Below are 57,671 nucleotides of genomic sequence, written 5' to 3'. Positions count from 1 at the left end.
ACGAATTTTCTTTTCCTCATCGGTGAGGTCTTTTTTAGCATATAAGCCAGCCTGAACAAGCATCTGGCGTCTGGATTCGGTATCACTCACCAGGCTGATCGAATCATCTTTAGCTTCTTTTAATAATCCGGCAACATTTTTTTCGATGCTTTTTTTGCTTAGTTTATGTAAATCAGCATATGAAATTCCGAATCCGGCCCTATTGTAAAGATGCTTTACTTTGATGAAATTGTCTTTTGCACTCATAATAAACAGTTTAGTTGTAGGACATGATTTAAACGCCCGGGTTTAATCGTTATTTTTCTTTCTTATTTTTGAGGATGTTTTTTCAATTACCAGATCATGAAATGATCTTTCCTGATCCAGCCCTTGCTGAAGATGATGGTTTACTTGCGATTGGTGGCGATTTGAGTCTGGAAAGATTGTTACTGGCCTATTCTAGCGGAATTTTTCCATGGTTTAGTGAGGGAGAACCTATTTTATGGTATGCGCCTCATGAACGTTGTGTGATCTATCCTGAACGCCTGTTAGTGAGTAAGAGCATGCGCAAAATATTTCGGGATGACGTATTTAAAATTACATGCAATACCGCATTTGAAGAAGTGATTTCGAACTGTGCTAAAACACCGAGGAAAGGGCAGGATGGAACCTGGATCACCAACGAAATGCAGGCAGCCTACATTAACCTTCATCGGCATGGTTATGCACACAGTGTAGAAGTTTGGCATCATGATCAGCTGGCCGGTGGATTATACGGACTGAAAATAAACCGCGTTTTTTGCGGGGAAAGCATGTTTAGTACTGTCAGTAATGCATCAAAGGCGGCATTAATTTATTTAAGCCGACTGGATATTGATTTGATTGATTGTCAGTTACCTAATGATCATTTAATGAGTTTAGGTGCTGAAATGATCTCAAGAGAAGTGTATATGGACTTTCTTCAAGCTGGTCATAGCTTCAGATAGCAAAAAAAACCTGCAAAATAAATTGCAGGTTTTAATTGTTAAAGTTCTCTAACCCAGATATTTCTAAAGCTAATAGCTGGGCTGGGGTCGCCGTGATCCTGAAGTTTAATTGATGCGGCGCCATGTTTTTTATATTCGGGTGCACCAATCCATCTGGTTTCGCCTTTTACCACGAAATTATTTTGTAATAAAACACCGTTAAGCATTACCGTAACTGTTGCAGGCTTTAGCACAGATCCGTCTTCCTTAAATCGTGGGGCATTCCATATGATATCATAATACTGCCATTCACCGGGTTTTTTATTGGCATTCGCCAGTGGAATCCCCTGCTTATACACACTTCCGGTTTGCCCGTTAACATATGTTTTATTCTGATAGGAATCCATAATCTGGATTTCATATCCGCTATCGCCTGGCCCTGTAGATGCCAAAAATACACCACTATTTCCTCGGGCCTGGCTTGTTCCGGTAATGTTAGCCGGAATTCTCCACTCCATGTGAAGCTGATAGTCGGTAAACTTTTTATTGGTTTCAATATTACCGGTGCCTTTTTTTACCGTAAAGAAGCCATCATCTATCGTCCAGGCTGCAGGTTTTGACGGATCGTTAACAGAATGCCAGGCATCCAGATTTCTGCCGTTAAACAAAATAATAGCATCAGAAGGTGCATCCTGAGGCAGGTTACCTGGGGTTACCGTTTTTGGAACAGGTTCCCAGACTTCTGTTTTGGCCGCTTCTTTTGCCGGATCTGTTTTTTTATCCTGCGCTAATGCCGACATACCAAATAGTGTTGGAATGAAAAGTAATGCGTATTTGCTCATAATTATAGGTTATCTTTTTTAAAGTTAACCAGTTTATTAAGAAATAGAAATTTCGTATTCAATTTATTACGCCAGATCATCAGCTAAATACGTTTCTTTGATTACGATTTCATCAGGGATGAGTTCTTCACGTTGTTCCTGTAAATCTTTTAGCGGGCAATATCCGGTTAAACCCCTGTAAAGTAATCCTGCACCTGCAGCAGCTCCCGTTAAAGCAATAACCGGGTGAGAAAACACATTGGTTAATCCTTTAAAAAGCAAATAAGTTCCGGCTGCACCAGATAGCCAACGTTCTGATCTGGAGATATTTTGAAACAATTCAGGATATTTCCAGGCCTCTTTTACATTGTCAATAGCTCTATTTAAATTTTCGTTTTCCATGATGGTAGATTTAATGTGATCTAATAACAACTGGAAAATGATACAGTTTTAAAATGATGTGGATAAAATCCGGATGCTAATTTAAAATATCTCTGATATCATCTTTACTTAGCGATTTAAAGAAGCTCTCCTCCGTAGTGATTAATGAATTGGCTAATGATTTTTTTCGGTTTTGCAGGGCCAGAATTTTCTCCTCCACGGTATCTTTAGCTATAAATTTATAGATAAAAACCTTTTTGTCCTGACCGATGCGGTGTGTTCTGTCGATAGCCTGTTGCTCTACTGCAGGATTCCACCAGGGGTCTAAAATAAAAACGTAATCTGCCTGCGTTAAGTTTAACCCCACGCCACCGGCCTTAATGGAGATCAGGAAAACCTTCAAATCGCTGTTTTGCTGAAACTCAGCTACAATTTCGCCACGATTACGGGTAGATCCATCCAGATAGGCAAATGGAATATTTTCGGCCTCAAAATGTTTTTTAAAGATATCAAGGTGTTTCACAAACTGAGAAAAAACCAATACTTTATGTCCACCTTTAAGCACATTATCAAGGGTATGGATTACATTTTCGAATTTACCTGAATCAGAAAGGTAGGTGCCATCTATCATCACCGGGTGGTTGGCCAATTGACGTAAAGCAGTTAATCCCTGCAGGAGCTGAACCTGTTTTTGCGCAAAAGTGCCATCATCCATGCTCTGCAGCAGATCATTCCGGTAGGCTGATTTGGTTTTTTCATAGTAAGCCGCCTGATCTTCGCTCATGTCGCAATAAATTACCTGTTCCGTTTTTGGGGGTAATTCTGCTGCTACCTGTTCTTTCGTTCTGCGCAGTACAAAGGGTTTAATAATGGTTTGAAGCTTGCGTGCTTTTTCCTCATCTTTTTTCTTTTCAATCGCCTGCACATACTCCTCATAAAAGAAAGCCTGCGTACCCAACAATCCAGGATTCAGGAAGGTTAGCTGCGACCAGAGATCGCCCACTGAATTTTCTACCGGTGTACCACTCAGGATCAGCCGATGTCTCGACTTCAGGCTTCTGACCGATTTGAAAGATTTGGAAGCCGGATTTTTAATGTTCTGACTTTCATCCAGAATTACATAGTTAAAGTAGAAACTTTTTAATTCTTCCACATCAACCCTTGTTACGCCATAGGTGGTAATAATAATATCATAGTTGGCAAAAACTGCCACATCTTTATTCCGGTTGCTACCGGTATGGGCGTAGATTTTAAGATTTGGTGTAAACTTTTTAGCCTCTGTTAACCAGTTATAAATTAAAGAGGTTGGCATAATAATTAAAGAAGTGGTTGGCGCAGCCAGCAATTGGTCATCTTCTTTCACCTTCTGCAACATGGCGAGTGTCTGGATCGTTTTTCCCAAACCCATGTCGTCTGCCAGGCAGCCGCCAAAATTATATTCCCGTAAAAAACTGAACCAATTGTAACCCGCTTTCTGATAATCGCGGAGACTGCCCTTGAAATGTACAGGCATTTGTGTATCGGCAATATCTTCAAAATCCGACAGGCGTTGCAGCTTACGTTCTAAAGTTACATTTGCCAGACTATCTTCAGCTAAATCATTCAGCAAGCCGATATGATGTTTTTTAAGTTGCAGGGTTTTTCCTGTTTCGGCCAGGCTGAACAAACTGCCGTATTGAGTAAACCATTTTTCAGGAATAATGGCGACTTCACCATCCGGCAACATAAATTCTCTTCTTTTGTGAAGAATGTGCTGTTTAAGCGAAAGAAAGGGAATCTGGTATTTCCCAAACCATACGACGGCATTGATATCAAACCAGTCATTGCTTTCTTTAACTTCCAGATCGATTTTGCTGGTCCCAAATACAAAGCGTTTCTGGCCGGTAGCCTGTTCAATTTCAAAGCCCAGTGACTCTAGCAGTTCAATATGCTCATTCACCCAATTGATAGCCGCATAACTTGGGTTTTCTTCGCTACTGTCTACTTCCAGGTTACTAAAAAGTGCACTGGTCTTTTTCAAGCCGAGTGAGAGTAGTAAATTAAACTGCTTCTTTTCCCACTCCGCCGAACGTTTAATGCGGTGGAAAATGTAGTTATCCTCCGTTTTCTCCAAACGTACAGTCACCTTATGGGCATTTTCAAGAGGAAAATGATATTCGCCATACTTGAAATAAAGTTGAATCTGAGAGATTCCGCCGTCTACATACAAAACTTTAATAACCGGGATAGCTTCAAACTGCTCTGTTCTGATTTCGAAACCTTCTGCATAAACATGATGTTTTTCTATCAGCGGCGCTACGAATTTTTCAAAATATGTAGCCTCTGTTGATTTGGGAATGGCAATATAACGTTTAGCCAAAAATGGCTGAAGCTTTTTTCCTTCAATATCCTGATCAAAAAAGTACAAAACATCATTTAAAAGTAACCAGGCTGGCTTATTGCTGATAATTTGCGCTTCTTTGAACATGAATTCAATACGAAGATTCTGGTATTTTATGGTTGGGAAATAACGTGTTTCCGTTTCGTTTCTACGGAAGTGAAATAAAATTGAAGCGGGTTCTGCAGCAAGTTCTATTTTGCGTTCCACCGGCCATCCATCTTTATCCATGATGTAAAGTTCATCCTGAATCTTGAGCATCTCCAATGCCTCCGCTAATTTTTTTTCAATTTTAGGGCGAACACTTTCATAAAACTTCTCATCAAAAACTTTGGTGAAAAACTCAGTAGGTCTGATTACTTTTTTATAATGCTTTTTAATGATCGAATCCTGCTCAATATCGTCTAAAATTTTGATCAGTTTATAATCAATTTCAGTTAGGCAAGCCTGAAATTCTGCTGCAGTATGGGTGAAAATTCGTTGATATGTAAAAGAAAAATCTCCGTTCGGATTGAGCTGGACAATATGAGGTTCAATTAAATAGCCCAGAAACTCATGTTTACACAAAGAGTATACAATTTTACAAGGTTTTGAGCTATCTACGCGTAACATTGATTGGTTTAAAAAAAGAATTAAGAGTTAGCATCTTAAAAAATTTAAACTTACAATATTTTTGGTACTACATCAAAAGATTGTAACAATTTTAGTGAAAAATATATGAAGATGTCCTGTTCAGGAGTTGAACTGATTGCAATGTTTGGCTAATTGCTATTTTCTATTTTTTTATGCTGTCTTGCTCTACCCTAAACTTTGTTATTCTGGCAATTAAACCCAGTGGCATGGGTTGGCCAATTGGAAACTGAACAGCACCTTTGCTCCATTTAAAATTTTCAAATTCCTGTTTAAAAGCTTCAATTCCGGAACCCGTAGGATAAAAACCGATGTGTTTTGTATAAGCCGCGAAATAAACCAGAATGCTTTTTTGTTTAAAGGCAGGCATTTTATAACTGATTACTTCTTTCGCCTGTGGCGCAGCCTGTTTAATGGTCTCTCTTACCTGTTGCAAAATTTTTTGTGTTTCTGGCGGAAACTGAACAATATAATCATCAATGCTTTGTGGCACCCTTTCCATAACATAATTGATCTAATGGATTATGAAAATAAAAGAATTACTGGCTGATCAGGATATCATATTTGGCTAATAAACCTGCTAAACCCGGCTGTGAAAATTTGGCTTTCCTGATGCTGTTTTTATCAGGATCGATTCTATAATGGGTTGCGGTCCTGAAATCTGCTTTTTCCAGATTTGTTCTGTCGAAGGTTGCATTTAGAAAATCACAATAATCAAAAGTCGAACTGCTTAAGTCGCATTCAGTAAAATCTACTTCATGAAGCTGATTATTTTTAAAAATGGTTTTCTTCAGTTTGAGTTTATAAAAGGAAGAATGGTCTAATTTGCAGCTGTCAAAGCTCAAGGTTAAACCAAATTCGTTACAATTTTCGAAACGTAAGCCCAGCATTTTACAATCTTTAAAATTTACATCACTGAATGATGTTTTTGTTAACGTAACCAGGCTTAGGTTGCAGGAAATAAACTCGCAATCTAAAAATCTGATACCACTCAAATCAGAATTGGAGAAGTCACAATAAATGAATTTGCAGTTTTCATATTCTCCTTTGTTCAATGTGTTTAAAGTAAAATCTGCTTTTTCAAAGGTTTGGTCGGCTAAATATTCAGACATGGCTTGTATAATTTGAACAAACGAAGATAAAAATAATTTTTATGCCTTTAACTGGTAGAAATCACAGTCGCGCTTAGATGATTACCATATAAGAAGGATAAGGCTCATATCGGCTTAAATGTTATTTGAATGGCCTATGTGTTTAAGTGGTGTGTACTTACGTAAAAAAAATGAAGCAAAAAAAAATCCCCCGAATTGCTTTGGAGGATTTATATTTTGAACCAGACTAAACGTCGGGGGTTTATTTTGTGGCGTACATGACTTCTTTAACCGCTTTAATTACTTTTTCAGCGTTAGGTAAGCTGGCTGCAATTAAAGTTGGAGAATATGGAAGTGGAACATCAGCACAAGTGATACGTAAAACCGGGGCATCTAAGTAATCGAATGCTTTCTTTTGTACCATGAAAGCAATCTCACCAGAAAGTGATGCCAATGGCCATGCTTCTTCAACAACAACCAAACGGTTTGTTTTCTTCACAGATTCGATGATTGTATCATAATCAATCGGACGAACAGTACGCAAATCGATTACTTCAACATTAATTCCTTCTTTTGTCAACTCTTCAACAGCAGGATTAACCACACGGGTTAACATTTTACCGAAAGTTACGATGGTTACATCAGTACCTTCTTTGGTTATGTTGGCTTTACCAAATTCAATGTAATACTCTTCAGCCGGAACATCACCTTTATCACCATACATCACCTCCGATTCCATGAAAATAACCGGATCCGGATCGATAATGGCTTGTTTTAATAAACCTTTGGCTTCATAAGGCGTAGAAGGAACAACAACTTTCAAACCTGGAGTATTGGCAAACCAGTTTTCGAAGTTTTGTGAGTGTTGTGCACCTAACTGACCTGCGTTACCGGTTGGTCCGCGGAAAACCATAGGACAAGAGAACTGACCACCGCTCATTGATAAAATTTTTGCTGCGCCATTGATAATCTGATCAATAGCAACCAATGAGAAGTTAAATGTCATAAACTCTACAATTGGAATAAGGCCAGCAGTTGCGGCACCAGTTGCAATTCCGGCGAAACCTAATTCGGCAATAGGGGTATCGATAATACGTTTTGCACCAAATTCATCAAGCATACCCTGACTTACTTTGTATGCACCGTTATATTCTGCTACTTCTTCACCTAATAAAAAAACGCGGTCATCTTTACGCATTTCTTCGCTCATGGCTTCGCGTAGTGCTTCTCTAAATTGGATTTCTCTCATTGTAAATTTTAATAACGGTGGCAAATATAATTATTAATCGCTACCAAACCAAAGGCAATTCAGCGTGTATTTTGTAATAATGCTAATGGGATGAAGCTGCAATTTTTTTTGGCAAAATTTATTTTTTAGATGATGATCAGAAAATTAAAATATAATTTCGAAATGGTATCTTTTCTGCTTTTATAGTATTTAAAATCAGGAGTATTCCGAAATAATCATATTACAGACCCGAATTGGTATCAGAATGCAGACGATTCAAGATATTAGAATTTAATGATTTGGATTAATTAGTCCATAAATTTCGCTGTCTAAAAACTTTCCATTAAAGTAATAATCCTGTCTGAATAGTGCTTCTTTTAAAAAACCATGTTTAAGCAACATTTGCCGGGATGCATCATTTCCAGTATTAATATTAGCATTAATGGTGTGCAGGTTCATATTTTCGAAACCAAAGCTGATGGTTTTTTTCAAGGCTTCAGAAATCATTCCCTTTCTCCAGAAATCAGGATGGAGCATATAGCCGATTTCAGCCCGATGATTGGCATAATCTGTTTGCCAGTAGCCAATCGTTCCAATCATTTGCGCCGGATTTTCTTTTAGTGCAATCACCCAGGCCAGGTTATAACCCTCTTCAAAGCCTTCGTTAAATCTGGTGATAACCGCCCTCACAGCTTCTACATTTTGAGGTCTTTCCCTGTCGATGTATTTCATGATCTTTTCGTTGGTGCGCATGGCGAATAAGGCTTCTGCGTCAGAAAGGTGATGTTCTCTTAAAACCAACCTTTCAGTTTCGAGTGCGGGAAATGTGGTGAATTGGAGGGTGAGCATTTTTAAAATTAGGCATTAAGGTCTTAACCTCAAAGAAATACGAACATTTTATGGTGCAGAAGTGCAAGAGGGTAGTATTTTGGGTAAGATGTTTATAATCGCTAGCCTTGGGGGCTGAAAGCCACTTTGCAGGATTTCTTCAGCTGTCTTTAAACTTCATCTTTACCCTTCTTCACATAAAACTAAAACAATTTCTTCCTGAAAGTCATTATCTAAATATAAAAACCTAAAATGATGATAGACCCAAAAGATAATTACTCAGAAGATCCGAACGATGCCTTACGCAGGGAAGATGATGTGGATCACATAAATGAAGTAGGTGGTGATGATCCCAGTATTGAATATGATAAAGATAAACTGGAACAAGCCGACGAAGCATCCAGACCGTCATATGAATTAAATGTTGATGACCTAGAAGATGAAGGATCAAAAGATTAAAATCATGCCGCAGATTTGAATGTTAAGACACCCAAATCTGCGGCGCTATTGTATTTAGTATTTTAACCTTTTGCCTGATACGTATCCGGATCTACAGCGGCAACGGTCCAGCCCTTTAAAAATGAAGTGATTTTTTTTACGTCGTGTCCAACTTTCTTTTTGCCATCGGCACCGGTCTCATCTGTTTCCAGATAGGCAGAGTTTTCGATGTGAAGTACCTTTCCTTTTCCGTCCAGTACTACAAAAACCGGATAGCCAAAACGGTTGGGGAAACCTAAATACCGCATTGCTTCATCATTATGGTGTTCCTTATCCCAATTCACCAAAACGTATTCATAGTTATCATCTATAGTTTGTTTTAAAGCGGGCGTTTTTTCAACCAGCTGATGAAAAGCGATACACCATGAACACCAGTTTCCACCTACCTGCACCAATACATGCTTCTTCGCTTTTGCTGCTTTAACAGTTGCAGCCTTTAGATCGGCCATTGCATTTGCTTCAGGATTGTAAATTTGAACAGCTTCGTTTTTCGTCTGGCTAGATACGGATGTAGAAATCAATATAGCCGTAATTAAAATGAGTAATCTTTTCATATCATAATAAATAATGATGCAAAATACTAAAGCTAATCTTTTTAATCATGTAATTACAAATTCTTTACGGTATAAATACTATCTCCAAAGCCTATCTTTGAAAAACGAATGGATTTCTTAGACATACATACGCATCATGCGGCGCAGGAAAAGGGTGTGATCAGCATCCAGAGTTTGTCGTTAACGAGTGATATTTTTCTGGCAATGCCCAAAACCAAACCCATATCTGTGGGGCTTCATCCCTGGTATGCCACGCTTAATCAGCTGGAAGTACAGATGAAATATTTAAACGTCCTGGCGGGACAGCCGAATGTGAAGCTGATCGGAGAATGTGGCTTAGATCAACTTAAAGGAGAAAGTCTCGACAATCAAATCATTATTTTACAAGCACAGATCAGCCTGGCAGAAAAGCTAAATAAACCATTGATTTTACATTGTGTGAAGGCTTTTTCAGAATTGATTAAAATGAAAGATCAGTTAAAAGTCTCAGTGCCTATGATTATTCATGGTTTTAATAAAAATGAGAAATTAGGTCAGCAATTACTGGATAAGGGTTTTTGGCTTTCATTTGGTGAGGCACTTTTGCGGGAAAATTCGGGTCCAGCAAAGCTGATTCAGCAAACAGATCGCTTTTTTCTGGAAACAGATGATTCAGATATCACCATCGCTAAAATTTATACTGCTGCTGCAAATTTGAAAAACCGTAAGGTTGATGACCTTAAAGCACGTATTTTTGCTGATTGGAAAAAATTAGATTTACTGTAAACTCATACACAATCATATGTCAGATGTTTCTTGGCTTTCACGTTCTGCCCTGCTGGTCGGTAATGATGGAATTGAAAAATTACAAAATAAACACGTCCTGGTAATTGGTCTGGGAGGTGTAGGCTCTTTTGCGGCAGAATTTATATGCCGCTCCGGCATTGGTGAAATGACCATTGTAGATGGGGATGTGGTAGATCCTACTAACCGGAACAGGCAATTGCCCGCTTTAGCAACGAATCATGGCGTAAGTAAAGCTAAAATAATGCAGGAACGATTGCTATCCATCAACCCCGAATTGAAGCTTCATGTGGTCAACACTTTCCTTACCCCGGAGAAGTGCAGGGAAATATTGGAGGCGAAATTCGATTACATTATGGATTGTATAGACAGTGTGATGCCAAAAATTACGTTGCTTTCAACAGCTTTGGAAAAGAATATCCCGATTGTCAGTTCGATGGGTGCAGGAGGTAAAATGGATCCTACCAGGTTAAGGATTGCGATGCTACCGGATACTTATCAATGCGTTTTTGCCAGTTATGTGCGTAAAAGGCTAAATAAACTGGTAAACGCTGATAAAATCAAAGCTGTTTTTTCGACAGAGCAAATGGATAAAAATTCGATGATCATGACTGATGGCAGTAATTTTAAACGATCAGCCTATGGTACTGTTTCTTATTTGCCGGCTGCCTTTGGCGGTGCCTGTGCATCCGTTGTCATTCGTGATTTGCTGGGGCTTAAAATAGAAATGACCGAAAGACCGGCCAGGATTAGCCATAAAACACTGGCAAAGAAGAAAAAGAAAGGTGCTTAGGCGTAATTATAATTTGCCAAGCCCTAAATGATCTTGCTGAATAAATGCCATGCCTTAACAGGCAATCAGCAAAAAGAGAAAGGTAAAATATATGGATGAAATGAGAAATAACTTCACTATATACCCATTAGCGATCAGGTTGTGCCCTGAGGACAAGAAATTAAAATAAGCAGAATTTAAAAGAACACGATGCCCAAACCACTAAAAATTCTTCAAGCCTCTGCCGGTTCCGGTAAAACGTTCAGTTTAACGGCACACTACCTGACTTTACTTTTTTCCGGTGAAAATAAATACCGTGAAATTCTGGCGGTAACCTTTACCAATAAAGCCACGGAAGAAATGAAAACCCGAATCCTGGAGGTACTGCTTGGGCTGGCAAAGGGTAATCCTTCAAAAAAAATTGACGACTACCGAAAATTAGTTCTGGTTGCTTACCCGCAGTTAAGTGCGCAGGAACTTCAGTTTAAAGCAGACAAAATCTACCGTAAAATCCTGCATGATTACAGCCGTTTTTCAGTGAGTACCATTGATGGATTTGTACAAAAAGTAATTCGTGGTTTTGCCTTTGAACTGGGCCTGAATGCTGATTATAATTTAGAAATGAATTATGATAAGGTGAAAGATGACCTGGTAAATAAACTGGATGAAGCCTTAGATACCAATCAGCAACTATTACAGTGGATCATTGATCTGGCTATTGAGCGCATCAGTGATAATAAAAGCTGGAATTATAAATTTGAACTTTACAACTTAATCGGAGAGATTTTCTCTGAACGCTTCCAGGTTTTTGAAGATGCGGTAACCGCTTTGGGCCTCGAAAACATTGATGAACTTTTTAAAAAATACATCAGTCTGACCAGGGCCGAAGTTAAAAATTTTGAAGAAGAAATCATTCGCCTGGCCACAGAAGCCCATGAGGCTCTTAATGTTTTAGGGGTGGAAAATGAACACCTTAAAGGGAAATCAAGAAGTGCCCTGGCTAAAATAATCCTGGTGGCTCGTGGCGACTTTTCTAAAATTGAACCGCTTTTTAATTTAATAGACGAACCTGAGGAGTGGTTTCAGAAAAACGCTTATTTTCCGGAAGCCTTTGAAGTGGTGAATCCGATTCTTCATCAAATAAAAAACCATTATTTAACGCACTTACCCAATTACAGCCTCGCCATTGCCTTTAATAAAAATCTTTATTATTTGAGGCTGATGCAGGAGATTGCCATGCTATTAAAGGAGTATCGTGCAGAAAATGATAACCTGTTGATCAGCGATGCCCAAAAGTTAATCTCCGGCATTACGGAAGATGCTGGCGACAATCCTTCTTTCATCTGGGAAAAAGTAGGAAACCGGTACCGCAATTTTCTTTTTGACGAATTTCAGGATACCTCTACCAGCCAATGGGGAAGTTTTAAATCTTTACTGACCAATGCCATGGCCACACCAAGCGAAGATTTAATTGATCATTTAATTGTTGGCGATACCAAACAATCCATTTACCGCTGGCGAAATGGCGATTGGAACATCCTGCACAAACATGCCAAACGCGAAGTAGGCGTTGAAAATGTTTTGGAAGAAAGCCTTGAAGAAAACTATCGCAGCACAGAAAATATCATCACATTTAATAATGTGCTTTATCGTTCCATTCCCTTAACCCTTCAAAACGAACTGAATACAATCCTGTCTGCTAAACCGGAAAGCATTTCAAACTGGTGGGCGACTGAAAATTATACGAGCATTATTACAGATATTTATAGTGCTTCCACACAAAAATTCGCCGGCAATACCTTAAAGGGTGGTACCATCAAAATTAAAAAATTTGGTAAGGAACATGCTCCGGATGAAGCCCGCTTTACGGAAACTGTTTTCAGGGATGTTGCTTTAAATGACGTGATTGAAGAGATCAACATTTTAAAAGACCAGCAACATTATGCCTTAAAAGACATTGCCATATTGGTGCGGTCAAATAGTGAAGCTTTACTTACGGTGCGTAAACTGATGGAACACCATTTACCTGTTTTATCGGGCGATGCTTTATTAATTTCAAATAACTCAGCCATTCAGCTTATTATTAATACCCTGAAAGTATTAATTGGCCTGGAAGCACAAAGTGCACTTTACAAGGCAAACTGCATCGCACTTTATCATGCTTTGCAGGAAAAAACACCTGATGCCAACCATTATATTAACCTTACCAGCAAATCGCTGAATCAACTTTCTGCGGTATTACCGCCTTCTTTATGCGAAAACTGGCAAAGCTGGCTTCAACTTCCATTGCCGGAACTGATAGAGATTTTAGTAGAAAGTTACGGACTAAAAACACTCACCGCTCATTTACCCTATCTTTTGGCCTTCCGTGATTTAACTGCATTAGCAGGGAGATCAGGCGAAAAAGGAATTATTGCCTTCTTAACCTGGTGGGAAGAAGATGGCATTAAAAAATCACTCCCATCGCCGGAAGGGGCAGATGCCATCCAGATCATTACCATTCACAAATCAAAAGGACTGGCTTTCCGGGCTGTTTTTGTTCCTTTCTGTAATTGGGAAATCAAAGGGAAAGCGAATGGAACCTTCTGGGTATCTTCGGAAGAAACGGTTTATCAGGAACTTAAAGGTATTCCGCTCAAGTATAATGAAGCCCTGGCCGATTCGGCAATAGCCAAAGCATATTTTGAGGAATTGTTGTACAATAATATGGATGCTTTAAATATGCTCTATGTAGCCACTACACGTTCCAAAGATTACCTTTACATTGCTACCATGGCCAAAAAAGAATTAAAACTGTCAAATATGGGAGATGTTATCAATTTAACTTTCGAACATGAGTTTGATGAAAATGGTACATATGAAATCGTAGATTATATTTCAACAGCAGACAAAAGCGAAGAAAACAACTTCGTTGATTTAAAACATTACCCCACTACCACACGCTTGTCTGAACTTTATATTCCTTCAGAGGAAAAGCACTTAAGACATTTAGTTAATATTGAAAAATCAGGTAGAAAAGGTTCTTTATTGCATGATATTCTGGCCAATGCCAATAATGAAACAGAAGCAGACAAATACATGACCACGCTGATACTGGATGGCATTATACAGGAAGAAGAAAAGGAACAACTGAAATCGAAAGTGCTGGATGTATTGGAAAATCCTGATTTAAAAGCTGTTTTAAGCAGGGCAACCGGAAGTATTTCTGAAAAAGGTATTATTGACACCAAAGGTAAGCTTCACCGGCCCGACCGTATTTTATTTCATGAGGATGAGGTAATCATTCTGGATTATAAATTTACGCTGACTGAAAGCGATAAACATATTGAACAGGTTGAAAATTATAAAAATCTGCTTATGGAGATGGGACACATCCAGGTAAAAACCTATTTGTTTTACGCCGTTAGCGGTAAATTAAAATTAGTGTAGATGATTAAACCATTTTTACAAGAAGTTGCTGAAGACTTAATAGAAAAATTTGGCTCGGATTTGCAATACTGCGCAATCGTTTTTAATAATAAACGTCCATCTGCCTATATGCAGAAATACCTGGCGGATATCATTAAAAAGCCTTTTTTTAGTCCGTCATTTTATACCATACAGGAATTTTTTGCAACGGCAACATCGTTTAAAATTGCTGATTTTTACCTGCAGTTTTTTACCCTTCATAAAATCTATAACCAGTTACTGGCCGAAGAAAAACTGGAGCCCATTTCCAGCCATAAGTTTTTTCCCTTAGCGAAGATCATTTTAAGCGACTTTACGCAAATAGATAATGATCTGGTTGATGCAGGGAAACTCTACCGCGATCTGGAAGATATTTCTGTCATCAACAAAGATTTTGATTACCTCAGTCCCGAACAATATCAGTTCCTGGCCCAATTCTGGACATCTTATTCTGAAGGCAAGCATAAAAAGCAACAGGAACTTTTTATTAAAATGTGGCGGCGCATGCCTAAACTTTATCATCTGTTTCATGCATCGCTGAAAGAACAGGGCTACCTAACCAATGGTTATGTGTATCGTCACCTGGCTGAAGAAAAAGACAACACTGCAGATTTACCTGTTAACTTTAAAAAGGGAAAAATCATTTTGGTTGGTTTTAATGCTTTAACCAGTGCGGAGGCTAAAATTTTTACACAGCTTCAGGAAGCAGGACAAGCTTTATTTTATTTTGACGCGGATGAATATTATGTAGCTGACCACTTGCAGGAAGCAGGTTTGTTTTTGAGAAAAAACCTGCATCAACTCGGCCTGAAAAATGTATTCGAAAACAAACCCAGCCTGATGAAAACAGCAGCGCATGAGGTAAACGTTTTTAAGGTTCAGGGGCAATCGGCACAGGCTAAAATCCTCAATAACATCCTGAAAGATGATTATGCCGAGAGCAATGAAATAGGTAATACCGTCGTAGTGCTGGCTGATGAAAGCTTGCTGCTGCCAGCGTTACAAACCATCCCTACCTCTTATAACGGAAAGGAAATCGACCTGAATGTGACCATGGGTTTTGCTTTATCTACTTCCAGTATTTTTGGCCTGGCTGATTTATGGTTTTCTTCCCAGCTGGAAATTACACATACCAGAAAGATTTCCTACAAAAATGTCGAAGCCTTTTTAACTCACCCGCTCACCGGCCTGAGCCATAAAATGCGTGATAAAATCCTGACCGCTATTTTGAAAGAAAATGAGGTTGAAATTGCACATGAAAGGCTGATCAGGCAAAGCGGATTATTTGAAGTTTTCTACAAGAAAATTGATCATCCGAAACAGGTTGTTCCTTACCTGCTGGAAGTGCTTGATTTTATTTTAACCAGGTTATCAAACGCCAAAACACTCAAGAAAATTGATGCAGAGCTCTTTGTAAAAACCATCCAGGAATTAAACCGCCTGCATGATACCTTCGGCAAACATATTGGAGATGAAGAAATCCAGTTCGTGATCTATCTGGTTCAAAAATCTTTACAGGCCATTGCAGTTCCACTTTCAGGTGATCCGATCCGTGGGATCCAGTTAATGGGCCTACTTGAAACCAGGAATTTAAATTTTGACAAGGTTGTCATCTTAGGCTTCAATGAAGGTATTATTCCAAAATCTTCCATCGGCAACAGTTTTATTCCTGATTCTATTCGCCGGGTATATGGCTTGCCTGTTTTAGAAAACCTTGATGCCATTTCATCCTATATGGTTTACCGCCTGATGCAAAGGGCAAAAAACATCAACTTTGTTTATAACAGTTTAACCGATGAAAGCACAACAGGTGAGGCCAGCAGAATTTTAAAACAGCTGGAGTATGAAAGCAGCTTTGATTTTACTTATCATGAACTTAATTTAGAGGTAAAAACGGAACCTTTTAAAGAAGTCCGGATCGAAAAAACCAATAATGTATTTATCCGGGAAACTCTTCAAAAATACCTGGATAAAAAGAAAGTGCTTTCACCATCGGCACTCACGCAATACATTTCCAATCCCATCGATTTTTTCTTCAACTACATTGCCGGAATTAAAGAGCCGAAAGAGGTAAGTGCTGTGGTAGAGGCGAACGAAATTGGTTCTATCCTGCACAAAGTGATGGAATACTTTTACCAGGATTTGATGAAGGCAGAAATTACGGCTGAACGAATGAAGGAGAAAAGAAAGCAGGTTCCGGCACTCATTCAGAAAGCTTTTAACGCGGTGATGTTTAACCATCCGGATAAGGTAATGGAATATAAGGGGATGCAGAAGGTAATTTTGTCTATTGTAGCGGCCTATGTAAACATCATTCTTAACCAGGATGAATCGCAAATACCTTTCTATATCATCAGTTTAGAACAAAAGGTTGAGGCAGAAATTACTTTTCCTTTAAATGACAGAGATGCCAGCGTAAAAATTTTCGGTTATATCGATCGGGTTGATGTAAAGGATGGCGTAACTAAAATAGTGGATTATAAAACAGGAAGTGATAAGTTAACCTTTAAAGATGTGGCCGAACTTTTTAATTCCGATGGTAAACACATTAATAAAGCATTGGTTCAAACCTTACTGTACACTTATGCTTATGAGCAGTTTTCAGGTAAAACTTTTGTAGAACCTAACCTGTATGTAGTGAAGACCATGGCCGTGGATGGTGTATGGTTTAAGTCAGGAAGGCAAACGCTCTCTGGAGAATACCTCGAAGAAATCAAACCTGAATTTTTAGCGGAACTTAGAAAAAAGCTGACGGAATTATTTGAGGCTCCTTATTTTGTGGCCAGTGCTGTGGAAGACAATTACAAATATTCGATTTATAAGACACTGTTTGGGAAGTAAGGAGAAACTTAAAGAATAAAATGCAGGCAGCAGTGTGACGGTCTTCCAAACCAACTTAAAAATTTCATCGTGATACAGGTTGTGAAACTTCGTCAGTCTGGTCGATATACTGTCTTTCCGCCCCAAATGAAAAAACATAAGCCGCAAAAGCACAAAATTTAATCTGTGCGTCTGCGGCTTTTCAACTATTATAGCCACCTGATACTGGCAGGCGGTTTTACAATCCGTCGCCATATTTGTAGTTCGGTAAAATGCTTACCGGTAATTTTCCGGCAGGGACTAACCTGTTATTAAATACGGCTGCGGCAGAAATCTGCATGTAATCTTCCTTCTGATAAGCCACCAGCAAACCTTTGCTCTTTTCTAAACCTGGTAAGCCGGCAAGGTTATATGGATTGGCAAATAAGGCAAATACGGCATTTTTTGCGCTTAATTCTTTAATGAAATTTTTAACGCCGGCGTTAAGCGGAATGTTGTTGCCAGGTCTTGCACGGGCATCATGTATGCCTACAATCACCTGATCAAATGCACCGATCTCTCTGGCAATGTTAGAGATCTGGGTGGCAGTTGCGTCTTTATCCAATACGTAATAAACAGAATTATAAAATCCCTTTGAAATTTCTTTTTGAAATCGGGTTACTGTTGGTACACCAATACTGATAATCGCTGTCCTCCTAATCGGAATCAGGTTTTTGATGTGGTCTTTCCCTTTTAACAGCGTAACAGAGGCATTGGCAAGTTCCTGAACCAGGGCATTGCTGGCATTTCGGTTAATACCTGCAATGAGTCCTTTCGTTACAACGGTGTCGCGTTGCGATAAACCTGCCCAATATTTTGCCGTTAAAATTTTACGCACACTTTCATCAATGGTTTTGATATCAATTCTTCCCTGACGCACAGCCTTGCGAACCAGCTTAATGGCCCTGTCGCTGTTTTCAGAAAGTTCCAGAATATCATTTCCGGCAATAATCCCCATTAAATCAGCTTCTCCGTTTTTAAAATATTTAACCACACCTTTCATATCCATTGCATCAGAAATGATCAAGCCCTTAAAGCCGAGTTTCTGCTTTAGAATGCCCGTTACAATTGGTTTTGATAAAGTTGACGGCAAATTTTTAGTGGTATCCAGCGATGGGATATTCATGTGGGCAATCATAATGCCTGATGCGCCCTGCTTAATCAGTTCTTTAAAAGGATACATTTCCAGGGTATCCAGTCGGGTTGCGCCAAAAGTAAGCTGTGGCAGATCATAATGGGAATCAACATCCGTATCGCCATGCCCCGGGAAATGTTTAAGGGTGGTTAAAAGACCCGCATCCTGCATCCCTTTCATGTAAGCACCGGTTTTGGTGGCCACATTGTATTTGTTTTCTCCGAACGAACGGTAATTAATAACCGGGTTTTTAGGATTGTTATTAATGTCAGCATCAGGAGCCAGGTTCATCTGCATGCCCATCCGCTTAAAATCTCTGGCCACTTCCTGACCCATTTTATAAATTAAATCTTTATTCTGAATGGCACCCAATGTCATTTGATAGGGGAAAGCAAGGGTGCTGTCTAAACGCATGCCCAAACCCCATTCTCCATCATTGGCAATAATTAAGGGTACGTGGCTTAGTTTCTGATAGGCATTGGTAGCAAGGGCCTGCCTTACCGGGCCTCCCTGGAAAAAGATTACACCCCCCAGTTGTTCCCTTTTTATAACCTGTCCAACCGAATCAGTATATTTCTGTCCTAGATTGGTATGGGCACGTACAAAAAACATTTGTGCAATCCGTTCCCTGCGATTGAGTTTATTAAAAACAGAGTCAACCCATTTAGGTTGATTGGTTAACATTTGTAAATAGGTTTGCTTTTGTGCAACTGCAGAAAAAGTAATCGCGCAGAGAATGGCAAGGGAGAATAAATTTTTTTTCACGGATGTGTTTTGTTGAACTGCTAAATTAATAATCAAAACCTGAATTAAACAAAAACCAATCCAAGTAATCGTTTTAATACAATTATGTTTGAGTTTGGAAGGTATTTAGGAGGTAAGTTCTTCAGGTGGAAGCTGGTGGCGATGGAAAGTTAGCTGGGGGCGAGCAGGTATCTGTTGAGGAAGGAATTTGAAATTGAGCGATTATTAAACTGAAAATGATAGAGAATAACAATAAAATTTTCATCGATATTGGGGACAATCGAAAAAAATCAAAACCTATCGATTTTATCTTGGTTAATATAATAGCGCTCTGTAAATGATTATTTACTAAATATTACAGTTATGAAAGATACAGGAACACCAAAAAACAATTCGACGGTTCAGGGAAGTCCAATTGCAGACCGGGCCAACCACGATGTTAAAACGGATAAGAAAATTCAGGGCATTACCAACGGTGGTGGGCAGCGCTCTGATCAAACCTCAAACAAAGATAACCAGCGTAAGGTAGACAATAAGAAGTAGTATACCCGGGGTTTAACGAAAATGGATAATGGTTTAAAAGCCCTTATCCATTTTTTATTTAAGCGGGTTCATTCGCCAGCCTGATGATGTCGCTTCCTTCCAATACCTTTCTCCCGCCATGATGGCTGAGGGTATTGATCATGGCATTTCCGAGTTCCTGCATGGTGCAAAATCCATTCTTCGAAATGGCCCTTCCAAGAGGAAACAGCCAGTTGATAAATGTATAGAAGGTGTGTGCATATTTCTGCTCCTTTATGGGCTTGATAAAACCTGGGCGAAAATGATATACCTGTGCAAAAGGAAGCATGGTCAATTCATTTTCCGTTTTACCTTTCACTTTCTGCCAGCTTAGTTTGCCATCGGGATTGGTGCCGCTACCGGAAACATAACAGAAAGTCATCTCCCGGTTTAGCCTGCTTAACGTTCCGGCCACATGCATGGTCAAGGTATAGGTCATTTTATAATAGGGCTCTTTCGCTACGCCAACGGATGAAATACCCAAACAAAAAAAGCAGGCATTGTAACCCAAAAGCTGATTTTCAATAGGAGCAAGGTTGAAGAAATCCTGGTGTATAATTTCTTTCAGTTTTGGATGTGTATATCCGCATGGTTTCCTGTTAATCACTAAAATGGAATCAATTTCCGGACTGTTTAAACAACAAATCAGCACACCTTCGCCAACCATGCCGGTGGTGCCTGTAATGATGACCTTATTTATACTTCTCGTTTTTCCCATATTGAATCGGCTTGATTACTTATCAGATAAACTCATTAGCCGGTAATTGGTTTTATTTTAAGGGCAATAAAAAAGTCCCGAAGGAATCGGGACTTTAAAACTTTATTGAACAACGGTGCCCTGCATTTTGTAATCTTTAGGTGGCGTGGCATCTAATAGGTGCTGAACAAAATAATCCCAGCGGCGTCTCATCATGTATGGTGAATAAGATCCATAACCATGTGCGCTGTTTGGAAAGATAACCAAATCGAAAGATTTATTGGCTTTTTCCAATGCTTCCACAACCAGTAAAGTATTGTATGGCGGTACGTTATCATCCATCATGCCATGAACAAGCATTAATTTTCCTTTTAAGTTTTTGGCATAGTTCTGATTGGCCTGTGCTTCATAATCCGCGTTTTCTGCCAGGCCATTATAGCGTTCGCCCCAATCATCCTCATAATTTCTGTTGTCGTGATTGCCTGATTCTGAGATGCCCACCTTAAAGAAATCAGGATAGCGAAATAGGGCTGTTGCTGTGGCAAAACCACCACCAGAATGGCCCCATATACCTACTCTGGCAGTGTCAATCGGATATTTTACAGCCAATTGTCTGATGGCTGTAATTTGATCAGGCAGCGTGTTGATGGCCATATTCCCATAACTCATATCGTGAAAACTTTTTGAACGGTTGGGATTACTGGTTCCTTCCATTAAAACCACAATAAAGCCTAGTTCGGCAAGTGCCTGATGATCTCCTCTGGAGGCAACAAAGCCCCAGTTGCCTACGCTACCCCCTTGCGGGCCAGGATAAATGTAATCAATTACCGGGTATTTTTTACCAGCATCCATTTTAGATGGTGTAAAAACCAAACCGTAAATATCGGTCTTCTTATCGGCTGCTTTAACAGAAACGGGGGTTGGTGCTTTCCAACCTGTTGCGGTTAACCTGGATACATCAGTTTTTTCTAATTCGGTAATTAATTTACCATCCATGCTGCGGAAAATGCTTTTTGCAGGAACATCAGGCTGAGAATAAGTATCAATAAAATATTTTTGAGATGGCGATAAATTTACCACGTGATTGCCCGGTTCAGGCGTTAAATCGGTTAAGTTTTTTCCATCAAAGCCAATTTTATAGAAATGTGCAAAATAAGGATTGATTTTATCTCGGCCATTGGCCATAAAATAAAGGGTGCGACTTTTAGGATCAACTTTAATTAATTGGGTCAGCACCCAATTGCCTGTAGTAATCTGGTTTTTTAATTTACCCGTTGTGGCATCATAAAGGTATAGATGACCCCAATCATCACGTTCAGAATACCAGATAATTTCTTTTGAATCAGGTAAGTAACGCCAGTTAATTTCACCCTGGCCGGATTCGTATTGTGTTTTAACCGTTTCTTCAAAAACTTCTCTAACGGCTCCGGTAGATGCATTTGCAATGCGGAATTTTTCATTTTTATGATCACGGGAAGTGGAAACAAAAGCCAGTTCTGTACCATCAGCTTTCCAGTCGATATCGTCAAATGTTCCGCTGCTGGAAATGTCGTCGCTTAATGTCGCACGATGTGGATCAGCAGGTATATTTAAAGCAATTACCTTTGGGTTTTCGACATCAATGACTACTCTTCTGATGGTGGGGATTTGTTTGTCGCCTGGTAAAGGATATTTCCATGCTTCTAATTTGGGCGCACCCACATTCGTGGTCACCAGGTACATGTCTTTCGAGTTCCGCTGATCCTGTTGAAAGGTGGCGATTTTTTTAGCATCCGGCGACCAGCGCAAAATAGGCGCATCACTGTGCTTCCAGCCGGCATTATCAGTGGCATAACCATAATCTTTTACGCCATCAGTGGTGAGTTGTGTTAGCTTTCCGCTGGCTACATCCTTAACATAAAGGTTATAATCTTTAATGAGAATGGCTTTTTTGCCATCGGGTGAGATCACTTCATTTCCACCATCTCTTCTTCGTCTCGCTGCCGGCGCAGAAGTATTACTATATGCTGTAGTTAAGGTCTTGGTTTTTTTAGCAGGATCTACCAAATAGGTTTCTAATCCTTTGGCTGTTTTTTTGGTATACCAGAATTGATCGCCAGCCAGCCAGTTGGGAGGAGAAATTGTATTATCAATAAATTTTGCGGTATTGTAGCCCATAAAACTTTCTGCTTTCTGATAGTCTTGAGGGGTAAGTGCTTTTTGCTGCGCGTTGACTGTAAATGCCACTGCACAAGCGGTTACGGTAAGCCAATATTTGTTCATCATCTTAGTTAGTCTCTGCTGATAAAATTAGCACTGTTTTATGAACTGTTCAGTATTAATGCTGATACAAAAAAAACGACTTTTCTCCAGGAGGTGAACAAAGGATAAACCCGTCTGCGATAAAGTAACATGCATCTGATGAGGCCACGGCGAATCTTAGATCCAGTTAGCTAATGGTTTCAATTGGATGAAACCTTCATATTTGTTGATTTCTCCCTTTTAATTATAAAAATAGTTGTATTATGATGAGGTTAAACTAAAAGCCTGATCACCAAAAATATGAAGCCCGTTTTATCTTTGATTGCTATTCTTTTTCTTTCCAGTATTTCCCTCGCCCAGTCGACCGCAAATAACCTGCAGCATGATGTTGAACGGTGTAATGACGCATTTGAAAGTGGAACCATTGAAGATATTAAACTTAATTTTCCCTTAGTCGAACAGCAAGGAATAATCTTAGCCATGCAAAAGGGTAAGTATCAAAGGAAAAAAGGCCAAAGCCAGATTGTAAAGGTTTACAGAGATAGTGCACTCGTATTGTTAACCGGCACCTTTGTTATTGGTAATTCCGGTGATGAAACCGATTATTCCAATATTTATTCTGGTATATACGTATTCAAACCTGTAAAAGGCACCTGGGTAATGACATCGAAACTTCCGGTCGACAGATTAAACCATTTGAAAGCACATCGGATCGGCCTGAAGATAGCTCCTGTTGATGGAACAATAGCTGTTAGGGATACCATGGAGATCCTGACCAGGGAAAAATATGGTTTTTTATTGGCGCTTAACCACAGGGCGAAGATAGAAAATGTACAACTTAACCGGAAAAAGGCTCATTTTGTGTTTGATGGAGGCATTCTCTGGGTAAAGTCTTCAGCAGGCATGAAAGAACAACTGATATTAGCCTATACATTAAAAGTGGACAATGACCCGAAGAATGAGAATTCCGGATATTTTGATTCGAACTTCGGACATGTTCGGGAGCAGTTCTATTGGCATCCGTTCTTTAATTTTTCAAGTAGCAATGACCTGGCAGATTTCCAGTTACGCGCCTCAATTCCATCTGCATATCATATCACCACTGGTCTCCGGCAGACCGATCGTATTGTAGATGATCAAAGAATAATAACCGCTAAATCACCATATGCTACTTTTGCGCTATCCATATACTATGATAAGGAATGGGAGGTAAAGACATTAGATAAGGGGAATTATAAGTTTCAAATCTTTGGGAATAAGACCTTTAAACCTACTCCTGACACGCTTTATCAGAGCTTTTCAAAGACAAACGACTTGCTGATTGAAAAATTCGGAAAACCGCAAGGCAGCTATCTTTGCATTGTACAGAACCGTTCCAAAGATTTTCCCATCTGGTTAAACAGAAGTAATGATATGATTGTTGCCGGAAACCATGGTGGCTTCATTATAACAAACAGGGCTATGTCTCCTTTAGCTCCCTTTGGGCACGAAGTTGCACATGCCTGGACCCGACCTGTAGGGCCAGCTACAAATTTTTTGAGGGAGGGCTGGGCTTCGTTTGCTGAAGCCTATTTATTGGAGAAAAGTTTCGGGGATACTACAGTGAGTCGCTTTATGGCCAGTTACAAGTCGCTGTACTTCAAAGGCGGCTTCGATGGTAAGTCATCATTATGGGACGATGCGTCTAACAATGGCGTATCTTATTATAAAGGCGTCTGGGTTCTTTATATGCTTAGAGATCAGCTGGGCAAGGCTGTTTTTGATAAAGGTTTAAAAGCTTTCATTCAGTCGAAAAAACAAATGGACATCAGTCTCTTTATAGGAAGTCTTTCAGAAGCCGCTGATACAGATGTTAAGCATATCATTGAGCCCTGGATAAAAAGTAAACAGGTCCCGCATGTTGGCGCCCTTATAACGGAAAAGGAATTATCGATTACTCAGGAAGGTGACGTTTTCGTTTTTCCTATTGATATCGCTTTTATGTTACAGGATAACCGGATAGTGAGAAAAACGTTTAATATCAGTAAAAACCTTCAAATTTTTCAGTTGGATGGGTTCTCAAAGAATGATATTAAGTCAATTAAGATAGATCCTGACAACAAACTGCTAATAAAAATCATGAGTGAGACGTCGCTGTAATTATTATCCAAAAAAACATCGCCATACCCAAGCTCAATTTACTTGCCGCAAAATATTAGCCCGGTTTAACATATTCGCCAAAATTGAACCTTGTAAGCCTATAATTAAAATCATTCCACTATTCTCATCAAAATAAGTTCTTGACAATTTGCTTAACAGCACGCAGACTGTTAAATGGCGTCTCCAAATAACCATACTTAAAGAGCAATCCTTTGTGAAGAAGGCAACATAAGGTAGCCAATCACCTTCCTGTGCTACCTTGTTGGCATTTGTGGACCTTAAAAATTTTGTTTATACAACTTTGTGAGTTGGGGCTCCCAGGAGACAGACCAGTTTAACAGGGCCATTAATGGATCTGCGGTGCTGATGCCAAATTCTGTTAATTCGTATTCTACTCTTGGTGGAACCTCTGGAAATGCTGTCCGAACGACCATGCCGTAATTTATTAAAATTTTTAGCGTTTGATTGAGCATTTTTGGCGATATGCCCTGAATTTGCCGTAGTAATTCGCTGCTACGCTTACTGCCTTGCATTAATGCCATCAAAATCAGTAATGTCCACTTATTGGCAATGAGCGTTAAGGACTGATTCAGGATACAACTTTCATCCAAACTGGATTTCAACAATAAAGATTGCTGTAACTTAAAATAATTTTCATTTTTTTCTCGCTGTTCTTTGATTATTCCGTCCATATATTACTTTAAAGTGCTTATGCCACTTACAGGTACCTTATTGCAAATATATAGTTTGGACGTTACTTTTGTACATAAACGTAAGAATTATGACATCGGAAAATACAACTGGTCACCAGATTTTGCTGAGTTTATTGAGTGCTTTTAACCAGGATACAGCAACTGTTTTATCGCTTTTTGATCCAAAGGCAACAGTAGAATATCCTTATGCGAAATCATTAGGTTCGGCTTACCAACTGACAATGGATGACTATAGAAAACATCTGGATCATATCCTTGGAGATATGCCGGATATTATATTCACCGCATTAAATGTTTATCCATTAAAAGAACCAGATTCCTATTGGGCAGAATTTCACGGCGAAACGACAGTTCCTGCAACGGGGGCATTGTATCAACAAGATTATGTGGTCAACTTCAGATTAGAAAACGGGAAGTTCATTTACTATAAGGAATATTGGAATGTGCTCCCTGTTTTAAGCACTTTGATGAGAAAAGAGCAGGCTCAACAGATCATCGACAAACATATATACTAAATAAGATGAAGAAAATAGCAATTGCGGCTGCTACAGGTAATATTGGCAGCAGTGTGGCCAGACAAACAGCCTCGCATGGGGCAACACCTTTGTTGTTAGGTCAAAACCTGAAAAGATTAGATGATTTGAACATTAGTGGTGGATTTTCGATGGTGGCAGATATCAGCAATACGGAACAGGTAATTGCGGCAACAGAGGGAGCGGAAGCTTTGTTCTGGCTTGTTCCTCCCGTACTTAATAAACCTGGTTTAAATGAATGGTATCAAAAGGTGACTGATGCAGGGGTTGCTGCGGTTAATCAAAACAAAATTAAAAGGGTTGTTCTTGTTTCATCGCTTGGTGCAAGTACTTCGCCAAACCTGGGAACTGTAAGCTATTGTGGTGAGATGGAAGTTGCTTTTGACAAGCTGGACGCTAATGTATTGGCTTTAAGGCCAGGTTATTTCATGGAAAATTTTATACTACAGGCAAAAGATATCCTTGAGAAAGGAACTTTTACTTTTCCTTACGATAGCGAGCATGATATTCCTTTCGTGAGTACAGATGACATTGCTGAGGTGGCCACGCGCTACCTGATTGACGAAACCTGGGCAGGACATTGGAAATTAAACCTCATGGGGCCTGAAAATATCACTTTAACGCAGGCAGCGTCTCGCTTATCCGCCCGGATAGCTAAGCCAGTTAAGTATGTAAAGCAATCTGGTGAAGAAGTTAAAGCGCAGCTAAACAGCTGGGGATTGTCTGCGCGTGTACAGCAGGAATTAATGGATTTATTTTTTGCCTTGGGTGATCCAAATGGGGCATATGCCACACCTCGCACCATAGAGGCATCTACAGCTACCACTTTCGAGCAGTTTTTAGAGCGGAAACTCCTACCTTTGCTTTAAGCATGTATGCCTGAAATCATTATCTGCCTTCCAATTCAAAATATCTGTTTTGTGGTAGCGCTTCCATAAGTTGCCGCTTGACCGATATCGAATTAAAATTAATCGTCAAACCATGAAATACTTGAAGATAATTGTGTTCTGTTTTTTCATAGCTTCAGTGCTTAGCCTGATTGGTGTGTTTGTGCTGCAATCTACCGGTTTGATTGGTAAAGCAGATACAGATTTTAAAAACCTACCCTATGGTATCGCTATCGGTATTAATTTCTGTTTTTTTCTTTCAAGCTTTACCATTTTATTGAATCTTCAGGAACATATTAGAACTAACACCCTATATAAGGCGCTAAGTTTTTTTCTGCTACCATGCATGTTTGTCTTATTTTTATTGTTTGCAAGTTGGGATGAGCCTTGGCCAGGTGTACTATTTTGCGTTCCTTACCTGATTGTCTTATTGATCTTTTTTGTTCGTTCAAAAAAACAAGATAACAGGAATTATAAAAATTGAAATTGATTTTAAGTATTTGCGAGTACTGATCCATTTTCCGCCAAATACTGTTACAATTTTTCGGGTACTGCAATGTCAATTTCTCGCAGCAATTCAAGACTATAATCCAATAGCTGACGGGCATACGTATCATTTTGTGCGGTTTTTGACGGCTCTGCCACATTTGTATCCTGGAAATATTGCCCGGTTACAGCCAAATCAGGAATTGATGATGCTAAATGAATAAGTGGCTTTGCACCTTCCAATGGGGTTTTCCCGAATAACCATTTCTGAAATCGCAGCAATGGCTCCATCCAGCCGCCCTGACCGCTTCCAAAGTTAGAATTGACCGATCCCGGATCGAAACAGTTCACCACAATTTGATTGGCTTTCCACCTTTGACCCAGCGCTCTGGTCATAAGAATGACGTAAAGTTTGGACAAGGCGTAAGCTTTACTCATGGAGTACCCATGCTGCAATTGAATATCATTAATATGGAAAGTCTGCTGATGATAAAACGAAGCGGTATTAATGATTTGTGGGTGTTGGCTTTTTAGCAATAAGTCTTTTACCTGTAAAGCCAGCTGTAAATAAGAAAGATAATTGACAACAAACGTTCTTTCCTGCCCTTCTGCGGTAAGCTGCCTTTCGCTAAACCAGGTTCCGGCATTATTTATTAAAACATCGAGCCGGCTAACCGATAATTTTATCTGCTCTGTCACACGCTTAATGTCACCTATGGACATCATGTCGCATAAAAAAAATAAATGGCCCTGGCCGGGAAGTTCTGCTAAAAGTTTTTCTGCTTTCGCTGGATTACGGGCCAGTATAATGATCCGAGCCCCTTGTGAAGCTATGGCTATGCTGGCTGCCCGGCCAATGCCTGAAGTAGCACCAGTAATTAATACTGTTTTATTTTCTAAAAAACTCATGGGTATTCATTTCTTTAAAGTAGTAACCACTTAATAATATCTAATCGTGTTGCCGCTAATTTATCTATTTTTTCAATAATGCATTAGCATCTCAGGTTCGTTTAGATGACAGTTAACGAAACATGTGAAAAGAATTACATCTACGGTTTCTTTTCTATGACAAAAGCTTTCAATTCTGCAATTTTTCCATTTTCGAATCGCCAGATGTCGCAGTAATCATAGTGGTTATAGGTTCCATTTATAGCCTTCAGGGTGATTACACCTGTCACGGTTACATAGCTGCCATCCTCAATGGTTTTTTCGACGGTAAATACGGGTGGTTCCAAATAGAATTCTTTCATATATGCGCGTACTTTATCTCTACCCTCAAGGATACGTTCGCCGACAAAAACCCATTTGGTATCCTCTGTGCAATAGGCCAGAAAGCTTTCATAGTTTCCCTTTTTAACAAATTCGTTGGCTTGGTGTAATATCGTTGCGTTTTTCATTTTTATTTGTTTTTGAATGTGAATCGATTCAGTAATGCTTGAATCTGGTGTGCTTGTATATGGAGGATTTATAATAGGCTGAAATGTGTTTTGATTAGGAAGGTAACTTACCGGTTGTGCTATGATTTCGATACCAACTGACAGTAAGACGGATGTTGTCAATATTAGTTTTTTCACGTTATTATTTTAATGATTAAGTTCTACAAACTTTCCAGGGTTTCCTCCATGATTTCGATGCCGAAGTCTTTTAAGCGGTTGCTGATATGATGACTTGGGATAATCGTTTCTGGAAGGTATAAACCTCCAGTCTGATGTTCAGGCTGTCCATTCAGGCCTAATATTTTTTCTGCAATCAGGTATACGCCAACAGCGGTGAGATGGGAATTTCCTTTTGGGCCGGATACGATCGTGCTGAGTTTTCTTTTTTCGCCGGATAGGAGGGTGCCTTCAATAGTAATATATAATTCATGGGAAGCTTCCAGGCCTCTGCTAGTCCCTATAGATTCCCCTGTAATAAAGTCGAAACGAATATTTTTCGCACTCGTAAAAGCAGCTATACTTGGGACATCCAGCGTGCTGAGTGGGTAACCTATTGCCGATGAATGGTTGTGCAAATCAATTGTCCTCGGGTTTTCTTTTGCTGGTAACGATAACCAATTTCCTCCCTTGCGAATTAGTGCCTCACCAACAAAACCACTAACTTCGTTTGCAACCAGTGGCCCTACGCTATCTTTTGGGTCATATAATCCTGCAAGTTCGATGGTTTCTATCTGGCTGAATTGATTCGCCAGTTGCTTAACAACAAGTGTTAATATTCCTGCTTGCCAATGACCAGCGTATACAACAGGCGCATCAATCGTTTTGTGAAGGGCCAAAAATGCTGTGGGAGAAATTTGATCTGCTAATTCGCTTACAGCAATACAAGCAATGCCATTTGAGATAGCAGTTTCTCTTAGTATATTACTGTGATCATCCACCGCTGATATAATCAGGTCCATTCTCTTAAATTCACTTAGGTCGAAGCCTTCTTCGAGATTGATATAGGCTGTTTCTGAATGATTTAATTCCTCCGCTAAGGATATTCCGTTTTGCGGATTCCTACCTGCAAGAACAAGTTCGATATGCTTATCAGCTTGTCTGATTAGTCGGGCGATGTTACTTCCAACCATTCCATAACCACCTACAATTAAGACTCGTTTTATCTGTAATTTCATATTAAAAATTTTTAACTATATAACTGTACATTTATTTTAAGTGTGAAGTCGGTCACAACTCAACCAGATTAAAGTTTTCATATTTCAATGATTACGATATCTAAGACAAAGTTAAGGTTGTATCTAAACTTTTGTATATTGCACGCTAATTGTTAGGTACTATAAATAATGTAAGTAATGACTGAGATCAAGCAATCATCAACCAACTTTTCAAATAAGCTTGCGCTGAGCGATGAATGTTCGGAAGCATATGCCTCAAATATCATCGGCGGACAATGGACATTGGTAATATGTTCGTGGTTATTAAGTGGTAAACTTAGATTTGGCGAACTAAAAAAGAAATTACCTGGTATTACGGAAAGGATGTTGACCTTGCAGCTGCGTAAACTCGAAGAGCATAAAATAATCAGCCGGACTGTTTATGCAGAAGTACCGCCACGTGTAGAATATGAGCTGACAGAAATTGGATACGGATTGAAGTCAGTTATCATGGAATTAGAAGCTTGGGGCACAAGCCACAAAAAATTGATTGGTGAGCAACCTGTTTAGGTTTACTGCAAGCAGACATGTTCCTGGTGTGAATATATTTATTTAATCAAAACTGTAATTCTTAACCAGTAGGAGATAAGAACGCTGATTTTCGGTATTATAATAGAAGTATTTAACATTAAGGGATTATGAAGGTTAAGGGTGATATCTGATTATCTATAAATTGATTTCTTAATTATCTCAACTTTTCAATATTATAACTTCATGATCTAACGTAGCCACTTTGACATTCCTGCGTTGCCTTGTTTGCGTTTTGAATGCCAAACCGGAAAACCAATGCCTATTTCCTATCCTGAAAGTCCCGTATCGATAGGTGATCATATAAGAAAGAAAAGAATGGAATTAGATCTACTTCAGAAGGACGTGGCAAAGATTTGTGGAGTTAGTGAAGATTGTATTACAAATTGGGAAAAAAACAGGAATACGCCTCAGATTCAATATTATCCCCGTATTAGTAATTTTTTGGGATACTTGCCATTCAATGTTGATTTGACAACTCTTTCAGGGAAGTTAAAAGCACATAGATATATTAATGGGCTTAGCCAAAAACAACTAGGAAAAATCCTCAGCGTTGATGGAGCTACAGTTTGTAGCTGGGAACTGGAGGAAAACAAACCACATAAGGCGATCCTGGTAAAGCTAGACTTGATGTTGTAATCATTATCGTTATTCCACCGTTTTAAGTAAAAAGGGAATATGGAAGAATTTTCTAATTTTGCTCGTAGCACATATAAAATTTGTCCTTTACTAAACAACATCTCTTAATTTTTCTAGAAATAGATAATGAATAGCCAATTAGAAATGAGAATACTATCAGTCAGACATAACCCAGAATATAAAGAGATCACAATAAAATATTTACAAGAAAGTTGGCCGGATATTTCGCCTATTATTTATGAAAATTGTATATCAAATTGTTTAAGCGCAAACCAGTTTTTACCTCAATGGTACTTATTAGAAAAAGGTGGAGAAATAATTGGCTGCGCGGGATTAATAACAAACGACTTTATTAGCAGAATGGATTTATATCCTTGGATTTGCGCGATATTTATAGAAGAAAAAAATAGAGGGAATGCTTATGGAGCATTATTGATTGATAAAGCGAAAGCAGACACTAAAGCTGCTGGATTTAAGCACCTCAATTTATGCACAGATCACATCGGTTATTACGAGAAATATGGATTTAAGTATATTGGACAAGGATATCACCCATGGGAGGAAGAATCCAGAATTTATCAGTTAGAAGTATAATAATTGCCAATGACATCAATGTTTTTTAGTATCGTACAAAATAATAGAAGCTGTAATGAGTAGTATTTATTTCTTGATGTATCTATTATTATTCGTTTCTCAATAATTAAACTGGATCAAATACCAGTGCGATGTAAAAATCAAACCTATCCACATTAACTCTGGAATATTTTTTTTAGGTGATTATCATAAACTCATTTCATTATTCAAATCGAAATTTTAATTTTTGATGATGAGTTTTTGATAATTTGCATTACAGAACAACCACTGTTAATTGTTGTCTCAGAATAACCACAATTAAAGAACCCTTCGTGAACAAGGCAACGTAAGGTAGCCACTTCGACAGGGTTCCGTTACTATTTCCTTCCTGTAAAAAGATGTATAATATTTTCCTAAATATATTATTGGTACATCTACATATACCTGAATTAGACGATTCGAACCTATTCCCTGCATTAACATCACCACAGGTTATAGTACACTTGGCGCTAATCCCCAAAATCACGACGTTCCTGTATTTTTTCTTTTTTAAAAGATTCTCTTTGCGTTCATTTGCAGAAGGTCCTTTAGCGCACAGATGAAATTCAGAAGAAAAACAACCTTATCCCTGTATTGGAAGTGTCAGCTCATCGGCTGGTCACTCGCCTCTTTATACTGGAGCATTTTAGGGCTTATCGGAGGACAATTTAAAATCAGCATCGGCCTGGTTCAGTTTTTTAGCGATGTGGTGCTTTATATTTTCATCACCCATCTGTACCGGATTTTTGCACTGAAAAACCACTGGCAGGATTTAAATCTGACGGATTTATTTAAGCGGATTATTCCCGCAATCCTGGTTATGGCGATTGTATATACGCTGGTAACAACCCTAAAAGTGTACGGCATCAGGATTGTATTTTCGATAGGCACCTTTCCCGATCTAAAGACTTTGACAGGCCCGACAGGAATAGGGATTTTTATGGCAGGTATTCGCCTGATGGCCATCTGGATACTCGCTTTTCACCTGTATTATTATGCTAAGCGTGAAATCCGCATTGCCCGCGAAAATATCCTTTTGAAACTCGCTACAAAACAGGCCCAGTTTAGCCAGCTTACCGCACAGCTCAATCCACATTTCCTCTTCAATTCCCTCAATACCATTAAATCCCTCATCAGCACTTCTCCAAAGCTTGCCCGCCGTGCAGTAGATTTACTGAGTGAATTGCTGGGCAATAGCCTCTATGAACATTCGGGAGGCTTTTGTCGGCTGGATCGGGAACTGGACCTGGTAAGGGATTATCTGGAACTTGAAACCCTGAGGATGCAGGAAAGGTTAAGTTTTGAAATCGAAGTAAGTCCGGTTGCCCTGACCCGCCTCATTCCGCGCCTTAGTCTTCAGACTTTGGTTGAAAATGCGGTGAAACATGGTATTTCGCAACTGAACCAGGGCGGGAAAATTTCCATTTTAATTCGCGACCTGGGAAACTTCCTGGAAATAAAGGTAGAAAACCCGGTTCCGCTGCAACAAAAAGAGAGTACCTCCGGACTAGGCCTGAAAAACCTGCGGGAGCGGCTGAAAGTGGCTTATCATGAAAAAGCATCATTTGAAATAAACATAAATCCTGGCGCATATGCGCAGGCAAAGCTGAAGTTACCCTTATATGAACAAGATCAGAACTTTAATTGTTGATGATGAAAAACCTGCCAGAGACGAGCTCAGTGCTTTGCTTAGCGCATTTGATCACATTGAGCTTGTCGGACAGGCGGCCAACGCGGATCAAGCGGAGGAGTTGATCCGCAGGTTAGATCCTCAGTTAATTTTTCTCGACGTACAGATGCCGGAACGCACGGGTTTTGATTTACTGGAATCTTTAACGAGCGTTCCCTCCGTAATCTTCGTCACGGCATACGATACCTATGCGCTAAAGGCTTTTGAAGTGAGCGCTGTGGATTATTTGATGAAACCAATACGGGAGGAGCGGCTGAGAAAGGCAATTGACCTGCTCAAAGTACGCGGACCTGGAGTTGAGCAAAGGCTCTTCGTCAAAGATTCCGGGCGATACCACCTGATCAAACTCGTGGACATCCACCTCGTAGAATCAATGGATAATTATGCCAGGATCTTTTTCAATAAACAGGTTGTACTGCATAAAACCTCACTCAACCAACTCGAGCAAAAATTGCCCGGCGATGTATTCTTCAGAACAAGCCGCTCCCAGATTATCAACAGAAACTATATAGATAAAATCGATAACAACGAAAGTGGACTATTTGTAAAGCTCCTTTCAGGTGAGCTGGTATTTGTTTCCACCAGGCAAGCCCCGAAACTCAGGCAACTGCTTTCAAAATAAATTCATATAACAGATAAAAAAATGAAACTAAAAATTATTGGTATAGGCTTGCTGTGCTTTTTTTACAGCTTCCGAGCGAATGCCCAAAATACTGTGGCTCAGGTAGACACCAGTGCTTACCTTATCGATAAAGATGTGCTGATTACCTCAAAACAAGGTATTACGCTTTCCGCTGTAGTGGTCAGAAAGAAAAGCAATCCGGCAAAGCTTCCGGCCGCTTTATTGTTTTTCATTTATACCAATATAAAGCGAAGCCTTTCTGAGGCGATGGATGCGGCCGATCGCGGCTATGTTGGTATTGTTGCCGATACCCGTGGTAAACGGCTTAGTCAGGATAAAATAGAACCTTATGCGCATGAAGTGGAGGATGTAAACACCGTAATTGACTGGATCATCCAACAACCCTGGAGCGATGGAAGGGTCGGGATGTATGGTGGAAGTTATTCGGGTTTTGCGCAGTGGGCAGCAACCAAGCATTTGCACCCGGCACTGAAAACCATTGTCCCCTATGTGGCCGCCATACCCGGACTTGGGTTGCCAATGGAAAATAATATCTTTCAGACGGCAAATTACCAGTGGGCTTTTTATGTTACAGGAAACCGGTTTACCGATGACGCGGTGAATGAAGACCGCCAGCGTTGGCGAAATATGAGAGAGAAATGGTGGCTTAGCGGAGCGGCCTATAACCGAATTGACAGCATAGACGGCCAGCCAAACCCATTTTTGCAAAAATGGCTAAGCCACCCCGATTATGATGGCTATTGGCAGGCGATGGTACCCTATAAAAGTGACTTTTCTAAAATTAATATCCCTGTACTCAGCATCACGGGTTATTACGACGACGGGCAAGTATCCGCAATGGAATACTTCAAGGAACATTACCGCTACAATTCCCACGCGCAGCATTATTTAATCATTGGCCCTTACGACCATTTCGGTGCACAGAAGGGAGGAACGCCTATCCTGCGGGGCTACAAGGTCGATCCGGTGTCACTGATCAATACCAGGGAGATTACCTTTAAGTGGTTCGATTACATCTTAAAAGGCGGACCAAGGCCGGAGCTGATCCGGGACCGGGTAAATTATCAGACCATGGGTACAAACCGGTGGAGGCACGCATCCTCACTTGCACGTATGGAAAGCAGGGAGGTGAAGTTTTACCTGACCAATCCTGTTGGAAAAGATTTCTTACTGTCCGGGATAAAGCCCAAAAAGGTAAATTACAATAAGCAGGTGGTTGATTTAGCTGACAGAAAGAGTTACTACAATGACTATTACCCTGATCCCATTATAAAAAAGGAGCTTGACCGCAGCAACGGATTGTTTTTCTTTAGCAAGCCCTTTGAGCAGGCGGTAACGGTTAGCGGAAACTTTGAGGGGCAACTCCAGGCCATCATCAATAAAAAAGACATGGATGTGGGATTGATTTTATATGAACTCACATCATCGGGAGATTACTTTCAGCTTTCTTACTACCTCGGCCGGGCAAGCTATGCGCAGGATAGGAGTAAACGTAAACTGCTCGTTCCAGGCAAGCTCGAACAGATACCCTTTAGCCGTTCAAGGGTTTTTAGCAAAAAGCTGGCTAAGGGCAGTCGTTTGGTTGTTGCACTTAATATCAATAAAAACCCGTTTGCGGAAATTAACTATGGAAGCGGTAAGGTCGTAAGCCAGGAAAACATTCATGATGCGGGAGAACCCCTTAAGATAAAATGGTCAACGGATAGCTATATAAAACTCGGCATCTCTAAGGAAAAATAAAATCTTTTGTGAATTTACCGAAGATGACATTGCCATTTGTAATAAAGCAAAAGTATTCCGCTAATTCAATATTTCTTACATAGTATTAAGTTTCTGATCGGCATACCGATTAAGGTAAATATCAGATAATTTATAGAATATTTGTGTGTTGTTGTCGTGATTACTATATTTGTGACAACAATTAAATATATGTATCATGAGACTACTGACATTTGCATCACTACAGGTAAAAAATTTAGAGGCATCAAAAGACTTCTATGAAAAAAAACTAGGCTTTGAAATTGGTGAAACGAACCCGCAGGCCTGCGTTTTCAAATATAATCAGGGAGAGGCCAGTTTTGCTATCCGCACCCCGCTTGAGCCTCTTGAAGGAAAAGAGTTAGGCACCGGCGTTGCGCTGTGGTTTGCCGTTGATAAACATGTAGACGCACTGAAAGAGGAATTTACTGTTAATGGCATTACAACAGCCGGACCGATTATAGAAACACCCTTTGGCAGGGCTTTCCATGTTAAGGATCTTGACGGTTATAAACTTACTTTCCTGAACGCAAAATAAAAACAGGTTTTTAGCAATTTTTTGGAGAAAACCAACTGAATAATTTTTAAAGCCAAATAGTAAGTTCGAGATAAAACGGAATGATTTTGACCTGGTTTCTTCACAGATGCAACAAACAGACGATGAGCAAAAAAATTGAATTTCATTTTAAAAAGCCTGAAGACAGTCCGGGTTACCTTCTTGGTCAGCTGACCATGTTGTGGCAAAGGAAGTTAAAGCGTTTGTTAGATCCTCTAGATCTGACGCACACGCAGTTTGCCTTACTCTGTGCATTAGCCTGGCTTTCGGGAGAAAGCAGTACAGTCACGCAAATTGATATTGCCAACCAGAGTAATGCTGACAGGATGATGGTATCTAAAGTATTGAGAACCCTGGAAGATAAAAAATTTATTACCCGACACGGGCACCCTACGGATACCAGGGCTAAAACAATAAGACTTACGGCTACCGGGGAGACGATCCTGCAAAAAGCCATTATCAGTGTAGAAACTGCCGATCTGGAATTTTTTGTCGGCCTCGGAGCAAACCTAAAAACCTTTAATTCAAATGTGGCAAACCTTATTGAGCAGAATAATAAAGAAATGTGAAATGGTCTGTAGGGCAAGTGGTTCAATTCAATCGGGATATTTTTCCAGTTTGTATAAAATATCTTTTAAAACGCATGCAGCGGAAGCATAAATTACGGATCGGGTTATTCTGATGAAATATATGAATGTATTCATCAAATAAACGAGATCGCTTTATGTTAGCTGGTAAAGTTGATATGACTTTCCATCAGTTTATTATCAGTTGATGCATCTGAAAATATCCATATTTTCGATATATTTTTCTGATTTTAACCTATATCTTTGGATGGCCAAAGAAAAATTAACCCATGAACAACCTCGATGAAATCGACCTCGCCCTGCTGAAACTGCTGGCAGCCAACTCAAAACATACGACCAAGGAACTGGCCAAACTGGTCAACCTTTCCGCCTCGCCCGTATTCGAGCGAGTAAGAAGGCTGGAGAACAGTGGGTACATCAAAAAATACATCGCTATCCTTGACGCAGAGAAGTTTGATCACGGGTTTATCGTTTTCTGCAACATCCGGCTCAAGCAGCATGACAAAAAGATCGGCCACAATTTTGTGAGCGACATCCTGAAAATCGATGAGGTGGTGGAATGCTACAACATCTCCGGCGACTACGATTTCATTCTGAAGGTCTATGCCAGGGACATGAAGCATTATCAGGATTTCGTTTTCAACAAGCTCGGCTCAGTAGATAGTATCGGAAGTACGCACAGTACCTTCGTCATGGCCGAGATCAAGAACACGCACAACATCAGTATATAACCGCCACGGGGCGGCCGTCGCTTCCGATGGCCACCAGCGTAAAGGCCCCGCTCACCACCTTTTCACGGTATTCTTCTCCCATCTTTTCCAGGTATACCGAAACGGTCACCTCCAGGCTGGTATGGCCCACACGGGTAACCCTGCCTACCAGCTCTACGAGCGTGCCGGCCGGAATGGGTTTTGCAAAATCGATCTTTCCGCTGCTCACCAGTACAAAATTACGCCTGCTGAAACGTGTTGCTGTGATGAAAGCGGTTTCGGTCATCATCATCAAAACCCTTCCGCCGAACATCGTGTTGTGGTGGTTGGTGGTCTCGGGAAACACCACTTTGAACACATGGGTTTCGGACTGTTCAGTTTTTTCTGCTATGTTCATCATCTGTTTTTTGATGGTCATCTGTTGTGTCGCCACCTGAACCGCTGAATAGCCTCAGCATGACTACCCGCGGCAATCTGTGCGAAGGCCTGGTGGAGCACAGGAATGATGAAAGGTAGTTCCAGGTAGTGGGCAAGAGTCGTTACGATCGGTTCGAGTTCATTTGCCCGGCGCTTTGGTACAGCGTTCCCACCGAACAGCCAATTTGCACCCAGCTTTGAAGGGAGATGGTCGCTGAGGTATGGCCTTGCCGGCTCTATCCCTGCCAGTCCAAGTATGCCCAAAAGCGAGAGGTAATTAAAGGTAATGGCCTTTTTACAGCGCAGCTGCATGTTCATGGCGGCGTACAGCCTATCAAAAATATGTGAAGGTGATCCGCCTTCTGATAGTGCACTTGCAGGGAAAAGTTCCCGGTGGCCTCCCGCATTTATTACCCAAGAGATATAGGTCTGGATATCGCCGGCCGTTTTCATCGCTTTATAGCTTCCAAAGGAAACGTATTTGTGTGCCCTGCCCATGTTCCCATGCCGCGATAGTTCAGGCTGATTTTCCACTAGCCAACCTGCAAAGGCAACAGGATCCGCACTGGCATTTTCCCATGTCCATCCGTCGCCCATTCCAGGACCGAGATAGACCTTTTCCAGAAGGTCCCAGTGATGCTTCGGATGCCTTCCGAAATAGCTTGATAGGAATAGCAGCCAACAAGCTTCTCCAGTATCCCTGCGAAGGTTGTGGGCAAAAGCAAGGGCAAGGGGATCAAAGCCGGCAATGTCCGGGCTTCCCTTCTTCCAGGGGGGGGTACTGCGCCCGATTTCAAAAATGCCGACAAAGGAATTGGCAATATCAGCCACAAGGGATGAAAAATAATCCATCCGCTCCAAATGGAAAATAGGGGGCAGCTTCGGATTGTCCTGACCAAAGCTTGCCAGTTTTTCGCGGACATCCTCCTTTTGGACGGCACAGACGCTAGTCTCTACCATAGTATTTTTCGCCCAGCTTTATCTTTTCCCTTCCGTTCTCCAACCTCCATTTGTTGGTGTCCCTGAGCGAATACGCACATCCGCAGTATTCCTGCATATAGAATTCCTCAGCCTTGCTGATTTCCAGCATGCGTAAGGATCCCCCTGCCTTGCGCCAGTTATAGGTCCAATAAGTGATACCTTCATAGTGGCCTGCCGCCCTGATGCCCGAACCGTTGATCTGCTCCATGTTTTTCCAGCGCGATATGCCCAGCGAACTTGAGATCACATCAAAGCCGTTTTCAAAGGCGTAAAGGGCCGTGCGCTCAAAGCGCATGTCAAAGCACATCGTGCAGCGTATCCCGCGTTCAGGTTCCATGTCCATCCCCTTTGCTCTTTCAAACCAGTTGTCCACGTCATAGTCCGCATCGATGAAGGGGATATTGTGCTTCTTCGCAAAGCGGATATTCTCTTGCTTGCGCAGTTCGTACTCTTTTTTTGGGTGGATGTTGGGATTGTGGAAGAAGATACTGAAATCTATTTCGGATGCAATGATGGCCTCCATCACCTCTCCCGAACAGGGTGCGCAGCAGGAATGCAGCAGCAGTTTTTTTCCGCCATTCGGTAGTTCCAATTTTTCTCTTTTAAAGCTCATTTCAAACGTTTTTTTTGACCAAAGGGTCCAAAAGTTTATTTACAGTTGCCGGCCGACTTATTAACGCAATGCCGCTGGAGAGAAGATCTTGGGAAAATAGGAAAAGGCAGGGCCACACGGCTCACACAGGGAAATGTCCCATAGGAAACAACCACCTTTCAGACCAAAAGCTTCAGACCGCGAAAGCATCGTCCATTCGGAACAGGCAGGTCTCCTGGCTTGTAACAGTTCTCATCACCCTTCCTATTCATATTAGAACAGTGGATATGCCTGATGAAAACCTTGTTTGTTACTTACAGTTGCGCGACAGCTCGTGATTTGCACACGATTCCCTATTAATCTGCAGTTAAGCAAAACCTTTCCGATTGATGTTATGCAAAGAACAGCGACGTAAGGTAAAAAAAATCAAGAATTATAGACCTAATTTTTATCCGTTCCAAAATGGATAATCAATATACCCCTGTTCCCCGCCCCCGAACATGGTTGCCCTGTCTGGCTTGCCTAGCGCGGCATTTTTTTCAAAGCGCTCGGGCAGGTCGGGGTTGGCGATGTACAAGTTCCCAAAGGAAACAAGTGCCGCAATACCTTTTTCAAGTTCAGATTCGGCGGAATCCCTATCATAGCCTCCATTTGCAATAACCCTCTGGCGGATCTTCCTGCCAAAGAACGCAATCTCGTCTTCACAGACATAATGTTCAGGTGAAGGGAAATGTGGGCTGCGCCGCATGAGTTCCACATAGGCAAAATCCAGTTTGTTCAGTTCTTCGATCAGGTGGGTATAGCTAGCTACGGGGTCCTCCAATATGATATCGCCATAGGGATGGAATGGGGATATTTTAATGCCCACTTTTTCACCTCCTGCTACACTGATCAATTCCTGCATCACCTCCACTGTGAAGCGGGTATTATTAGGGATACTGCCGCCATAATTGTCCGTCCTCCGGTTGGCACTTTCAGCCAGGAACTGGCTGGGCAGATAGCCATTGGCCGCGTGGAGCTGGACTCCGTCAAAGCCTGCCACCATAGCATTTCTTGCGGCCTGGCCAAAGTCTTTTATCGTCTGCATGATCTCCATGGTAGACATTTCCCGGGGGATCTCAAAATCTTTCATGCCTTGGGAGGTATAATGCCGCATCCCCCGGATGGGCAGGGGTGATGGCGCAATAGGGAGCTTGCCATTCCTGTCTATAGAATGCCCAATACGGCCGGTGTGCCAAAGCTGGGCTACAATAACGCCACCGCTATCATGTACCGCAGTGGTTACCTTCTTCCATGCTGCTATTTGCTCTTTGGTGAAAATACCTGGCGTGAGCGGACTGCCGGTGGCCGCTTCACTGATCCTGATGGACTCGGTAAAGAGCAGACCTGCACTTGCCCGCTGGGCATAGTATTCTGCTGTTATATCACCCACCAGGCCATTGCTGTCGGTACGACCCCTGGTCATCGCTGCCATGGCCATTCTATTTTTTAAGCTGGCATTACCCAGTTGTGTTTTTTCTAAAAGTTTCATGTAGCTGTTTTTATCCCCTGTATTGGAGATGATGCCTCTTTTCGCCTAGCCATCCCCTGGGCGATGATACTGGCAGCAATCAGCTGAAGGGCATGATAAAGCATGAGCGGCAACAATATGATGCCGGTGATGGTACTGTGCTGAAAAAGCACTTTTGACATGACCGTGCCGTGAACCAGTGATTTTTTGGATCCGCAGAACAAAACCGTGATGCGGTCTTCAGCCGAAAAGCCAAACAAGCGGCTGAGCAGTCCAACGCAAAAGAACACCGCAAAAAACAGGGCCATCATCGCCGCTGCAAGTCCGGCAAGTTCAAGGGCGCTGAAGCCATCAAAAAGATGCTCGGAGAATGACTTACAGAACGAGGTATAAATGATGGTGAGGATAACCGCCTGATCGAAATATTTGAGCTGTTTTTTATACTTCTCGGCAATGGCGCCAAAACGGGCGTTGAGGCTGATGCCGATGATGACCGGTAACAGGACCTGAAATACCAGTTTGATCACGATAGCAGAAACATCGAAACCACCGGTTGCTGAAGCGATGAACAGCCCGATCCAGACCGGCGTGACTACTACCCCGATCAGACTTGAAATGCTCGCATTGAAAATGGCAGCCGGGATGTTGCCCTTGGCAATGGAAACCATGACCACCGAAGAGGAAACCGTAGACGGCAGGGCTGCCAGAAAAAATACACCCAGCCAGAGTAGCTCATAATCAGTGCCAATAAACAGGGGGCGAGATGCCAAAACGAGGAGTGGGAAGAACAAAAAGGTTGTCAACTGGACAACAATATGCATTTTCCAGTTGGAAAGTCCGGCTTTTAATTTCTCTATACTCAAACGCAGGCCATAAAACAGGAAAATCAGCGATACGCCTGCATTAGCAATCTCCTCGAGCGAAACGGGTTCTTTAACAAGGCCTGGCTGTGGCAGAAAATAGGCCAGCAGGATCATGGTGGCTATCATCAGCAGGAAACCGTCGAAACCTACCTTGTTCAATAATGCGAATAACTTTTTCAATATGATTTTAATATATTTCTATTGCTCAGAAAAATTACATCCCAAATTCTTTCCGTATGATTTCAGCCCCTGCGCTTAACGCACGCAGCTTACCGTTTGCCACGTTTCGGGACAAGGGTGCCATACCGCAGTTTGTAGAGGGGTAGAGGTTTTCGATATCGACAAACGCAAGCGTTCTGCGCAGCGTATCCGCTACTTCTTCCGGTGTTTCAATCGTATTGGATGCCACATCGATTGCGCCTACCATTACTTTTTTACCGCGTACAAGTTCAATCAGGTCCAATGGCACATGCGAGTTATGGCATTCCAGGGACACGATATCGATATTTGATTTCTGGATCTTAGGGAAGATTTCTTCATATTGGCGCCACTCTGAACCCAGTGTTTTTTTCCAGTCATTATTGGCTTTTATGCCATAACCGTAGCACACATGTACTGCCGTTTCGCAGGTTAAACCTTCACTGGCCCTTTCCAGCGCTGCCATTCCCCAATCGTTTACCTCATCAAAGAACACGTTAAATGCCGGTTCATCAAACTGGATAATGTCCACTCCTGCATCCTGCAGTTCCCTGGCTTCCTCATTGAGTAGTTTTGCAAATTCCCAGGCCAGTTTTTCCCGGCTTTTGTAATGGGCATCATACAGGGTATCTACCATGGTCATCGGTCCCGGTAATGCCCATTTGATCGGTTTATCCGTCAGTGTACGCAAAAACTTGGCATCCTTAACAAAAACTGCCTTTTGACGGGCAACCTCACCTACCACAACAGGAACACTGGCATCATAACGGTCACGGATTTTTACGACCTTACGGTTTTCAAAATCTACACCACTTAAATGCTCGATAAAAGTCGTTACGAAGTGTTGGCGTGTCTGCTCTCCATCACTGATGATATCCACTCCTGCCAGATGCTGTTCCTGCAGCGCAATGCGCAAGGCATCCTGTTTCCCTTCATGCAGCTCATCGCCCTCTAATTTCCAGGGTGACCAGAGTTTTTCGGGTGGTGCGAGCCAGGCAGGTTTGGGCAAACTTCCCACAATTGAGGTTGGTAATAGTTTTTTCATTGTTGTTCCTTTTTATATAATTGATTAACTAACGAATTCAGCAGTCCATTGCTCAAGAATATCCTGGTAAGGTTTGATGAAATGCTCTTCCGCATATTTACCCTGTTCAACAGCCAGTCGGCTCCGCTCTTCTCGGTCATATACCACGCGGGTCAGTGAATAATCTTCGTGCTTAAGACTAGGTTGATAGATTTTCCCGGCCACAGCATTTGCATTGTAGATTTCAGGGCGATAAATCTTCTGGAAAGTCTCCATCGTGCTGATCGAGCTGATCAGTCCAAGATCAGTATAATCAGCAAGCAGATCTCCGGAATGGTAAAAAGCCATCGGTGCCACACTGTTCGGAGGCATGAAAAAACGAACTTTTAAACCCATTTTAGAGAAATATTCATCAGTGATAGAATACTGATCCTGCAGATACTCAAAGCCCAGAACGGGATGCTGATAATCAGTGCGTGTATAAGTTCTGTTGCCAGATACACTTAGGCAAATGATCGGCGACATCTTAAAATGCTCTTTATAAGTGGCTGAATTCACAAAGCACTTATAAAGTTTTCCGTGCAGATCACCAAAATTTTCAGGAATAGAGAAATTGGGTTTGTCTTTATTGTACTCGGTCAATAAAATACTGAAATCATAATCCCGGACATAAGAAGAAAAATTATTTCCGGCAATACCTTCGATACGCTGGTTAGTTTCCCGGTCGAAAATATTCGTTTTTAAAACTTCGATCAACGGCAGGTTGTTGATGCCATTCTTATCATCAATACGCATCGTTACGGTGATGATTTCAAGTGCTACAAGGTAACGGTCAGCTCTGGGATTATCCAAATGGGCCAATGCATTGAACCGGTTGTTGATCATATTTAAGGCATTACGTAAGTTTTGCTGACGATTGTCTCCCCTGGCCAGGTTTGCAAAATTGGTTGTCAGACGCGTTTGACTAGAGGGGTGATAGTTTTCATCTAAACAAGTGCTCTCCAGCTTGAATGCAAAATCATACTTGAAGGTATCCCGGGTGTTTTCCATACATTTCTTTTCGTTAATTCTTGAGTGTTCTGATTGATCGCTTTTTATAGCATCATAAACAGTTAATTCATCCTGCAAATCTTAAAATAAAAGATGATTCAAACGGATTTATCTTAAAATCAGATAATTGTTCTTTTAATGGGCGTTTTGTAGATAATTATTCTTTTTCCTGTTGCTAATATTCTATAAAACAGATAATTTTTCTTTATCAGTTTCAGGTACCGGATATTTCGAATGTTGATCAGACAGAAAAGTAGACTTTTCCGATTCGGTTCAAACAGCCCGTCAATAATCTTAATGAATCCTGAATGGAGAATAACAGCTAGTCATTTTATTTCAGAAATCCCGGATTCTTTCAAGCCTTTAATAATATAGGGAGAGGTTAGCCACTACAAAAAAATCATAAGATCTGATGAAAGCGATGGGTGCCGAAGCGGCAGATGTGGCTTATGTGAATGCCGGAGACTACCCCGGTTGCCTGATGGAGACGAATAATATGCAAAAAGCCTGGCGGAGCAATTCAGCTCACAGACGAATATAATTTTACAGATAAGCGCCTGCGCGTTGAACGAGCCACATAACGAAGTATTGGTAACCCTAAATGCCATCTTAGACAAAAATTAGATGCCTAGTAAACGTCCGTGCTAAGGTGGATTTCCATACCATCAAAATTACATTAAAACGAAGGTATGGGTGTAAACCATTATCATTATTCCACCGTATAATAATACACTGTCAGCAAATCAAACTAAACAATTTTTTTCAACAAAGTCTTTTAAGATAGATCTATTCTTTTATCGGATACCTCCAATCCTGCCTTTTTCCTCTTCTATTCCTGTTGATCTCCTTCTAGCTTGTTTTACCTCTTTACCGCCAAAGGAACAGCTCAAGCTTAACGCAAGTAATCTGGTCTCAGGTTTATCGTACATTGTGTAATTTACTCCCGGCAGATTACTGTATATAATTTGTGTTTTTTTATTCAAGATATCTTTAACCGATACTTTCGCATTTAAACGATTATTGAAAAATTTATAAGATGTGCCGACATCAACGAATGAAAACGATTTTAAATAGGAGGTGCCATATAGTTGCCTGGACTGATAGAAATAGGATATGTCGAAATGAAAATTCTGACTCACTGTGAATGTAGAATAAGACTTAAAAGTCATCGCATTCTGATTACTCTTATAGGTTGTGCCTAAGATATCATTTGAGTAAAAATTCACATGGTATGCGCTAAGATCGTTATACATATTCCAAAAATGGCCTATACTTAACGGAATGCTTAAACTTAAGCTGACTGTGTTTTGCCTGGCTAAATTATCAGGCGTGGTAAATAAAGCTCCCCGGTCTATATCGGGTTTTATTATATCAGTAATGACATCCTTCGTGTTACTATATACGACCTCCAAGCCATACTTTTGTTTCAAAAGATAGCTGAAGGACAGGCTATTAGTGTACTGCGGTTTTAAATTTTGATTGCCTCGCTTATAAGTATATAAATCCAAATAATAGATAAACGGGTTCAAAGAACCGTAGCTAGGGCGATCTATTCGTCGGTTAGCCGTTAAACTGGCTGTATTATCCTTGTTGATCCTTTTACTGAAGGAAAGAACAGGAAACAGATCCAAATATTTCCTTTTGACCATATCAGACATGGTAATAGAATTACCTTTAGTGGATGTATGTTCAGCCCTTACCCCGAGTTGCACATTGAAACTGGCTAAATCTTTTTTGAAGTTTAAATAAGCAGCATTGATGAGCTCTTCATACAGGAATCTATTGCTTTGCACTAAATCTTTCACCCACGAATCCCCTTCCTTATTTTCAACAAGAAAATTGTTGTCTGTCTTGACAATACTTGATTTAACACCAACACCAAGGGTTGATGTTTTTGAAATCGGAAGTGTGTAGTTTATTGCGACTGCTTTAATTTCTAAGTCAGTTGGAGATATATTTCTAAATATAGGGGCCTTCATACCAAAATTGCCATTATCATCATAAAAGTTGTTCTCATAAAGAACCTGTTCCCCATTATTATAGTCAAGAAATGCCAGATCAATATCTATTTGCTGACCAAGGGTATCTAATACGGATTTGTAGTTTAAATTATAGGATGTATTTGAATATTTGTTTTTTCCCGTATTAAGGGCAATAATCTCGGATGGATGTGCAAGACCATTGCTGACTAAAGACTTATTATTGATTACTTCACCTTGATCATTGGTATACCCGGCCAAAGTTAATCCAATCGTACTGTTTTCATTGATATCGTAATCCAGACCAGCTTTATAAGTATGATTATGATTTGTTGTGGTTGAATTGCTCTGCTGACCGATGTTACTCAAGTTTCCAAGCATATTTACTGCACGATCTAAATTCAATATACCGTATCTTTTGTTGTCAGCATAGTTATAGTTTCCATAAATATTTATCTTTTTAGTCCTTTGATTTATTGAAATTCCCGTATTAGACTTTATATCTTTTCCAAGAGCACCATCTGCAGTAACAGTCCCATTTGTCCCAAGTTCCTTATTCTTTTTCAAGATGATATTAACTAACCCGGCACTTCCAGACGCATCATATTTCACTGGTGGGTGAGTCATAATTTCTATCGATTTAATTTGACTTGAGTTTGTATTCCGCAAGAGAGCTGCAAGTTGTGAAGATGACAAATAAGTAAGTTTTCCATTGACCATTACGGTCACTCCTTGTTTTCCACTTAATTGGATTGTGCCATCATTCAGGAGTGTTATACCTGGTGCTCTGTTCAATATATCGAGTGCAGTATTGCCTACAGCCAGGCTAGTATGCTCAACATTTATAGTAGTCTTGTCAATTGATCTCTGGATTAATGGTTGGGTGCTTATTATGCTAACCTCTTCTAATTGTTCTATATTCCGATTTAAAAAGATAGTATCCAGAACAAGGCTTTCATTCTCAACTGATACCGGTCCATGCGTAATCTTCTGGGTGCCGAGTGAGGTAAACATAATAAGGTATGTGTCAGGCTTAACATCCTGAAACAGGTATTGTCCATCTTCTACTACACCTAATCTTTGTATTAAAACCGAATCCCCGAACCTTATTAGCGAAACTGTGATATCTTTTGGAGTAGTGCCATCTTTGTATTTTAAATGGCCTGACAGACTGCGTTTGGACTGAGCAAAGCCTAAGCTGCTCACAAGCATTAGTATAACAAGTATGGAAGTTTTCATGAGCATTTGGATTTTGATTGTAGTCCAAAACTCGTCTAATTTATTAAAAAGGTCTTCCGTCTAAGCTTAGGCGGATAACCGAAACGGCTTTAGGAAGCATCTAAGGTTCTTTTTGGTAAACCGACGGAGATTTCCCCACAATTTCTTTAAAAGCTTTGTTGAAGGTAGATAGGGAATTAAAACCAGCTTCAGAAGCTATTGCTTGTATACTATAGTTCCGATATCGTATATCCTTTAATAATCTTTGGCTTTCAACAATGCGATGCCGATTTATAAAGGCATAAAAATTTTCCTGGAATTCCTCATTTAAAACCTGAGACAAATGAATCGGTTTCATGTCCAGTTTGTTTGCCATAGAAGTTAGCGTAAGTTCATTATTCAGGTGGGGCTTTTCCATGGACATAAATTCCTCAATTGTTGTTGCATAGGCTTTCTTATTTGCTTCAGTAAGTTTGGAATTTCTATACCGATTTGGCTCTGGTATAACAGATTCGATTTCAAAATCTTTAGAAACGTTGTAATAGAGGTCTTTTTGGTTAATTGTATAATATCCCATCCAATAACTAAACAGTAGTAATGGTATGGCCATTAAATTTCCGTTGATCAATCCTGCATTATCAAGAATCCATACGAAAAATAGTATGAACAGAAATATCAATAACTCTTTGACCCACTTTAAATTTCCATTTTCAATAGTAGAAATAAGTTCCTTTGAAATTTTGTCATTTTCCTTTAATGTTCTAAATATCAATAAAATGTAGAATAGGAGTTGTATATGATTAAGATGTTGATAAAGCAAACTCATGGGAGCGTTTCGGTTCCATAATGTAAAACTCTCAGGTGGAAACACCCATACGCCTACAAACAAAATTGCAGGAATACAGTGTAATAAGTGCTTTTTATTAAATTCTAAGCGATTGTTTGTTACTAATATCACATAAAAATATAAGCATGGAAAAGCTAACAAAAGAGAAAACTCATCTAAAAATTTGAGGTAGAAACCGAAGACATTGTTAAGTGTTAAAATGTCGTATAAAAGGTTTAGTGACAGCAGAATGCAGAAAGATGAGAGAAAAATTGCAGTCAAGCTTTTTCTCCGCTCTTTGTGTAAAAGGCAATAGAGCGAAATAAAAACTAAATTTACGCCAGCGATACCGGTCAAAAGGGTATAAAAATTAAATACTACCATCGTAGCTGCAGTAAAGGCTATAATCCATCATGCAATATAGCATTTCAAAATATTAACTTAGTTCCTTAGTTTGTGCTTAGTGCATATTTCAGCGAAAGTAACCCCTCTGTTCGGGGCCAAAGTGGCCGCGAGATTAACTACCTGGTGCATTAAAAATTAACCTCGAAGCTGATCGAATATAATTATTCTCCGCAACACCATCCAGCCTGGTCATCCGATATGCCAAAAGATTGATCTGCGCTATTTCGGGATCCTTCTTCGATTCAAAACACCCATTGAACGGCCTGTTACTTCCTCTTTTAACAAAGCCAATCAAATAAAGCCCCAGAAACGATTTTAGATGCCCAGCAGAACTCTGCTCAGCGGGATACCCACATCTTGGCTCAGGCGCTTTTATTTTGTCTAATCTGGCCACAGATCAATAAATATTATAAGAGAAAAACCAGCCTTTAATAGTCAAAACGGCCACTTTGGCCCGGAATTGGGGGGCAGTTTGAACCGGAATGAGGCTTCAGTTTAAATGCGGATTAAGCGGCCACTTTCACTGAAATACCCAGATAATGACGTAATGCTATTAAAAAATTCAATAGTTAAAAAAAGTTAAATAATTAGTGCTCCCAAAATAGGATCAGTCATTAAATTGCTGATGTTAAGGTGTCATTTAAATTAAATAATATGAAATACCACGTAGACATTAAATCATCAATAATTGGTTTTGCAAGTGCAGTTTTGATACTTGGATCTCTAATTCATCCAATGGTGGCTTAAAACGTTCCACTATCTTTGAAAAATACTCTAAAATCATCGATCCATCTGGTTCTATCCGTAAGTTGAATAAGTGATTTATCTTGTTTGCTAAGTGAACCTATATCTGGCACCCTCTTCTTGATTAACGCCCAAGTAATTTTTAATACTGGTATCTAAAAGTAACATATCCATATCAGCTCCTTTAACACACGGTTGATTTCATGAACTTCTTAGCATCGTCTGTTTTTTATCTTTAGATACAAGGACGCGAGATTTATATGTAACACAGGGTCCTTGGCCAAAACCTTTAAGGCTTTTAGATACATTGCCTCAGATTTATGAAACTCTTTGATTTTAGCAAGACTGTCTGCAGAGTTTTTTATTTTTTGATACTCCTGACCACTTTTCTCTTTAGCAGAATATTGCATACAAAATAATAGAAAAAATGATGTCATTCTTGGGAACATCATCATTTGAACTTGTTTCCTTAAATATACCTACTGCGATATTCATTTCCAATAACTTTAACATAAACTAACATTATGAGATTGCTAATTTCAATATTACTCTTACAAATGCTCAGTCAATAGGAGACAATGAAAAAAAGGTAGATATAGCGAAAGGATTAGAACGACAATTTTTTCCTGGCGATAAGCTCGACAAAGACTTTGATTTCAGATTCTCCACACCATTTACTGAAATAAACATCTCTACAGTCAATGGCTATCAATTAAATGGCTTATTGTTTAAGGTAAATCAGTCGAAAGGTCTTGTATTTTATCTACATGGAAGTAATGATGCAGTAAACACCTGGGGGAAGATAGCACCTATTTATAATAATTTTAATCATGATATTTTCATTCTTGACTATCGAGGCTATAGGAAAAGTGAAAGCATTTATTCAAATCAAAATTAGAGTTTATGATAATTTGAATTACATACCAACCACATCTAGTTGGTTAATCCGGACAACCATAAAGAGAAACACTTCGCGAACAATGCAACATAAGGTAGCCACTTCGACATACATGCGTTGCCTTGTTTGCGATACGATAAGAGCACATCTAAGCCACGTTACATCTAGTAGATTATACAAAAAAAGCAGAAGACTTTTCAAATCTCCGCTTTGCGGAATGGACGGGACTCGAACCAACCTCATATATCTTTGAAAATAAGCATTTTAAACTATACTCAAGTATACTGCTCACTATATGCTCACGATTTTTTTGCAACTATTTGACTGTAATTGACTATCAAATATAAAAAAACTATCAATCCAACAGCTAATATTTGAGCTGTTTTTTCGAAGCATTGATATAATTACTTAGAGAAGAGATTTTTAATAACTGGATACAAGAAGTTTGTGGTTCTTGCATTCAAGCAATGGATTTCAAAATAAGACAACTTTTAACTTAGTTCAAAAATGTAAAAAACATTAATTAGGCAATGTACGATTCCTATCGAACGGTATATATTTTTAGAACGTAAAATACTGGTTATTCATATCTACTGTAATGATATATATCGCTATAGGAAAGACTTTTTTTCCAATAAAATTGCAGTTCTAACTTCAGCAAAAAATATTATGAAGAGTTTTTTCAGCTTAGTAGCATTGACATTGCTTTCCACAACACAGCTTCTCTCCCAAAAAGTAAGTATGCCAATTAATTCGGCATTTTATGATTCAGACATGAAGAATTTTTGGGTTGCGTTTGATATGCTAAACAAAGATTGTAAAAATCCATTTCATGAATTTTACATAGCAAAAGGAACGAAAGGACTTGAATCTTTTATGGCCGGTCGGATAGTAAATGCCGACTCATTGTTTAATACGGTGCTGAGAAGAAAGGATGACTATGAGAAGGCAAGAACAAAAACAGAAAATATGCTGGAAAAGAAGCTAGAATGTCTACAAGCTTACAAAAAATTAAAGGAACTTTACCGCAACGCTATATTTCCACCTGTCTATTTTTTAATCGGAAGATATAACTCAGGTGGACACTCTAGTAGAGCGGGAATTGTCATTGGAGCAGAAATGGTTGATTCCGCATTTATCCCATTCTTGGTTTCCCATGAGCTTATTCACTATCAGCAAAAAAAAATACCGAAAAAAAACTCGATCTTCTATCGGCATGCATTAACGAAGGAAGTGCAGATTTCATTGCTGAACTTATTTCAGGGAAAAGTCCAGGGAAAAAAACTATGAATATGGATCAAATTACGAAGCCGAACTTTGGGCTGAATTTAGGAGCATAATGTTTGAAAAGAGCGACAATCACGGCTGGCTGTATGATTATCACCCGAAAAATGGCCGTCTTGCCGACTTAGGCTATTGGATCGGCTATAAGATCACAAAATCATACTATCAGAAGTCCAAGGATAAACGAAAGGCAATCTCAGAAATATTGCAGATCAAAGATTTCCGTAAGTTTCTTTCGGATAGTGGCTACCCAAATAATCAAACCAATTACTTATGCCCTAATTGATTAAGGCGCTTTGAAGAACCACATCGTTATAGGGTTTTAGATCGAAAACAGATTTTATCATTACTTTTATATCTGGGCTAATACCAACATTTTCCAGACATCCTACCTTGGGAAAGATCATTTTGCTTGTGAAGCAATTATTTGAAAATGTAATTCCTGATGGAAAATGAATATCAAACCTGCTGGCAAGCACCCCAGCCGTATTTTCGGTTGCTATAACCTTCACGTTATCTCTATTGTATTTAAGCGATTGAATAAACATTTCTGATGCGCATGCCGTATTTCTATCCCCTAGAACGAGAATCGGCATTTCGCCACGGATATGGCGGAAATTGTTGGATTTTATCACAGTTTTATGACGATTACTGCTATCCTCACCTAATGTTTCGTAAAGTTCGCTGTTATGATTAACCATGAGCGAGAGTAACCGAAATACACTAAGAGCTGCCCCCCCGCCATTACCGCGTAAATCAAGAATCAGCTTTTTACTTTTATTAATATTCTCAAGATCATTTATAAACCTAGTATAAACATCTAAAGTCCAGCTCGATAGTCTTACATAGGCTACATTGCTTTTTATAACTTTGAAATCATAGTTGCCCTGACTACCTGATCTTAGCTTGAACTCACCGTCATATTTTACAGTTACCAATCTAGGACCAATCTGAGTATTAACCAATAGTACCGTACTATCACCTGCTGGCTTCGCAATCCCAGAAAAAAACTCTTTTGTACTATTTTGCTTAGCCTCAAAAGGGAAAGCTTTTTTTAACAGTGTGTCAGTACTTTTTCCGTCTATCGACAATACTTTGCTTCCAATGGGCAAGAGCTCTGAATATCTTTGGTCATTAACCATTGCAACAAACAGCTGCCCATTAATTTGATATAGATTGAAAGGCCTTCTAGGTTTTTTGGAATTATCTGGCTTTTCCTTGCACTCCTCAGTATTTCCAAGCAGTTGTAAATGTGGGTCCTTAAACTCTTCTGACAGAAATTTTTTGAGTTCATCTATTAATTTACAGATTTGTTGCGTATCGTTATACTTCTGAATTAACGACTGATATTTTGCCCTAAGTCTGACTTTGTCAAGCTGCCTTTCCTGGTAAAAGGGGTATCGATCCAGGGCTGTGGTGATAATTTTAGTTAGGACATTTATTTCTGTTTCCCTATCTGACAGACCCTGAAGATAGATATTTGATCTTTGTGCCTCATCGGTTTCTTCCTTTGAGCCAGATATAATTGTACTGCTGTAGTATTTATTATATTTTTTATATATTAAAGTCGGGGCTTCTAAAGCCTGGTTAAAAAAAGAATTATTTACTGACTTTTTAACTGATATTTGATCGTGTATAAGGAGATCCGCAGTAACTAGTCGAGATGCTTTCGTTTTATCTGAAAAGCATTGCATACTGACAATCAGATTCCCTCTTTCCGTGAGATGGATTTTTGCAGCGGGGATAGGGTTTAACTCACAACGCTTCCAGTTTGTGATTTTTTCGTTTATCGGAATCTGATAGCCCTGCTCGTTAATCACAAATTCCTTATACCAGTAAACCCCATCCTGATATACACAAATATTGATCGTATTAATGTTTTCAACCATGTATTTCATAAAAAATACAGAGGTATCTTTCTTTAACTTAAGTTTTGTTGTGCTTCTGTCTCGCCAGATCGAATCTTTAAAATTATTTGGGCGGTTTGCCACCAATGTGATTCCCTTCAACTTATAATCTTCAAAAAACTCATATTCAGGAAAATAGAACCCAGGATCGCTTTTCAATGATCTTACCTTTGCTAGATCATAAAAAATATCCAGGTTTAGATCATCGTAATATATGGGTTGGGTTTGACTTATGGCAATCTGGGCTTTTATGATAAAGATTATCAAAACACCTAGTTTTTTGAACATGCGGTTATCGAATGAAATTTTCATAGCCATAGTTTAGATTATATAATTTTGCCAATTCACCAATGAGTTCTGCTTCTATAAACTCCCATTGGTCAGAAGGAGTAAAGCCGCTGAATCTCGATCTACAGATTGTAATGATCTGCGGAGATATTTTCTTCTGGATTAACTGAGCTATAAAAGAAACAATACGTTGTTTTATTACATTTTCATCTTTCCTAAGAGTAGAGGGATAACTATTGGGATAAGAATATTTATATCTGTTAAATACGATATAGTGTTTTCCATTTTCCACTTCAAGATGTAATTTCATATTCTGATACCTTATCCTATGATAAGGGTCATTTAAAATCTCAAAATATTGATTTTCTGAAGTTTCGATCCTTATTTCTTTGAGTTCATTTGGATTTCCCGCACACGAAAAAAAATCAAGATCTATGTCAATGGCCACATTGTTGCTTCTTACAACAGATTTTTCGCCAGCTTCCATATATTGAAAAAATCTAAAATTTGGATCTAGAAATTTTTCCTGCTTAAGATGTGGTACTGATCTTCCACCTATAAGTCTCATCCCGTCACCGTTATGAGAGGTAACAAACATTTCATTCTCAGTCATGACCTTAACTCCTTGTTTAAACCAATATACACGGTTAAAAAAGCCAAGGTAGAGTGCCGGATAGATAAATGTTGCTATCCCCAGCTCACTGGAGGTAAACTCGTGAAGATCTTTGGAACTGCTAATGCACAGTTCATTCAAGGATTTGTTCAGCCTCGGGATGCCCATATCAGAATGTTCGTCAAAGTGCATTAATAAAGAATTATACTTGAGAAGTCCCCGCTCTACACAGGCACACCACACAGGAAAAACCTCACTATGCTCTTCTACAATAAAAATCGGAATATGCTTGCTCATGCCAATTTATATCAAACATTTAACAGTATTGTGATCATTAGCCTAATGTTAACGTGTCTTTAGAAAAAAGATATGTATTTATAAATGCTTCTATACCATTGAATGGCGCATAAAAGGAGTGCAATACAGAGCCCTTACTATAATTGAATGGTTCCTTGTCCAGATAAACACCAGATAAATTCCCGACTCTGATGTTCGCATTGGTAGTTTTGTCCAAATTGTATTTAACTAAATCACCGTAAATATCAGATGGCTGATGTTCGGTAACGAGAATAGCCTTGAATTTGGGAAATTTGCCCAAAATTTTTAGTATCGATCTATTATCCAAATGTTGAAGAACCTGTCTTATGATCAAAAGATCACCACTGTAAATATCTTGCTTGGCACAATCTTTACAGGTGAATTGGACATTCTTATTTTGGAATTCGGCAATATTTTTTTCAATCAAGGATGGTACCGCATCATATCCGGTATAACGATAAGAACATCCTAGTTTATCTAAACTTCTCAGAAGGCTCTGCGTCACGAAAAAATCCCCACATCCGATTTCCACCAGATTGTAGAAGCTCATTTTCTTAATCAAGTTGCCAACAATTTTAACATATTCCTTGATGTTGGGATTATGGGAGCCAGAACCGGAATAATACTCTCCTTGACCAGCCTCCCACAGCTTAAACTTATATATTTCCGTAAAAATATGCTCGTGATTGCGTCTGTTTGCGAGTTTTTTAATGATCTCTTCCATTTAATGTTAATTTAATGCTGGCGTCAGCAGCAGTTTTGTAATATTGATATTAGTTAAGGGCTCAAAGCTTTATCGTTTTTAAAACCGACCGACTTAAAAACAAGATTCTCATTTATAAAAGCCAGAATGGAGGCATGGTTAAAAACAGCAACAGGCAATGAAATCCTATTAAATTCTTCAACATCTCCAACCATCTTCAAAACATCAGTTACCACGTTCTCGCCATTCGCATCCTTGACCATGACGATGCACCTAACGAGGGTATTTGCCCACCATCCCTTAGGATGATATTCATCGGTTATGCCTTTCAGATTTCCAGCATAAACAAGGAAAATCGGCATTTCCGATCGCAGTATTTTTTTAGCATTCAATAAATACCTATAAACGCCATTTGCGAGGTGCATTAGGCCCGTGCAGGGACTGACTATTGATATGATAAATCTCGAAGACAAAAGGCTAAGGTCACCTCTTATACCTAAGCCTGAAGCATAGATCAGTTCTTTTGATACCTCGAGCTCAAGTTGCCCCGCAAATCTATGCTCAAGATCCTCTGATTTGTCATCAAAAATCAGCACCTTCATTTTATATTTTAGTACCAGATCTCTAACGAGATCCACCTGTACTTCCCACCTCAGCATTTTTTGTACTTTAGATGTGTTAATGATCAGAGCGACTACACCGGCATCATCCTGGACGCCCTTGTTCAGCAACCAGCTGTCTGCCCAGTCCCTTTCGGAGTCGGACAGTCTTAGCTCGGAATGCCGCTTCTTATTTTTTAATACCGTAAAAGGATCTTTTTCGATAATCCTATCTCTGTAAAGAGAGTTATAATTCCAGTTTGGTGCCTGCTTTGGTACTTCGGAATGGGTATCAAAAAGGCTTAAGATATAAGCTGAACTGAATTTATCTGAATAATGAGAGGAGACGTAAGACAGAAACTTAACGGTCAAATCATTGTGGTAAAGAATCAGGTCGTATTCTCTGAAATTTATTTCATTCCAGTTCTTATTCTCAAATCCTAATGGTTCCCAAGACCCTGAAAAAATCTGATTCAATGCTTGATATCTGTTGGTATCCTGACAATTTATGGTGAGGTTCGCCTCCTTAAAAAGATTGAAAACATTTGACCTGATATTCATCAGCCATACGTAAGAGTCTCCAATATAGAATTTTCTTCTGTGGTCATCCAGGAAGAGTATATTTTTAACTTTTGGGTCTGGCAAAGAAGCGTTTTTCTCTCCTAGATTCTTTAATAGTCCCGCAAAAAGTCGTTCTTGAAAGTCAAGGCCGAATCCGGTGAAGGACAAACGTATTTTTTTCTTAAAATTTTGAAGGCTGGCAAGCTGAAACTCGTCTAAGTCTTTTGTCGATCTATGGTCAAAAAGTTCTTCAAATTTATCGGCGAAACCTTCTACTGGATAATCATCCAGATAATCTCTCAAAACAAATAAGGGAAAAGGATATGGATTACAATTATCGCTTTTCATATCCTGGATCAACTTGAATACCTCATATTGGTCTTTGGGATGGCAAATTACTGCGTCAAAGGCATTTGCAGATTCCCAGCGTCGGGCATATGATAAATCTATATCAATATCATGAAAGGGCGGGGCTCCAGCCCAAAGGTGATTATGGCTATCAAAATGTTTGTCAATAATAGCTATTCTAATAGCTGGTCTTAATTGCCTGATTATAAATAAACCAGCATAGATTTCTTGAATTAACCTAAAATCGATATGGTTGTTAACTACCATATCAGAAATATCTGTTAATACTACAATGCTTTTAAAATCCTTTAAACCTAGCCTTCTCATAACTCTTTGTGTTGGTTTTTTTCCAGAACTTCGAAACTATCGTTCAAGATCCTACCGTTACTGACCTCGTAAACATAGTCGCACATTTCAACAGATTCTTTTCTATGAGTGACTATTATTATAATTGACTGAGAATAATGTTCGCGAAGGTTTGCTACGATAGTTTTTTCCGTTGCAATATCCAAGCAGGAAGTTGCCTCATCAATAAGTAGAATCCCCGGTTTTTTTAATAGGGCCCTAGCTATGGCTATTCGCTGTTTTTGGCCATCCGAAAGCAGAGTACCTGTTTCATTTAT

The 57,671-nt window shown here is 39.7% G+C and carries 51 protein-coding genes and 1 riboswitch (2 of these 52 cut by a window edge); of the genes, 21 read left to right on the top strand and 30 right to left on the bottom strand.

Annotated features, from left to right (window positions below; all coding sequences use genetic code 11):
• On the bottom strand, window positions 1–246 hold the 5' end (the start) of the coding sequence (locus tag OQX64_RS13140; RefSeq protein WP_265819125.1) for a DUF1800 domain-containing protein. Its footprint begins 1,188 nt before the window's first position; only the first 246 of its 1,434 coding nucleotides appear in the window; the start codon lies at window positions 244–246; its stop codon lies beyond the left edge, outside the window.
• Window positions 247–320: 74 nt separating this feature from the next.
• Here OQX64_RS13140 and aat point away from each other — a divergent pair, with 74 nt between their 5' ends.
• Window positions 321–965: a leucyl/phenylalanyl-tRNA--protein transferase gene (gene aat / locus OQX64_RS13135; protein ID WP_265819124.1), complete on the top strand. Its 645-nt coding sequence runs from the start codon at window positions 321–323 to the stop codon at window positions 963–965.
• 38 nt (window positions 966–1,003) lie between these two features.
• On the opposite strand, the gene OQX64_RS13130 is transcribed toward aat, so the two are convergent.
• The 7 genes from OQX64_RS13130 to OQX64_RS13100 form a co-directional block, all read right to left on the bottom strand.
• Complete coding sequence (locus OQX64_RS13130) at window positions 1,004–1,786, bottom strand: 3-keto-disaccharide hydrolase (RefSeq protein ID WP_265819123.1); 783 nt, start codon at window positions 1,784–1,786, stop codon at window positions 1,004–1,006.
• A gap of 66 nt (window positions 1,787–1,852) precedes the next feature.
• Window positions 1,853–2,167: a YgaP-like transmembrane domain gene (locus OQX64_RS13125; protein ID WP_088299600.1), complete on the bottom strand. Its 315-nt coding sequence runs from the start codon at window positions 2,165–2,167 to the stop codon at window positions 1,853–1,855.
• Between the two features lie 76 nt (window positions 2,168–2,243).
• A complete protein-coding gene (locus tag OQX64_RS13120) occupies window positions 2,244–5,135 on the bottom strand; it encodes a DEAD/DEAH box helicase (protein ID WP_265819121.1) in 2,892 nt (963 codons plus the stop codon).
• Window positions 5,136–5,298: 163 nt separating this feature from the next.
• Window positions 5,299–5,655 carry an iron chaperone gene (locus OQX64_RS13115; RefSeq protein WP_265819120.1) on the bottom strand — a complete coding sequence of 119 codons (357 nt, stop codon included), beginning with the start codon at window positions 5,653–5,655 and terminating at the stop codon, window positions 5,299–5,301.
• A 37-nt stretch (window positions 5,656–5,692) separates the two neighbouring features.
• A complete protein-coding gene (locus tag OQX64_RS13110; protein WP_265819119.1) occupies window positions 5,693–6,265 on the bottom strand; it encodes a pentapeptide repeat-containing protein in 573 nt (190 codons plus the stop codon).
• A 241-nt stretch (window positions 6,266–6,506) separates the two neighbouring features.
• Window positions 6,507–7,493 (bottom strand): pyruvate dehydrogenase complex E1 component subunit beta, encoded by a 987-nt coding sequence (locus tag OQX64_RS13105; RefSeq protein WP_088299596.1) that lies wholly within the window; start codon window positions 7,491–7,493, stop codon window positions 6,507–6,509.
• Window positions 7,494–7,763: 270 nt separating this feature from the next.
• Entirely contained in the window at window positions 7,764–8,321 is a 558-nt protein-coding gene (locus OQX64_RS13100; RefSeq protein WP_265819118.1) for a GNAT family N-acetyltransferase, read from the bottom strand.
• 231 nt (window positions 8,322–8,552) lie between these two features.
• Between OQX64_RS13100 and OQX64_RS13095 the strand changes: the two genes are divergently transcribed.
• Window positions 8,553–8,759: a hypothetical protein gene (locus tag OQX64_RS13095; RefSeq protein WP_265819117.1), complete on the top strand. Its 207-nt coding sequence runs from the start codon at window positions 8,553–8,555 to the stop codon at window positions 8,757–8,759.
• A gap of 62 nt (window positions 8,760–8,821) precedes the next feature.
• Here OQX64_RS13095 and OQX64_RS13090 read toward each other — a convergent pair whose 3' ends face one another.
• Window positions 8,822–9,352: a thioredoxin family protein gene (locus OQX64_RS13090; protein WP_265819116.1), complete on the bottom strand. Its 531-nt coding sequence runs from the start codon at window positions 9,350–9,352 to the stop codon at window positions 8,822–8,824.
• A 108-nt stretch (window positions 9,353–9,460) separates the two neighbouring features.
• Here OQX64_RS13090 and OQX64_RS13085 point away from each other — a divergent pair, with 108 nt between their 5' ends.
• From OQX64_RS13085 to OQX64_RS13070, 4 genes are all read left to right on the top strand, one after another.
• On the top strand, window positions 9,461–10,117 hold the full coding sequence (locus OQX64_RS13085) for a TatD family hydrolase (protein ID WP_265819115.1): 657 nt from the start codon (window positions 9,461–9,463) through the stop codon (window positions 10,115–10,117).
• Between the two features lie 16 nt (window positions 10,118–10,133).
• Window positions 10,134–10,928 (top strand): tRNA threonylcarbamoyladenosine dehydratase, encoded by a 795-nt coding sequence (locus OQX64_RS13080; RefSeq protein ID WP_265819114.1) that lies wholly within the window; start codon window positions 10,134–10,136, stop codon window positions 10,926–10,928.
• Between the two features lie 189 nt (window positions 10,929–11,117).
• Window positions 11,118–14,336: a UvrD-helicase domain-containing protein gene (locus tag OQX64_RS13075; RefSeq protein ID WP_265819113.1), complete on the top strand. Its 3,219-nt coding sequence runs from the start codon at window positions 11,118–11,120 to the stop codon at window positions 14,334–14,336.
• A complete protein-coding gene (locus OQX64_RS13070) occupies window positions 14,337–17,195 on the top strand; it encodes a PD-(D/E)XK nuclease family protein (RefSeq protein ID WP_265819112.1) in 2,859 nt (952 codons plus the stop codon).
• A gap of 217 nt (window positions 17,196–17,412) precedes the next feature.
• Here the strand turns inward: OQX64_RS13070 and OQX64_RS13065 are convergent, their stop codons facing one another.
• A complete protein-coding gene (locus OQX64_RS13065; protein ID WP_265819111.1) occupies window positions 17,413–19,113 on the bottom strand; it encodes a glycoside hydrolase family 3 protein in 1,701 nt (566 codons plus the stop codon).
• Between the two features lie 342 nt (window positions 19,114–19,455).
• On the opposite strand from OQX64_RS13065, the gene OQX64_RS13060 reads away from it, so the two are divergent.
• The gene (locus OQX64_RS13060) at window positions 19,456–19,635 is read left to right on the top strand and encodes a hypothetical protein (protein ID WP_265819110.1); all 180 of its coding nucleotides are present in this window, start codon (window positions 19,456–19,458) and stop codon (window positions 19,633–19,635) included.
• 58 nt (window positions 19,636–19,693) lie between these two features.
• Here the strand turns inward: OQX64_RS13060 and OQX64_RS13055 are convergent, their stop codons facing one another.
• Together OQX64_RS13055 and OQX64_RS13050 are read right to left on the bottom strand one after the other, a co-directional pair.
• Window positions 19,694–20,371: an epimerase gene (locus OQX64_RS13055; RefSeq protein WP_265819109.1), complete on the bottom strand. Its 678-nt coding sequence runs from the start codon at window positions 20,369–20,371 to the stop codon at window positions 19,694–19,696.
• Between the two features lie 102 nt (window positions 20,372–20,473).
• On the bottom strand, window positions 20,474–22,615 hold the full coding sequence (locus tag OQX64_RS13050; protein ID WP_265819108.1) for a S9 family peptidase: 2,142 nt from the start codon (window positions 22,613–22,615) through the stop codon (window positions 20,474–20,476).
• A 276-nt stretch (window positions 22,616–22,891) separates the two neighbouring features.
• Between OQX64_RS13050 and OQX64_RS13045 the strand changes: the two genes are divergently transcribed.
• Window positions 22,892–24,730 (top strand): M1 family aminopeptidase, encoded by a 1,839-nt coding sequence (locus tag OQX64_RS13045; protein ID WP_265819107.1) that lies wholly within the window; start codon window positions 22,892–22,894, stop codon window positions 24,728–24,730.
• A gap of 278 nt (window positions 24,731–25,008) precedes the next feature.
• Here OQX64_RS13045 and OQX64_RS13040 read toward each other — a convergent pair whose 3' ends face one another.
• Window positions 25,009–25,422: a winged helix-turn-helix transcriptional regulator gene (locus tag OQX64_RS13040; RefSeq protein WP_088299584.1), complete on the bottom strand. Its 414-nt coding sequence runs from the start codon at window positions 25,420–25,422 to the stop codon at window positions 25,009–25,011.
• An 89-nt stretch (window positions 25,423–25,511) separates the two neighbouring features.
• Between OQX64_RS13040 and OQX64_RS13035 the strand changes: the two genes are divergently transcribed.
• The 3 genes from OQX64_RS13035 (at window position 25,512) to OQX64_RS13025 (ending at window position 27,347) form a co-directional block, all read left to right on the top strand.
• Window positions 25,512–25,958 (top strand): nuclear transport factor 2 family protein, encoded by a 447-nt coding sequence (locus OQX64_RS13035; RefSeq protein WP_088299583.1) that lies wholly within the window; start codon window positions 25,512–25,514, stop codon window positions 25,956–25,958.
• A gap of 5 nt (window positions 25,959–25,963) precedes the next feature.
• A complete protein-coding gene (locus OQX64_RS13030; RefSeq protein ID WP_265819106.1) occupies window positions 25,964–26,845 on the top strand; it encodes an NAD(P)H-binding protein in 882 nt (293 codons plus the stop codon).
• Between the two features lie 112 nt (window positions 26,846–26,957).
• Complete coding sequence (locus OQX64_RS13025) at window positions 26,958–27,347, top strand: hypothetical protein (protein WP_265819105.1); 390 nt, start codon at window positions 26,958–26,960, stop codon at window positions 27,345–27,347.
• A gap of 50 nt (window positions 27,348–27,397) precedes the next feature.
• Here the strand turns inward: OQX64_RS13025 and OQX64_RS13020 are convergent, their stop codons facing one another.
• From OQX64_RS13020 to OQX64_RS13010, 3 genes are all read right to left on the bottom strand, one after another.
• Window positions 27,398–28,258, bottom strand: coding sequence for an SDR family NAD(P)-dependent oxidoreductase (locus tag OQX64_RS13020; RefSeq protein WP_265819104.1), 861 nt, complete (start codon window positions 28,256–28,258; stop codon window positions 27,398–27,400).
• A gap of 140 nt (window positions 28,259–28,398) precedes the next feature.
• Complete coding sequence (locus OQX64_RS13015; RefSeq protein ID WP_265819103.1) at window positions 28,399–28,746, bottom strand: nuclear transport factor 2 family protein; 348 nt, start codon at window positions 28,744–28,746, stop codon at window positions 28,399–28,401.
• 200 nt (window positions 28,747–28,946) lie between these two features.
• Window positions 28,947–29,960 carry a hypothetical protein gene (locus OQX64_RS13010; RefSeq protein WP_265819101.1) on the bottom strand — a complete coding sequence of 338 codons (1,014 nt, stop codon included), beginning with the start codon at window positions 29,958–29,960 and terminating at the stop codon, window positions 28,947–28,949.
• Between the two features lie 177 nt (window positions 29,961–30,137).
• Here OQX64_RS13010 and OQX64_RS13005 point away from each other — a divergent pair, with 177 nt between their 5' ends.
• The 9 genes from OQX64_RS13005 to OQX64_RS12965 all read left to right on the top strand — a co-directional run bounded on the left by OQX64_RS13005 (window position 30,138) and on the right by OQX64_RS12965 (window position 37,743).
• Window positions 30,138–30,509 (top strand): winged helix-turn-helix transcriptional regulator, encoded by a 372-nt coding sequence (locus tag OQX64_RS13005; protein ID WP_088299578.1) that lies wholly within the window; start codon window positions 30,138–30,140, stop codon window positions 30,507–30,509.
• A gap of 276 nt (window positions 30,510–30,785) precedes the next feature.
• Window positions 30,786–31,166: a helix-turn-helix domain-containing protein gene (locus OQX64_RS13000; protein WP_265819099.1), complete on the top strand. Its 381-nt coding sequence runs from the start codon at window positions 30,786–30,788 to the stop codon at window positions 31,164–31,166.
• Between the two features lie 126 nt (window positions 31,167–31,292).
• Window positions 31,293–31,760 (top strand): GNAT family N-acetyltransferase, encoded by a 468-nt coding sequence (locus tag OQX64_RS12995; protein WP_265819098.1) that lies wholly within the window; start codon window positions 31,293–31,295, stop codon window positions 31,758–31,760.
• A gap of 577 nt (window positions 31,761–32,337) precedes the next feature.
• The gene (locus tag OQX64_RS12990) at window positions 32,338–33,429 is read left to right on the top strand and encodes a sensor histidine kinase (RefSeq protein ID WP_265819097.1); all 1,092 of its coding nucleotides are present in this window, start codon (window positions 32,338–32,340) and stop codon (window positions 33,427–33,429) included.
• The gene (locus OQX64_RS12985) at window positions 33,401–34,090 is read left to right on the top strand and encodes a LytR/AlgR family response regulator transcription factor (RefSeq protein ID WP_265819096.1); all 690 of its coding nucleotides are present in this window, start codon (window positions 33,401–33,403) and stop codon (window positions 34,088–34,090) included. The genes OQX64_RS12990 and OQX64_RS12985 overlap by 29 nt, the downstream gene beginning before the upstream one ends.
• A 21-nt stretch (window positions 34,091–34,111) precedes the next feature.
• Entirely contained in the window at window positions 34,112–35,851 is a 1,740-nt protein-coding gene (locus OQX64_RS12980; RefSeq protein ID WP_265819095.1) for a CocE/NonD family hydrolase, read from the top strand.
• A gap of 196 nt (window positions 35,852–36,047) precedes the next feature.
• Window positions 36,048–36,407, top strand: a complete 360-nt coding sequence (locus OQX64_RS12975) for a VOC family protein (RefSeq protein WP_265819094.1) — start codon at window positions 36,048–36,050, stop codon at window positions 36,405–36,407.
• Window positions 36,408–36,529: 122 nt separating this feature from the next.
• Window positions 36,530–36,994 carry a MarR family winged helix-turn-helix transcriptional regulator gene (locus tag OQX64_RS12970; protein WP_265819093.1) on the top strand — a complete coding sequence of 155 codons (465 nt, stop codon included), beginning with the start codon at window positions 36,530–36,532 and terminating at the stop codon, window positions 36,992–36,994.
• 287 nt (window positions 36,995–37,281) lie between these two features.
• A complete protein-coding gene (locus OQX64_RS12965; RefSeq protein ID WP_088299571.1) occupies window positions 37,282–37,743 on the top strand; it encodes an Lrp/AsnC family transcriptional regulator in 462 nt (153 codons plus the stop codon).
• On the opposite strand, the gene OQX64_RS12960 is transcribed toward OQX64_RS12965, so the two are convergent.
• The 9 genes from OQX64_RS12960 to OQX64_RS12920 all read right to left on the bottom strand — a co-directional run bounded on the left by OQX64_RS12960 (window position 37,733) and on the right by OQX64_RS12920 (window position 48,764).
• Window positions 37,733–38,035 carry an acyl-CoA thioesterase gene (locus tag OQX64_RS12960; RefSeq protein ID WP_322974957.1) on the bottom strand — a complete coding sequence of 101 codons (303 nt, stop codon included), beginning with the start codon at window positions 38,033–38,035 and terminating at the stop codon, window positions 37,733–37,735. The two genes, OQX64_RS12965 and OQX64_RS12960, sit on opposite strands and share 11 nt — an antisense overlap.
• 101 nt (window positions 38,036–38,136) lie before the next feature.
• On the bottom strand, window positions 38,137–38,991 hold the full coding sequence (locus OQX64_RS12955) for a hypothetical protein (protein WP_265819621.1): 855 nt from the start codon (window positions 38,989–38,991) through the stop codon (window positions 38,137–38,139).
• A 94-nt stretch (window positions 38,992–39,085) separates the two neighbouring features.
• Window positions 39,086–39,733: an epoxyqueuosine reductase QueH gene (locus OQX64_RS12950; RefSeq protein WP_265819092.1), complete on the bottom strand. Its 648-nt coding sequence runs from the start codon at window positions 39,731–39,733 to the stop codon at window positions 39,086–39,088.
• Between the two features lie 186 nt (window positions 39,734–39,919).
• Window positions 39,920–40,109: riboswitch (cobalamin riboswitch) on the bottom strand.
• 51 nt (window positions 40,110–40,160) lie between these two features.
• Complete coding sequence (locus OQX64_RS12945) at window positions 40,161–41,243, bottom strand: alkene reductase (protein ID WP_265819091.1); 1,083 nt, start codon at window positions 41,241–41,243, stop codon at window positions 40,161–40,163.
• Complete coding sequence (locus tag OQX64_RS12940; RefSeq protein ID WP_265819090.1) at window positions 41,240–42,265, bottom strand: bile acid:sodium symporter family protein; 1,026 nt, start codon at window positions 42,263–42,265, stop codon at window positions 41,240–41,242. Before OQX64_RS12940 ends, OQX64_RS12945 begins: the two co-directional genes overlap by 4 nt.
• A 34-nt stretch (window positions 42,266–42,299) precedes the next feature.
• Window positions 42,300–43,328 (bottom strand): methionine synthase, encoded by a 1,029-nt coding sequence (locus tag OQX64_RS12935; protein ID WP_265819089.1) that lies wholly within the window; start codon window positions 43,326–43,328, stop codon window positions 42,300–42,302.
• Window positions 43,329–43,352: 24 nt separating this feature from the next.
• Window positions 43,353–44,357: a DUF1852 domain-containing protein gene (locus OQX64_RS12930; RefSeq protein ID WP_265819088.1), complete on the bottom strand. Its 1,005-nt coding sequence runs from the start codon at window positions 44,355–44,357 to the stop codon at window positions 43,353–43,355.
• Window positions 44,358–45,151: 794 nt separating this feature from the next.
• Window positions 45,152–47,575 (bottom strand): outer membrane beta-barrel family protein, encoded by a 2,424-nt coding sequence (locus tag OQX64_RS12925; RefSeq protein WP_265819087.1) that lies wholly within the window; start codon window positions 47,573–47,575, stop codon window positions 45,152–45,154.
• Between the two features lie 100 nt (window positions 47,576–47,675).
• Window positions 47,676–48,764 carry a helix-turn-helix transcriptional regulator gene (locus OQX64_RS12920; protein WP_265819086.1) on the bottom strand — a complete coding sequence of 363 codons (1,089 nt, stop codon included), beginning with the start codon at window positions 48,762–48,764 and terminating at the stop codon, window positions 47,676–47,678.
• A gap of 2,332 nt (window positions 48,765–51,096) precedes the next feature.
• Between OQX64_RS12920 and OQX64_RS12915 the strand changes: the two genes are divergently transcribed.
• Window positions 51,097–51,717: a hypothetical protein gene (locus OQX64_RS12915; protein WP_265819085.1), complete on the top strand. Its 621-nt coding sequence runs from the start codon at window positions 51,097–51,099 to the stop codon at window positions 51,715–51,717.
• Window positions 51,718–51,989: 272 nt separating this feature from the next.
• Here OQX64_RS12915 and OQX64_RS12910 read toward each other — a convergent pair whose 3' ends face one another.
• The 5 genes in view from OQX64_RS12910 to OQX64_RS12890 are tightly spaced (at most 53 nt apart) and all read right to left on the bottom strand, a layout consistent with a single transcriptional unit that may run on beyond the window.
• Entirely contained in the window at window positions 51,990–53,930 is a 1,941-nt protein-coding gene (locus OQX64_RS12910) for a S41 family peptidase (RefSeq protein WP_265819084.1), read from the bottom strand.
• On the bottom strand, window positions 53,911–54,816 hold the full coding sequence (locus tag OQX64_RS12905; protein WP_265819083.1) for a UPF0489 family protein: 906 nt from the start codon (window positions 54,814–54,816) through the stop codon (window positions 53,911–53,913). The genes OQX64_RS12910 and OQX64_RS12905 overlap by 20 nt, the downstream gene beginning before the upstream one ends.
• Window positions 54,817–54,853: 37 nt before the next feature.
• On the bottom strand, window positions 54,854–55,561 hold the full coding sequence (locus OQX64_RS12900) for a class I SAM-dependent methyltransferase (protein ID WP_265819082.1): 708 nt from the start codon (window positions 55,559–55,561) through the stop codon (window positions 54,854–54,856).
• Window positions 55,562–55,614: 53 nt separating this feature from the next.
• Complete coding sequence (locus OQX64_RS12895; RefSeq protein ID WP_265819081.1) at window positions 55,615–57,375, bottom strand: hypothetical protein; 1,761 nt, start codon at window positions 57,373–57,375, stop codon at window positions 55,615–55,617.
• Window positions 57,372–57,671 carry the final stretch of an ABC transporter ATP-binding protein gene (locus OQX64_RS12890; protein WP_265819080.1) on the bottom strand. It continues 1,398 nt past the right edge of the window, so only the last 300 of its 1,698 coding nucleotides appear in the window; its start codon lies beyond the right edge, outside the window — the gene reads right to left on this strand; it ends in the stop codon at window positions 57,372–57,374. Before OQX64_RS12890 ends, OQX64_RS12895 begins: the two co-directional genes overlap by 4 nt.

Origin of the sequence: Pedobacter sp. GR22-10 (genome assembly GCF_026239715.1) — a bacterium.
Taxonomy (GTDB): domain Bacteria; phylum Bacteroidota; class Bacteroidia; order Sphingobacteriales; family Sphingobacteriaceae; genus Pedobacter.
Note: the sequence above shows the minus strand (reverse complement) of the source record. Positions and strands in the feature narration are given on the sequence as shown.

Coding starts and splice junctions, on each gene's coding strand:
- aat (WP_265819124.1), top strand. CDS start 321: ATGTTTTTTCAATTACCAGATCATGAAATGATCTTTCCTGATCCAGCC.
- OQX64_RS13130 (WP_265819123.1), bottom strand. CDS start 1,786: ATGAGCAAATACGCATTACTTTTCATTCCAACACTATTTGGTATGTCG.
- OQX64_RS13125 (WP_088299600.1), bottom strand. CDS start 2,167: ATGGAAAACGAAAATTTAAATAGAGCTATTGACAATGTAAAAGAGGCC.
- OQX64_RS13120 (WP_265819121.1), bottom strand. CDS start 5,135: ATGTTACGCGTAGATAGCTCAAAACCTTGTAAAATTGTATACTCTTTG.
- OQX64_RS13115 (WP_265819120.1), bottom strand. CDS start 5,655: ATGGAAAGGGTGCCACAAAGCATTGATGATTATATTGTTCAGTTTCCG.
- OQX64_RS13110 (WP_265819119.1), bottom strand. CDS start 6,265: ATGTCTGAATATTTAGCCGACCAAACCTTTGAAAAAGCAGATTTTACT.
- OQX64_RS13105 (WP_088299596.1), bottom strand. CDS start 7,493: ATGAGAGAAATCCAATTTAGAGAAGCACTACGCGAAGCCATGAGCGAA.
- OQX64_RS13100 (WP_265819118.1), bottom strand. CDS start 8,321: ATGCTCACCCTCCAATTCACCACATTTCCCGCACTCGAAACTGAAAGG.
- OQX64_RS13095 (WP_265819117.1), top strand. CDS start 8,553: ATGATGATAGACCCAAAAGATAATTACTCAGAAGATCCGAACGATGCC.
- OQX64_RS13090 (WP_265819116.1), bottom strand. CDS start 9,352: ATGAAAAGATTACTCATTTTAATTACGGCTATATTGATTTCTACATCC.
- OQX64_RS13085 (WP_265819115.1), top strand. CDS start 9,461: ATGGATTTCTTAGACATACATACGCATCATGCGGCGCAGGAAAAGGGT.
- OQX64_RS13080 (WP_265819114.1), top strand. CDS start 10,134: ATGTCAGATGTTTCTTGGCTTTCACGTTCTGCCCTGCTGGTCGGTAAT.
- OQX64_RS13075 (WP_265819113.1), top strand. CDS start 11,118: ATGCCCAAACCACTAAAAATTCTTCAAGCCTCTGCCGGTTCCGGTAAA.
- OQX64_RS13070 (WP_265819112.1), top strand. CDS start 14,337: ATGATTAAACCATTTTTACAAGAAGTTGCTGAAGACTTAATAGAAAAA.
- OQX64_RS13060 (WP_265819110.1), top strand. CDS start 19,456: ATGAAAGATACAGGAACACCAAAAAACAATTCGACGGTTCAGGGAAGT.
- OQX64_RS13055 (WP_265819109.1), bottom strand. CDS start 20,371: ATGGGAAAAACGAGAAGTATAAATAAGGTCATCATTACAGGCACCACC.
- OQX64_RS13050 (WP_265819108.1), bottom strand. CDS start 22,615: ATGATGAACAAATATTGGCTTACCGTAACCGCTTGTGCAGTGGCATTT.
- OQX64_RS13045 (WP_265819107.1), top strand. CDS start 22,892: ATGAAGCCCGTTTTATCTTTGATTGCTATTCTTTTTCTTTCCAGTATT.
- OQX64_RS13040 (WP_088299584.1), bottom strand. CDS start 25,422: ATGGACGGAATAATCAAAGAACAGCGAGAAAAAAATGAAAATTATTTT.
- OQX64_RS13035 (WP_088299583.1), top strand. CDS start 25,512: ATGACATCGGAAAATACAACTGGTCACCAGATTTTGCTGAGTTTATTG.
- OQX64_RS13030 (WP_265819106.1), top strand. CDS start 25,964: ATGAAGAAAATAGCAATTGCGGCTGCTACAGGTAATATTGGCAGCAGT.
- OQX64_RS13025 (WP_265819105.1), top strand. CDS start 26,958: ATGAAATACTTGAAGATAATTGTGTTCTGTTTTTTCATAGCTTCAGTG.
- OQX64_RS13020 (WP_265819104.1), bottom strand. CDS start 28,258: ATGAGTTTTTTAGAAAATAAAACAGTATTAATTACTGGTGCTACTTCA.
- OQX64_RS13015 (WP_265819103.1), bottom strand. CDS start 28,746: ATGAAAAACGCAACGATATTACACCAAGCCAACGAATTTGTTAAAAAG.
- OQX64_RS13010 (WP_265819101.1), bottom strand. CDS start 29,960: ATGAAATTACAGATAAAACGAGTCTTAATTGTAGGTGGTTATGGAATG.
- OQX64_RS13005 (WP_088299578.1), top strand. CDS start 30,138: ATGACTGAGATCAAGCAATCATCAACCAACTTTTCAAATAAGCTTGCG.
- OQX64_RS13000 (WP_265819099.1), top strand. CDS start 30,786: ATGCCTATTTCCTATCCTGAAAGTCCCGTATCGATAGGTGATCATATA.
- OQX64_RS12995 (WP_265819098.1), top strand. CDS start 31,293: ATGAATAGCCAATTAGAAATGAGAATACTATCAGTCAGACATAACCCA.
- OQX64_RS12990 (WP_265819097.1), top strand. CDS start 32,338: ATGAAATTCAGAAGAAAAACAACCTTATCCCTGTATTGGAAGTGTCAG.
- OQX64_RS12985 (WP_265819096.1), top strand. CDS start 33,401: ATGAACAAGATCAGAACTTTAATTGTTGATGATGAAAAACCTGCCAGA.
- OQX64_RS12980 (WP_265819095.1), top strand. CDS start 34,112: ATGAAACTAAAAATTATTGGTATAGGCTTGCTGTGCTTTTTTTACAGC.
- OQX64_RS12975 (WP_265819094.1), top strand. CDS start 36,048: ATGAGACTACTGACATTTGCATCACTACAGGTAAAAAATTTAGAGGCA.
- OQX64_RS12970 (WP_265819093.1), top strand. CDS start 36,530: ATGAGCAAAAAAATTGAATTTCATTTTAAAAAGCCTGAAGACAGTCCG.
- OQX64_RS12965 (WP_088299571.1), top strand. CDS start 37,282: ATGAACAACCTCGATGAAATCGACCTCGCCCTGCTGAAACTGCTGGCA.
- OQX64_RS12960 (WP_322974957.1), bottom strand. CDS start 38,035: ATGTTCGGCGGAAGGGTTTTGATGATGATGACCGAAACCGCTTTCATC.
- OQX64_RS12955 (WP_265819621.1), bottom strand. CDS start 38,991: ATGGATTATTTTTCATCCCTTGTGGCTGATATTGCCAATTCCTTTGTC.
- OQX64_RS12950 (WP_265819092.1), bottom strand. CDS start 39,733: ATGAGCTTTAAAAGAGAAAAATTGGAACTACCGAATGGCGGAAAAAAA.
- OQX64_RS12945 (WP_265819091.1), bottom strand. CDS start 41,243: ATGAAACTTTTAGAAAAAACACAACTGGGTAATGCCAGCTTAAAAAAT.
- OQX64_RS12935 (WP_265819089.1), bottom strand. CDS start 43,328: ATGAAAAAACTATTACCAACCTCAATTGTGGGAAGTTTGCCCAAACCT.
- OQX64_RS12930 (WP_265819088.1), bottom strand. CDS start 44,357: ATGGAAAACACCCGGGATACCTTCAAGTATGATTTTGCATTCAAGCTG.
- OQX64_RS12925 (WP_265819087.1), bottom strand. CDS start 47,575: ATGAAAACTTCCATACTTGTTATACTAATGCTTGTGAGCAGCTTAGGC.
- OQX64_RS12920 (WP_265819086.1), bottom strand. CDS start 48,764: ATGGTAGTATTTAATTTTTATACCCTTTTGACCGGTATCGCTGGCGTA.
- OQX64_RS12915 (WP_265819085.1), top strand. CDS start 51,097: ATGAAGAGTTTTTTCAGCTTAGTAGCATTGACATTGCTTTCCACAACA.
- OQX64_RS12910 (WP_265819084.1), bottom strand. CDS start 53,930: ATGAAAATTTCATTCGATAACCGCATGTTCAAAAAACTAGGTGTTTTG.
- OQX64_RS12905 (WP_265819083.1), bottom strand. CDS start 54,816: ATGAGCAAGCATATTCCGATTTTTATTGTAGAAGAGCATAGTGAGGTT.
- OQX64_RS12900 (WP_265819082.1), bottom strand. CDS start 55,561: ATGGAAGAGATCATTAAAAAACTCGCAAACAGACGCAATCACGAGCAT.
- OQX64_RS12895 (WP_265819081.1), bottom strand. CDS start 57,375: ATGAGAAGGCTAGGTTTAAAGGATTTTAAAAGCATTGTAGTATTAACA.